The sequence below is a fragment of the Halogranum amylolyticum genome (assembly GCF_900110465.1).
GTDB classification, from domain to species: Archaea; Halobacteriota; Halobacteria; order Halobacteriales; family Haloferacaceae; genus Halogranum; species Halogranum amylolyticum.
The window spans coordinates 1-57,671 of the sequence record NZ_FODV01000015.1 but is presented as its reverse complement, the minus strand read 5'-3'; the positions used below and the strand labels follow the sequence as shown (position 1 = coordinate 57,671).

Sequence of the window (57,671 nt, the reverse complement as noted above, 5' to 3'; positions counted from 1 at the left end):
GAGTTCTCACACTTGGGACACCGCTTCGTGATGATGGGTGCCCAGATCCAGATGCCTTGTTCATCTTCCTCGACGTGGCGGTCGAACTCCTCTTGCCAGGTTCGATAGCCAGCGACGCGACTGGCCTCGGGACACTGCTGTTTGATGAGCAGCGTGTTCCGGTAGGAGTAGTCGTGGAACTGACGTTGAACGTCAAGCCACTCCTGGAACTCTGCGCTTGTTTGTGCGTCGTCGACAGAGTCGACAAGGTCGTCGATCCACTGTTCGATGGTACTATGCATCTCGTCACGTCGGGTGTCGGAGTCGTCGAACGACACCACTGCGTAGTCACTCGTCGCCATGAGTTGTCTCGCGAGCACTCCAGTTTGGAATGCCCCGCACCCTTCGGGGGCAGAAAAACTCTCTGGCGGACATAACAATGCTAACCCTCGACGAAATTCTAAAACAATATGTTCCTATGATAGTGATTCAATCTTTCTATTCAAGAACCGACCGGATCTGTCTGAGATGCTGAGAGTCGTATTCTCGAAGGTGATAGCGGTTTGCACCGGACCGAACTGTATAAATGCCAATAACATCGAGTTCAACTAAACACCCCAGTATTCGTGCAAACATGTTCGACGGTATCTCCGGGTCATCGAGTAGGGTATACAGCTGTTTGCTTGTTGGGTACGTTCGGGAGCAGCTATCGAGCGCAGATTGTACCTCGTCGCCAAATATACAAAGAAAGTTGTATGCCTGTGGATACTCTCCGTGTACTGCCTCAACCTGCTCAATAAGCGATTGGTTTCTGGTCATACCCGGTGTTTATCGTATTGCTAGGTCTCGCCCAACGTAGGAAAAACACTTCTATCGACCGTATCTCAACACATGTCTGGGAAAATCTATTACTTGCCCCTTTTTGTAGCTTTTAAATCGCAAATCTTCAGTAGTCAAATTCACGCAACCGAGCTCGGCGAATGGGGCCTACCCCATGTGCTTTCAGTGCCTGAATCTGTTCTCTGTATCTGTCCCGAATTGTGCGTTTTGTGACCTGCGTCACCTGTGCGATATCATCCTGTGTCCGTTTCTCGTTACAAAGCACTCCAGCCACATACAAAGCTCCAGCAGCGATGCCGGTTGGCGACTTTCCCGATTGATGGCTTTCTTTGGCGGCAATTTTGATTATTTCACACGCTTGTTCTCGTACTTCCTCACTTGCATTTAGTTCTGAAACGAACCGAGGGACGTACCGCGTTGGGTCAACAGGAGTCATTTTGAGATTGAGCTCTTTCGAGAGATGGAGATGGCCACGAGCGACCCGTTCATAAGACACACGCGCAACCTCAGCTATCTCATCAAGACTCCGTGGAATCTCGTCTTGACGACAAGCGATATAGAGGCAGCTTGAAGCGATCGCTTCTGTTGCCCACCCCCGAACCAAATCCGCTGTGTGCGCTTTTCGATAAACTACACAGGCGGCTTCGCGTGGTAGGTCTGGAACTCCCAAGCCAGATGCCATACGATCGATCTCAGAAAAGGCAAACTGAAGATTCCGCTCTTTGGCATTCCTGGTTCGAATTCTGGCTTGCCAGTTCCGAAGCCGATTCATTTGAGTCCGTTTCGTACTCGAGAGCGGGTTGCCATGCCCGTCTTTATTTTGCCAGTCGATTTGTGTCGTTAGCCCTTTGTCGTGCATTGTCTGCGTCAGAGGTGCGCCGACACGTGACTTATTTTTCTGATCTTGTTGGTCGAACACCCGCCATTCGGGCCCGTAATCAATGTTCTGAGTCACGATGACGAGCCCACATGCTTTGCAGATACGTTCGTCGCCCCGGTTGCTTTGAACGATTGAATCGGCTGAACACTCAGGACATTGATCACTCTCGTGGTTTGGTTTTTGCTTCTCAACTGGAGTACAGAGTCGACTCTGCTGGACCTCTTGCATGGTAACATGCTGTGTACAACATGTGCATATAGCCAAACATCTGCCCAAGATTTGCCCGGTTGATTTCTCAGAGAAATGATTCTCTTATCAAACAATAAACTTCTTTGGTGTCTATTTTCAATAGAGAACACTATCGCACCGCCTCAAACACAGGTCGGACCGTCTTTACGTACGACGGTATTCCACCGTGTTTCACACATTTGATTGTGGTTACTTATGTATAGGGAGTCAGCCTTGCTATTGCAGCAGTTTGTGGAGTGTAGTGTCGGCTTCTTCCCCGAAATCAAGCCTTGGGGAATCTGCCTCGCAATTCTGTGAACCAAATCCCGTTGACCGACGAACGAGTATTGAGATTGCCATGTTCATGATGATAAAAATCAAATGGGTTGAGAAATCGGTTTAAGAAGACGATCCCAACATTAGTCAATCAAAATATATTTAGAGGCTTCAGCCGAGGTTTAAATACGAACCGTCATGAGTTTCAATATGACATGCACGAATCAGTAGAAGACATTCCGATAACAGTTATCTGTGGTCCACTGGGAGCAGGTAAAACAACGTTAGTCAACCAACTACTGAAAAACCCAGGTGAGAGGCAGATAGCCGTCATTGTCAACGATATGGGCGAAGTGAACATCGATGCAGAGTTGGTCGAAGACGAGGCAGAAAAGGGAGTGATCGACCTCTCGAATGGGTGCATTTGCTGTCGCCTCCAAGATGATCTAGTGACGGAGGTCACCCGTATAGCTGATCAACGATCGTTTGATTACCTAGTTGTTGAAGCTTCGGGAATCAGCGAACCAATTCCCATCGCTCGGTCACTGACAGTCGGTACGGAGGAAAAGAGCCTTTCTGACCGCTTCTATCTAGATACGACTGTTTCCGTCATTGATGCCTATGGATTCTGGAAGGCATTCGATCCCGAAGAATCGCTTCCGGATGCTGCACCCGATCCAGAGCGCCCTTTGACCGAAGTGTTAGTCGACCAAATCGAGTTTTGCGACGTGCTATTACTGAACAAATGTGATATGGTCCCTGAAGAAGCGCTGGATTCGGTTGAGGCGGCAATTGAAGAGCTTCAACCACGCGCGGAAATTCACCGGACGAGATACAGTCAAATCAACCCGAATGATGTGCTTGACACGGGGCTATTCAACTTTGGTGAAGCGAAACGGCAGCAAGGCTGGAAACAAGCCCTCGCCAACGAGACAGACGAAGCTGGAAACGGAAACCATGACCACAGCCACGAAGATAGTGGTGAAGCGGTTTCTGCAGCGACTGCCCACGGGGTAGAATCTTTTGTCTATCATCGGGAACGGCCGTTCCATCCAACCCGATTCAACATGTGGCTTGACGAATGGCGCGGCAACATCGTTCGTGCGAAAGGATTCGCGTGGGTATCGAATCGCCCGAAAACGGTTCTTGGGGTAAGTCAGGCAGGTCCGGAAGTACAGGCCGGTCCTATTGGCCAGTGGGGAGACGATGACCCGATGACCAGACTAGTATTCATTGGGCGTGATCTCAATGAATCTGACTTGACTGCAGAACTTGACGACTGTTTGGCGACGGCTGAAGAACAAGCTGCGGAGAATGTTGATGATCCCTTTCCTCGCAATCTCAAGTAATCAGATTAGGTAGCGCTGAAGCCAACCTCCTCGCGGAGTTCGTCCCACGAATCATGGAACCCATAGGTTGCTTGCGATTCTGCACTACTAACAGTCTGGTAGACATCATCGTACTCCAACAACTGAGTCCAGCCATCGTGGTATCGGAAGCTGCAGTATTGACACATGTACACTCGTATTCGGTCTAGTAGTATAGGAGTATCGGCAAAAATCTGGGTAGATGACGAATTAGCTGGAATTAGGGTTCCAGAAGAACCTTCGTAACGCCTTCTTCCCGGTTGTCGAACTTCTCGTACATCTCCGGCGCGTCCTCTAGGTCGACACGGTGCGAGACAACCCAACTAGGATCGGCTCGACCTGAAATGATCATGTCACGGAGTTCACGATTATACTGCTTGACGTTACACTGACCGGTACCGAGAGCTTGACCTTTCTCGAAGAGGAGGCCGAAGTCGATGCCGAGGCGACCCTGTGCAGCCATTTCGTCGGGGGCACCAGGGTCATCGGGCACGTAGAGACCAGGAATCCCGAGTTCACCGGTTGGACGGACAGTCCGGATAAGGTTGTTAATGACGACAGCCGGGTTTTCACGGGCTGGGTCATATGCACCATCACCTTCCTTATCTGGGTCAATCGCTTGATAACCGACGGCGTCAACGCCTTTGTCCACACCACCGCCGTGGAGATCCTTGATTTGTTCGACAGGATTGCCCTCCTCAAAGTTGATTGGGATCGCATCGCAATGCTCCTCTGCGAGTTCAAGGCGGCTTGGGACGCGGTCCACCACGTAAATCTCAGAAGCACCCTTCAGCTTCGCGCTGTATGCCGCCATCAATCCAACAGGACCTGCGCCGTATACCGCCACAGAGTCACCTGCCTCAAGGTTAGCGAGTTCCGTGCCGTGCCAGCCAGTCGGGAAGATGTCTGCCAGTAAGGCAAACGAATCTTCGTGTTCTCTCCCCTCTGGCAGTTTGAGTGCGTTGAAATCCGCATATGGAATACGGAGCTTTTCGGCTTGACCGCCTTGGTATGGCCCCATTGCGACGTACCCATATGCACCACCTGCGAAGCCGGGATTGACGTTCGTACAGAACCCGGTGTACCCGTTCTCACAGTTCTCACAGAATCCGCAAGCGACATTAAACGGGGCGACGACACGGTCTCCCTTTTCAAGGCTACTGACTGCATCCCCGACCTCCGTCACGATACCCATATTTTCATGTCCAAACACGATTCCTGGTTCTGCAGCCGTCCGTCCCTCGTACATATGGAGATCGGACCCACAAATACAGGTGGTCGTGATGTCGATGACTACATCATTTGGGTGTTCAATTGCTGGCTCATCAACTTCTTCGACTGCAACCTCGCGTTCGCCTTTGTAGACGACAGCATCCATAGACATCGTTTGATGACTCCATTCATTTTCTCTTGACGACCGTATTTATATCCATGGACTACTTAAATAATCGCAAGAATTGATTCCCAAGTATGAATAACCAGAAACAGATCATGTACTCTATTTATAATTTTTCTTATCGTTTGTGTTCGACTCATCTCTCATCGCGAAAAACTTGTGATCATTTCTCGAGGCTTGATCCCGGGTTCCTGTTTCGACGACGAACTTTGCACTCATCGCAACACGAGTCAAAGAGAGCGCAGTCTCTACAGGCGTTGACGATATCGAATCTCTCGTCCGTACATCAGAAACGAGTACGTTTCTGAGGACGTTCTTTCTGGGTATCCCACTACTTAATCAGAAAGACCACGATTGACATCCTCCCCGCCCTGAAGGGCGAGGATTCCCGACCGCCGTTGGGATATTGTGGTTTACGACGTAGCCTGTTCTCGCGGTGCGAAGCATCCGCTCTCTGAATCGAACAGGTACACCGAAGGCTGTGCCAACCAGCCGTTACTCCTATCTCCCCCATCACAGGTGAGACTCGGAGATACTTTCTGCCGAATATTCTCAGCACCGTTCACATCCGCATTAGCCACCGTATCACACTTATCACAGACGTACAACCCGCGCTCAACACGGTTCGATTTGCGCTTCTGACCACAGCACGAACACGACTTCGACGTATCGCGTTCAGACACTTGCTCAACCGTGATTCCCTCTATCTCGGCTTTGTAGTCAAGCATCGAGGTGAATCGGTCGAACGCGCATGAATGCAGGTCGAGGTTGCCGTGTTTCCACCAATTCTTCGACTCACCACTCTCCTCATCCTCGCGGATACTGGAGAGGTCGCCCATAACAATGGTTCCAACTTCTTCGTCAACACACCGTTGAACGATGTGTTTCGAGAGCGTGTGGAAGTAGTGGGTGCGACGAGCAGACTTCTTCTGGTTCAACCGTGTGGCCTGCTCGGAGTCAGAGTCATCACACTGGGCGATTCGTTTGCTGAAGTAGTAGTCGTCCTGCTTCAAGCAATTCAGCGGGTATAACTCGCTGTGGCCGTCTTCGTAGGCGAGTGCGGCGAAGTTGTTGATACCGAGGTCAACACCCACGGTTTTCTCACCGGGCGATTCTGATACTTCGATTTCGACTTTGCAGACGAAGTGTAGTTCCCACTCGTCACCTGCCCAGACTGTTCTGACTTGTTGGACGCTCTCTACGGTGGAGAGGTCAACGTCGGGGCGAGTCTGGTACTCACAGAGGATGAAGTCCGACCAATACTCCTTGAGATTCGAGCCTTTGGAGAGGCGGACTCGGTTGTATTGGGTGTCGAGTTTGAAGCCTTTGTTCTTGAACGTGACTGTTGAACGCGGGTGTTCGTCGTTGTGTTTGCGGTAGCCGGGCGGGTTCGCTTTCGTGTCTCCGTTGCGTCGTTTGCCGTACCAGCCGTTGAACGCTTCAGCGAGTCCTTGAAGGACTTGCTGACTTGACTGAGAATGCAGGTCATCATAGCGTTCGTGCGACTTCAGGTACGCGGTGAGTTCGTCGTGTTCGGGGATGTAGTCGATCTCGTCCCAGACGCGACTGCATGTCCACCGTCCGACGTTCCAGAGTTTCGATGCTGAGAACCCGAGCGAATCAAGATCGTCGGACACCTGTTGCTGGTTCCGTATGGAAGCAGTGTAGGTGCGGGTGACGACCTGTTTCGCCATACGTAACCTATGTCGGAATAGTTACTTGAAGCTATGGGTTGTGCAGCGTGGAATATCCAGTCGTGTCATCGAACGGTGGTTAGTGTAGGGTAATGTCGGATTCATCCCCGCGCTAAAGCACGGGGCTTTCTCCTCGACTTTCCGTAAAAATTCACTAGCGTTCGCATCTCTGTCTGCTTCAAACTCACAGGCAAGACATGAGTGCTCACGGACCCACAACGGCTTTTCCGTCGAAGTGCCACAAGACACATGTTCTTCAGTCGCACCTATTGGGGTAACTGCGACGAAATGTGTCCCTCTCGTTCACACCTGTATTCGAGTAGCGAGAGAAAAGTGCGCCACACTGCCGACGTAGTATTTCGGCTGTTTGACGGTAACTTCATCATCTCCTTGACGTTCAAGTCTCAAACAGCTAGAGGTCGTGCTCCTGTGCCAGTGATACATGGGCTTGTGAGCTTGCCCCGAGCAGTGTATGAGAACTGTGTGACCGCTGTTATCCCTTGCTGCTCGTGCCTCTCTATTCGGTTGGCGCTCGCTGAGGAAGGGGGCTTAGCGCCTACTTTCGGCTAAAGGCCAGAGCTTCCTACAAGGGAAGTCTCGTCATGGGGGATTTCACACGGAGGTGTTGGACCGATGATCAACGTACTGTAGCGCTGATCTTTGCATCAATTTATTTACGAATTATAGGCGTCCTGCGCGAGCTGGTGGAATTTGTGGACAGTATGTTCGTTCGGTCCAAGCTGGGCTTGTGAAAGTGCGCCTGTCCGCAGTCCTGCCCACTGGCGTTCGACAAGTTCGAAGTCTTCCTCTTGCAGCTGACGACTTGTTCGAATGAAATCCATCTCTTCTTCGGAGAGCTCTGGACTCTCGAAGTAGTAGTCCGCGATAAGCCGGAACCGGTTGGTGTCGATCGGGTCGATAATGTACGTGCCGTAGCCGTCGGCGGTACCGTACATGTTGATCGTGAAGTTCGGCCAGAAGTAGTGGAACTGGGCTTCATGCTCGTCGTGAATCCGTAGCTCGTCATCAACGTCCTGCCGATGTTGGTAGTGAAGTACCCAATGGTAGTCGTTAACTTCGAGTTCGGACTTGTCGAGCCGCAGTCCTTTTACCCAGTCTTGGTGGTTCGCTTGACAATGGTCACACTCTGAATAGTTACTGCTGAACACCTTCCAGTTGCACTCGACCTCCGAGACGATACGATTTGCGTGTTCGTACTCGCCTAGCGGAAGCGATTCCAGACGGTCTTTCATCACGCCAGCCTGCTCGTCGAGCGGCATCGGATCGTCGCTCAAGTTGGTGAAGACAAGTGGTCCAATCGTATCCACGTGGACGTCGTTTAAATCATCAAGCTCGTCAGTGTCGAGTCGACTTGGGTCCTCCATTGAGGTCTCTGACACATGCTTTGAGCCATCGCGTGCCGAGACATTGTGGAACACCTGAATCGAACTATCGTCGTCACGGACGACTATAAGATCACGACCACCGATGGATCGAGTGAAATACTCTCCTGTTTCTTTGATGCAGTTCGCGTGACCAGCATAGACCCAGTATTGGCCGAATATCTTGTCCTTTTCCAGTTCGAAAACTTCAGGATCTGTGAAGTATCTGGCTGGTAGTGCATTCGACTTATCAGTGATATCCGGGCTTACAGCTTGCGTCTGGGCTTCGTTCCACTGTGTCATACATTACGATTATGGAGGTAGTTAACAAAAAGCGTTGGGCAGTGCTATACAGCACCATTATAAGCAATACCAAACCACATATTCTAGGTAACTGTGTCCAGATTTTCGTAGTATACTACGGACACGGATTGTCCGTCAACTGCCCCGCGTACGGTGGCACGGGGCTTGTCAGTGACCTCGTCCTCGAACCCTCTCGGGCGTGAGTAATCTCAACTCGGCGTCTTCGGTCCTGACTTCAGAGCGTATTGACTGATGCTCCTCCCACCCGGCGACTGATGACCGCGTAGGAGATACAGCTATGCGATATTCTTCGCCGCATTGTAATCTGCGTGATTCCGATTTCTGCACTGAACGCACTCAAAGTCTTCGCGATGACGGTTATCCTCGTGGACATAGCCACACTCAGCACACCGCTTCGACGTGTCCTTCGGATTCACCACATCCACGAACACGCCTTCGACTTCCGCCTTGTACTCCACGTACTTCTTCAGGGTGCTGAACGCCCTCACCGAATGCCATTCAGCGTCTCGCAAGTCCTCACGGATTCCGTCTAAGTCTTCGAACACGATCCCATCACAGTCGTGTTCAAGAGCTTCCTCAACGATACCGTTAGCGACCGAGTGCAGGACGTGTTTGACGTACCGGTCTTCGCGACCGCTCATCTGTTCGATGGTGCGGTGTGCTGACTGCGTCCCGGTCTGCTGGAGTCCCCTACGAGTTTTCTCGAACTCTCGACAAGTATAGTTCAGTTCACCAGCAGAGAAGAATCGTGCAGTGCTGGTGACGGCGGTTTGGTTAACGCCGAGGTCGACACCGAGAACCGTTCCGTTCTCAGTCGTCGCCTCTGACTTGTCTTCGTCGAGTTGTGGTTTGGGTTTTCGATACCCGAGATGGATGTAGTAATCTCCGTCGCGGTAATGAAGCGTACTCTCCGTGTACTCCTACCCGTCGTCTCGAAGGTACTCGTACTGGTATCCACGCTTTCGGGTAAAGCGAGTTCAGTGTGGACACGCGAGTGGTCTCTGAGCGTTGTGAGTGACACTCTTTCTTTGTCGGGGAAGACGGTCATGGTTCGGCGGTCGAACATCATTGACCGACTCATGCATTTCGGTTGTGACGCTTTCTTCCCTTTGATTAGACGCTCTTTGCATGACTTGATAGCTTCGGAGACACGGTGACACGCGAGGATAGCGTGTTAGCTTCCAAGCCCGGTTTGGTCTTGGAGTTTGTCTCGGGCGATGTCTTGGACATCGGGTTTGGTGTGACACTTGTTCCATGCAAGACTGCTGCCGAGGTTACAGCCGTCTCGCCATTCGTCGATAGTGTCGGAAAGGAGTTGCTCATCGCTGTCACTACGCACGTCAAGGCGTGTGACAACCGTGCGACGGTAGTACTCCTTGCCCGATGCTATATCTTCAATGTGCAGCTGTAGGATATAAAATTCTACTCTGAGTGTGGGCTTACCCCGCCTCCGGTGGGGCAGGGAATCCGCCTTGCTTACTGTTTGAAGCACAACCCGAGTCCATTTCCGAAGTAGTACACCTCAAGAATTGAGTGTTATACTGGAACGTAACCCGTGCCGAAGATAATACTTTTACTAACTTCTTGAAAAGAGGAATATTACTCAGAGCGTCGGGCTTCGCCCTTGTGTCTAGTGTGTAAAATCGGCCTTGAAGACGGGCGGTCTAAAATGCCCCTAAGTGGTCGTCCTGTGGTTCGTATAGTCCACCTCCCATTCTTATCTCGTGGATCTGATCTAGAGTCTGTTTGATTGATTGGCCACGTTCGTTCATTACCGCTGCGATGACACCGACAGGAACTCCATTTTCGTGGCGCTTTTCCAGTTGACGGATAATACCCTTGAGGTCCTGCGCTGTAACTCCAGTGTCTAGGTCTGTATCTGCGTGTTCTATTTCAACATCATGGCCTGTTACCCGGTGATGTCGGCGGTAAAAGTCGATGATTTCGTTTGGACTATCGGTCTGTCGTGTAACGTCACACTCTGGACAAGCAGCGACGTATGGTGCCTGATCTTGTGAGCTCATGGTGATGTGTATTGTGATGAGTTAGTATACCAAACCGGTCTCTATGTGTTCCCACGCCAAAGGGAGGGGAACACTAGTCACAAAGGACCTGTTAGGAGTTATATGATTCCTGCGCGAGCTGGTGGAATTTGTGGACAGTATGTTCGTTCGGCCCAAGTTGGGCTTGTGAAAGTGCACCCGTTCGAAGTCCCTCCCACTGGCGTTCAACTAGTTCGAAGTCCTCTTCTTGTAGTTGACGGCTTGTCCGGATAAATTCCTCTTCCTCCTCTGAGAGCTTCGGATCTGCGAAGTAGTAGTCTGCGATGAGCTGGAACCGGTTGGTGTCGATCGGGTCGATGATGTACGTGCCGTAGCCGTCGGCGGTACCGTACATGTTAACCGTGAAGTTCGGCCAGAAGTAGTGGAACTGGGCTTCATGCTCGTCGTGAATCCGTAGCTCATCTTCCACATCTTCATCATGAGTATAGTGGAGTACCCAATGATAATCATTGACCTCCAGCTCGGACTCGTTGAGTGAGATCCCTTTAATCCAGTCTTGGTGGTTCGCTTGACAATGGTCACACTCTGAATAGTTACTGCTGAACACCTTCCAGTTGCACTCGACCTCCGAGACGATACGATTTGCGTGTTCGTACTCGCCTAGCGGAAGCGATTCCAGACGGTCTTTCATCACGCCAGCCTGCTCGTCGAGCGGCATCGGATCGTCGCTCAAATTGACGAAGATGAGTGGTCCAATCGTGTCTACGTGTACATCGTTTAGAGCGTTCTCCTCAGAATCAAATTTCTGTACGTTTTCGTCCTCAAGCTCAGGATTTAGACCCGCTTCCTCGAAGCTCTTAGGCGTACTCTTGAGTTCTCCCTCGAGGTCATACGTCCACAGATGATATGGACACTTAATCCGACGGGCGTTTCCGGGGTCGGTCATGGGAGTGTCATCAACCATCTTTGAGCCACGATGGGCACAGACATTATCAAATGCTTTGACCTCTCCATCATGACCACGCACGATGATTAGTTGTCGCTCTCCAACTGTGCGGGTAAAGTACTGCCCTGCTTCTTTGATACAGTTCGCGTGACCAGCATAAACCCAGTACTGACCGAATATCTTGTCTTTTTCCAGTTCGAAAACGTCTGGATCAGTGAAGTACTTGGCTGGCAATGCGTTCGATTTCTCTGTGATATCTGCACTCACAGCTTCGGTTTGGGAATCATCCCACTGAGTCATACAAAGCTACCAATACACCAGCTATAAAAAATACTTCACCCGTAATAATGAACATCACTATAATACAGGACTGTATGGAGGATTCACTCTTCCACTTCAGGCCTGTTGAACAAGGCTGTCACACGATATTTACTTGTGACCTCTCACTGCTTGGAAAGGTATCTTCCGAACAAAGAACATCCTTTCTCCTGGTCTGGAACTTGGGTGCGGGATTTTGTCGAGCCGAGGCAGATGAAATCAGGACTCTCGAGTTAGATCCCGACTTCCAGAATGCCGAGCGTAGATACGTAAGTTCTTCTTTCCACACGCGCAACGTATTAAGCTATAATCGCCAATAAGTATTGTTTATAGACGAGTGACTCGTAGTTGGAATTAACAGCCTCTCTGAGTACTGTTTCGAATCCGGTCTGCAATTTCTTCTCGAGAGACTGCCTTATCGGGATTATGTGCCATTCTTCGCATCACGAGATCAATCAAATTCAGCTGTTCCAATAGTTCCCGTGTACGTTTCCGGTCGATATTCAGCTGCCGCTGCATGTCATACAATGTCATCGATGATTCAATTGCATCTGCTAACTTCTCGAGTGTGAGATTGTCTGGAAGACCAAACCCATCAGCGAGGAGTTGTTTATTCGAGACATTCTCTATCGGGTCCTCTTCTATTTGGTTCTTCTCTGAGTATGATTCAGTCGACGACGGTGTGTCCTTTGCTGATTTGTCTGAGATTGGTTGTTCAGGGCCGTTAGCAGTGTCGTCAAGCTCTTCTATGTGATCTTCAGATCTTTCTTCATCTGATGTTTGATATGATGCTGGCTCGTGAATCTCAGCATCTATCATGTACCGACGCACAGTCTCTGAGGCAACGTCAATCTCGAATTCTTCACTCATTGCAGTGAAGGTGCTGAAATTATCGTACAGACATTGAAGATACTGTGTATCCTCATATGGCGGGAGATTTTTGTTTCGCACAGTGTTGAGTTCGCTCTTGATCTTGTCTTGGTTGCTCGTCGTGTCCTCTGTCGCTACAGCGGTTCCATATTCATCGATGGCTCTCTCTTCGTCTGTCTCTGACTCATTGTCACCCATGTCGGTGTGCTCAATACTCTGATTGCTGGCTGCTGATGACGAACAAGAGTGGGACCTAGACAGCTCGGATTGTTCCTCATCTAATTCTTCCCCCAACATGAGTGTGAACGTCGATAGAATCGTTCCGTCATCAGTTACGCGCACATCACCCCTAGTAATTGAGGTGTTCTCTGGGATATACTCATCTAATTCTGGGAAAATCGCTGACGAGAACTCAACTTCTAACCCTCCATTATCGGAAATCGTTGCGGTCCGGAGTAATTCCTCAACACCCGATTCTGTATTCTGACAGATGGACACCGGGAGATCAAGCGTGACACTGAGCTTCGTCTCAGATTCTTGGGTAGGGGTCATCACTTCGACACGGTGAATCTTTCCACCGTCTGATTCGTATCGCTCAATAAACTGAGAGAGCTCTTCGAACGAGGTACTTACTCCCATGGTAGTGTCTTACAATTATATGCTATCCGTGGATAAGTGCATGTGAGGAATAGATAACCCATTTATAGCCTCTTTCTACATATGAGCAAGGCGAGTGCCACAAGGCTTGACCCCGAGGTGGTCCACAAACGAGCTACCTCCAAGCATACCACGTATTGAGTGACTCCTCACAAGATTTTTATTTTTGACCCTCTCTCACAGAAGGTACTACGGGACCAGCCGCGTGTAACCGTGGAAGAATATGCGTACAATGAGCGAAATATCAATCGTTACCAAAGAAGAATCGTTCGTCGAAACCGCTGAGAATGCACCATCTGGTGTACGGATACCTGTCGAAGTACGCCTTACAGTTTCGGACCCATTCGCCGCGTACCGCCGTGTTCGTGATAATGACAGCAATGGATTCTATTTGGAGACGACAGGTGGTCAGCCCGGTTGGGGGTACTTTGGCGTTGACCCTATCGAACGTCTTCAGGTGCATGCAAACGCTGTGTCCCGGTGTGGAGAGACTCCAGCAATTGGGGCGATAGATGCGTTACTTGAACGCGAGCAACTAATTCGTGGTGGCTGTGAAGTGCCATATCCATGTGGAGCATTCGGGTGGCTCTCTTATGATGTTGCGAGAGATCTTGAAGACATCTCCCAGGCGACTGATGAAAGACTCCCTCGTCTGCAATTGGGCGTCTTCGACCGCGTCGCTGCGTGGAAGGGCCCAGTTGATGATAAAGTGACGCTACATATAACCGCATCACCCATCGTTGATGATCCAGATGCTGCATATGCTAGAGGACGCAAAAGGGCACATTCGATGGCACGAATGGCGCTTCATGGCAATGGATGTGTGAGTACGCAACCGACAACTCACAATCAAACCACTTTCGAGAGCGAGTGTGGAAAGGATACATTTGCCGATCGTGTACGCACGGTACAGCAGTACATTCGGGATGGAGAAACATTTCAAGCGAACATCTCTCATAGACTAGTTGCACCTGCGGTAGCTCACCCAATTCACGTCTTTGACGCAGTCCGAGATGTGAACCCAGCCCCATATTCGGGATTGCTGGAATTTCCTGACATTGATATCGTAAGTGCGAGTCCTGAACTCTTGCTTGACGTTGAAGGGAACCAACTCTTCACAGAGCCGATTGCAGGTACTCGACCTCGTGGTCAAACGTGTGAGGAGGACTCGGAATTGGAAACTGAACTACTCAACGATGAGAAGGAACGAGCGGAGCACGCAATGCTTGTCGATTTGGAGCGCAACGATCTTGGCAAGGTGAGCGCGTACGGCACAGTCGATGTAACAGAGTATCGCAGAATTGATCGCTATTCGGAAGTCATGCACCTTGTCTCTCTTGTTCAGGGACACAAACGAGAGGAAGTTAGCATAGCTGACGCGGTGGCAGCAGTATTTCCTGGAGGGACCATTACCGGTGCACCAAAACCTCGCACGATGGAGATAATTGATGAGGTCGAAGCCACTAATCGAGGCCCATACACTGGGAGTATTGGAATTTTTGGATTTGATGACCAAGCAACATTAAACATCATAATTCGGACACTGGTCCGTTGCGATGATGAGTACCGTCTTCGCGTCGGTAGTGGCATCGTCCATGACTCGATCCCCGAGCAAGAATATGATGAAACCCTCAACAAGGCACGAGCTCTTCTAACTGCCGTTGACGAAGCCCTTGGTGAGCAGGTCTCATTCGCTGTCGAATCTGTGAGCACGGAGGTGGGAAATACAGAATGATTTTAATAATCGATAATTACGATTCGTTTGTGTACAACTTGGTCCAATATGTCGGCCAATTCGACCGTGTTGTGGTTCGACGCAACGACGAGATTAGTATCCCAGAAATTCGCACCTCCGATCCGGACGGTGTCATTGTTTCACCAGGACCGGGAACGCCTCAAGAGGCCGGCATCTCAATGAATATCTTCTCCGAAGCTGAGCTGCCGGTACTCGGCGTGTGTCTCGGTCATCAAGCCCTTTGTGCGGCTCACGGCACTTCGGTTGGGCACGCGCCCACGGTAGTACATGGGAAAACATCGGAGGTGGTTCACGAAGGGACTGACCTCTACGAGGGCGTTCCTGACCTATTTGAAGTCGGGAGATACCATTCACTCGCGATTGACGGCGATAACCTTCCCGAGGCACTAGTCGAGACGGCCTACACGAACGACGACCGAGAAATCGCGATGAGTGTTCGACACACTGAACGACCACACTTTGGCGTACAATTTCATCCTGAAAGTATTCTCACCGATGTTGGAAAGAGAGTCATCCAGAATTTCTGCACTTCTATTGTCCACAACAGAGGTCTGTAGACGACCACGGTGCGGTTGCTATGGCCTTCGCAGTACCCTCTATCTATACGATACCACCCCACGTGAAGAAGCGCCACAGGATAAGGATGGGTAGTGTATAGAATACCCGACTCAATCGGTTCACGTTACTATAGATGTTATTCTTAGAGCGAATGAAATTCAAACGAATGACCTAATTGTGGTATTTTCGAGTTGAGGATGGAAAGTCGGGTCGCTATAACTCGACGATGACTACTCACGCCTTCGCGAGTAGTGGAGATCACGACCCTAGGGTATCGCAAATTTGTTGGGACAGTTTGGACGCTCACACAGGAGGATACCCTATCTCCATGTTTATCGCATGTCAATCAGTCGTCCGCTGCGACTGCTTCTACGTCGCTAAGGTCCTGCCATTGTGTGACACCTGCTTCGGCGACCTCTTGATCCTGACTGACTTCGCCACCGGAAACACCGATTGCACCGACAACTTCACCATCTTGTTTGAGCGGATAGCCTCCACCGAATATAACAATCCGGCCCTCATCAGTGGTTTGCAAGCCATACAGTGAGTTGCCTGGTTCGGACGCCTCAGCTAGCTCGTGGGTCGGCATATCTAGTGCAGCTGATGTGTATGCTTTGTTCCGCGAGATGTTTACAGAGGCTAACCAAGCGCCATCCATCCGGTGCTGGGCAACAAGGTTACCTTCGCTATTTGCAACTGTGATGACCATCGGATTATCGATCTCTTCGGCTTTCTCTTCTGCTGCTTTGATCAGCTTAGTCGCTGTCTGCAGCGGGATGGAGTCTACCATGCCATGAGAACCAAGCGAATTCGGCGTTAAATAGGTTGTTATTCCCAGTCATCTACTTCGATATTACATTAAATATCATTCAGAAATCTATGTACGTAGACGGTCTAATCCCGTTCATTGTTGTCTCAGACTCAAAACTGTGGTTGAATGCTAAAGCATACACAGTCGCTATCACTCAAATACTTTTTTGGGTGATATTATCCGAGCCTATACTTATCATTCTTCTATAGCTTTAATTATACTTACTGTATTCTGAAGACGACCATTGGTACTACTAACAATATATCGATACGATGAATTACGGCATAACACTTCTATCATTGTTAAGCAACAACCCAATTGCAAATTCTATCTGTCTATTTGTTGTCTCATAATGCTCTGTCTCAGTGTGAGCGGTAATTATATTTGTAGTCAGTTAGCATCTTCCGGTGTCACATTATGAACGCAAACGATAGCTTGCCGGACCAAGCAGACACTGTCATTGTCGGGGCCGGCATCGTCGGATGCAATCTCGCGTACCAACTCACCGATCTTGGTCGAGATGATGTAGTTGTCGTCGATCAAGGGCCACTCCCGACTACTGGCGGCTCTTCCAGCCACGCGCCAGGAATCATGTTCCAGACTTCGGAGTCAAAGATTCTCACGAAGTTTGCTAACTACAGTCGCAAGCTGTACTCTGAACTGGAAGACGACACCGGTACCCAGGCCTATAACGAAGTTGGCGGGATCGAAGTCGCTCGTAGCGACGAACGAATGGACTACCTTCAGCGTCGCGTTGAGTGGGGGAAGTCTTGGGGTCTTCCGAACCCACAGCTACTTTCACCGGAAGAAGTCGAAGAGAAACTTCCATTAGTCGATAGCGACGTCATTCAGGGCGGTTACTACTCGCCAACTGATGGGCAGGTATCTGGTGTTGTGGCGTGTGCGGCTCTTGCCCGCGAAGCGATGGATCGAGGTGCCAAGTTTGTTCCGCACACCCGTACACACGACATCGATACTCAGGACGGCGAAGTCCAGTCAGTTCTCACCGAGAACGGGACCATCGAGTGCAACGAAGTCGTAATTGCGACGAATATCTGGGCACGACAGCTCGGTGAAAAACTCGACGTTCACCTGCCTGTGACCCCCGTCGAACACCAGTACACAATGACGGAGCCACTGGATGAGTTGGCCGACAACAGGATTGACGTCAGCGACCATCCTCTATACGAGAACTACAAAAGTGTCTCTGGCGACAAGACTGACCGTCTCCTTGCGGGACCGGACCGTCCTATCCTGCGTGACCAAGATAACGCGATGTACTTCCGGACGCATGGCGACTCCTACGGGATCGGCTCGTACAACCACGAACCGGTCGTTCCGGATCCGCAGGAACTCGGTGGTAACGACTCTGATGGCGAGCAAGGCTCGGTTCACGAGTTCACCGAGTATCATATGAACAACGCGACTCACCCGGACCGACCCGATAAAGCCCCGCGGCAGGCAAGTAACGAACTGCTCCCGGCGACAGAGGGGAAGGAACTCGAACACAAGTACAACGGGATGTTCGCCGAGTCTCCTAATGGTCTCCCAGTGATGGGCCCGGTCGAAGAACTCGAGGGACTCTGGACTGCAGCTGGTATCTGGGTCACACACGCTGGCGGTGCTGGAAAGGCACTTGCTGAATGGATGGAGCGTGGTGTCCCACGTCTTCCTGACGGTCCGATTGACCTCGCACATGCCGACGTCAACCGATTCGACGCTCACGAGGGAAGTTGGGAGTTCGCCCGAGACATCGGTGGTGAAGAGTATCGTATCGTCTACAATATTATGCATCCGAAGTGGGTTTGGACGGACCACCAACGCGACATCCGCCGTACCCCCATGTACCACAGCCACAAAGAGCTGGATGCCGAGTTGTGGGCAGAGGCTGGATGGGAAGAACCGCAGTGGTTCGAATCTAACGCTGACTTAGTGGCAAAGTACGGCGACCAGATTCCCGACCGCGAAGGCTGGGAGGGCAAATACTGGTCACCCATCGAGGGCGCGGAGACACTACATGTCCGCAATAAGGTCGGTCTCCACGATATGACCTCGTTCAACAAGATGGAGGTCCTTGGTGACAACGCGGGCGAGTTCATCCAGTACCTCTGTACGAACGGCATGGATCTTGAGGTGGGCGACGTTCGGTACACATTGATGTGCAATGAGGGGGGCGGCATCCGCGCCGATATCACCGTCACACGTGTCGACGACGACCGCTACCTCCTCCTGACGACTGGTCGTGAGGTCGGGAACAACCACGTCGCGTGGGTCCGCGAGCAATCTCCCGAGGACGTCATCGTGAACGATGTCACTTCGAACCTCGCAGCGATGGTGTGTACCGGTCCGAACGCCCGGAAAGTGCTCTCCAAGGTGACTGACGTAGACCTCTCTGATGAAGCGTTCCCGTTCTTCACGAGCCAACAGTTCTTCGTGAAGAACGTCCCTGTCACCGCGCTTCGGGTGTCCTACGCCGGCGAACTCGGGTGGGAACTATACACACCCTCTGAGTACGGGGAGACGCTCTGGGAGCACCTCATGGAGGCCGGTGAAGAGTACGACATTCGTCCGTACGGGAACGGTGCGCTGAACGCCCTGCGTATCGAGAAGGGATTCCGACTGTGGGGAGAAGATCTCCATACAGAACATAATCCCTACGAAGCGAATCTTGGATGGGCTGTCGACTTGGACACCGACTTCATTGGAAAGCAAGCAGTTGCCTCAGCAGCTGACGGAGACAACATCTCTCACAAGGTTGCCTGTGTGACCCTTGACGACGAGGATGTGGCTATCCTCGCAAATCGCCCGGTACTCGACGGTGATGAAACGATCGGCTATGCTCACAGTGCTGAGTATGGGTATACGGTCGGCGCCTGTGTCGTCTATACGTATCTCCCATCAGAGTATGCAGAACCTGGAATTGAACTCGAGATTCTATACGAAGGGGAGCGCTACGACGCTACTGTTCGCGAAGAACCGCTACTTGACTAACAGGAACGAGCATCCGAGTTAGTCTATCGGTCTTCCAAGACAATTTTTCATTAGAGAGCGTCACTTCCAGTTGATTGAAGACTACCTCCAGATATTTCCACACTCTGGCACCTTTTTGTCGATCTTAGGGACGTTTTCTCTACTTTGTTGTCGATATTTGTGCATGGCCGAAACATATATTTGGGGAAGATTTGTCTATTTATCTCATGACACAGGTCGATGATAGAATCCAGTATCCTCAAGGTTCAGTTGCATTGCTTATCGGAATGTGGTTGATGTGGTTGTTCGTGGGTGCCTATATTATTGTGCCAGCAAGTGTCCTGAGTCTTCTTATGACGGATTTCGGTATTGGTGAGACTGCGGCATCGTGGATACTTACTGCGCCACAAGTGTCAGCTGTACTCATTGGAATTCCTGTTGGAATCTACCTTGACCGGACGAACAATCGAGTGATGATGGCCGCAGCTATCGGCCTGATTCTCGTAGCGAGTATTTGGGGGTGGGTTGCAGGGATCAATAACGATTACTGGTCACTTTTCGTCTCCCGACTGCTGAGTGGCCTTGCAATCGTGACGATTTGGGTTGCGGGAACGAATATTCTTAGCAGTGCATTCCCGCCAGAAGCGCGCTCAACTGCAGTTTCCATCTATACAACAGGATATCCGTTAGGATACGCAATAGGGCAGTATGCAGGCCCACAAATTGCGACAGAATATGGGTGGCCAACAACGCTTCTTGTTTTCGGTAGCCTTGCTGTGACTACACTTCCTTTCATCATATTTGCCGGCCAAACCGTTACGGCCTCACCCGATGCTTCTCACACACCGACCCGATCTGACGTGTTTCGAGTCTTTCTTGATCGCAACGTCTGGGTGGTCTGTCTCGTCTCGTTTACAATCTACTCGTTATACATGGTCTTCAATAGTTGGATGCCGACCTACACATCGACGATGTTCGACCTCTCGCTTGCTAAAAGCGGGCTCTTTGTATCGCTCTTTCCAGCGACGGCGATTCTCTCGCGAACTGGCGGCGGTATCCTTTCTGACCGTGTGTTCAACCAACGGAAGCGACCAGTTCTGTTCGTGTCTTTCCTTACTACAACCATTGTTGTTCTGTATCTCAGCGGGGCTGACATTCCTTCGACCTTTCTCGTCGGCCTTGTCGCTGCCGGTCTGACTATCCAACTACAGATGGGAGTTATCTATACCTATGTTCAGAATTTCGTTGATGATAACGTCGTTGGGACCGCTGTAGCTGTTATTTCGGTTGTCGGCTGGCTCGGCGAATTCGTGTCACCCGTAATCACAGGGGCACTTATTGAGTGGACGGGCGAATATTCCTCAATATTCGTCTACACAGGTGTGCTTGGTGTTATTGGGACACTAGTAGCGCTGTTAGCTTCAGAGTGATCTCTTCTTGCGATAATATTGACGACAACCCGAAGGACGTCTCCTCGAATCGGACTATCTATGGAGGTTGAGATATTTGATGTGAGGTGCCATGACGTTGTGCCCATCTCTTTTGCATCTCTTCTCTAATATTTTACTTGAAGAGTTTCTCATAGCTTTACTCAAGTACTCTTAGTCGTCAGCATGTAGATTAATTAGCCCCAAAAGAGTCAGTAAGTGACGGCGCTGTGAGAGTGCTATCAGCGCCCTGAACAGAGAGAGCAGCGTTACCGTTTTTTCCAACGGTTCGCTGGTGTCTCTGTGCTTTGCGGTCACTCACCTCGACAATCATGACAACACGAATTGACGGAAACGAGATCGCAGATAGTGTCAAAAGTAATGTAGAATCGTGTGTTGAGACATTAGGCAAAGACGGTGTCAAACCGGGGTTAGCAACCGTACTAATGAGCGAGGATAGTGCAAGCGAAACGTACGTCTCAATGAAACAACAAGCCTGTGAGGCGGTCGGGATCGAGAGCTATCACTACGAGATTCCGGCAAACGCACCTGAAGAGACGCTACTGAAACGTATCAAAAGTCTGAATTCTAAACCAGAAATACATGGGATCCTCGTACAAATGCCTGTTCCGGACCATGTCAACGAGCAAGCTGTCTTGGAACAGATTGATCCAATAAAAGACGTTGACGGGTTTCATCCTGAGAATGTTGGACGTCTTACCATCGGTAACCCTCGCTTCAAACCCTGTACCCCCCATGGTGTGCAAAAACTCCTTAATGCGGTCAACGAGGAAACGGAGGGGAAAGATGTAGCTATCGTTGGTCGGTCAGACATCGTTGGAAAGCCGATGATGAACCTTCTTATTCAGAAAGCCAAAACTGGTAACGCAACAGTGACTGTTTGTCACTCTCGAACAGAGAATCTTGCAGAAAAGACTCGGAATGCGGATATCGTTATCGCTGCTGTTGGGGTCCCAGAGTTGATCGATGGGTCGATGCTTTCTAGCGGTACAGTAGTTATTGATGTTGGTGTCAACCGTGTTGAAGCAGACAATGAGAAGGGGTACGAATTGGTTGGTGACGTCGATTTTGACAGCGCAAAAACGAAGGCATCGGCTATTACTCCTGTTCCAGGGGGTGTGGGTCCGCTTACTATCTCGATGCTTCTCTATAATACGGTTAAGGCAGCGAGCTTGCAGGAGGGTGTACCAACCGAACTCTCCTGAGCCAAAGCGAACTTGAGCAGGTCTACAGGCAGTCGAAGCAGAGTCCCATGAGCCACTTAGCCCGTAGTATTTTACTTCACCTTTGACTGGTTGTTTGACCTATTCGATGCTAATCTCACCTGAATACTTCTCTCAGAGCGTCTAAATACAATCCAAATGATAGTTTGTGGTTCACATTGTTATCAAGGAGTCTTTCTCATGTGTTTCTTCTCTGCTTGGGATTTTGGGACGTCAAGTGATGGTGACTCACTTAAATGACCGTTGCACTTATACGAACAACAGATGGAGTGGTGAATGAGACATATGCACAGAGAGACTCACCCCTCTCAGACAGATACGGTAATTGTTGGTGCCGGGGCTGTGGGCTGTAGTGTCGCATATCACCTTACAGAGCTAGGTGCAGAGGATGTTACCATCATTGATCAAGGACCGCTCCCAGTCACCGGTGGGTCATCAACGCATGCACCAGGAATTATGTTCCAGACATCGCCGTCAAAGATACAGACCAAGACGGCTCATTATACAAGCCGACTACTGAAAGAGGCTGGAGCATACGACGAGGTGGGCGGCATAGAACTCGCCCGTTCGGAGAAACGAATGGATTTCCTTCAACGACGTGTTGAGTGGGCAAAATCATACGGACTCCCACAACCGGAACTGCTCGAACCCGAGGAAGTCACTGAGCACCTTCCGCTCGTTAACGAGGACGAAATCTTGGGTGGTTATTACTCTCCCACCGATGGACGAGTAGATAGCACGCAAGCCCTTGCGTGGTATATGCAGACGTCTTCGGCCGATTTCTTCGGTAATACTGAAGTGGTAGATATCGAGGTCTCGGGCGACGAAGTGCAGGCTGTTGTGACCAATCGGGGCCGCATTGAGTGCAATCGGTGTGTGCTTGCGACGAACAATTGGGCGTATCAGACTGGAAAGATGGCTGGTCTTGATCTTCCAATTGCGCCCGTCGAACACCAGTACGTGGTCACTGAACCGCTAGATGAACTCACTGGTTCCCGCAGACCACATGGCGAAGCAACCGCGGATTTAGAGATACCCGGTGACCAGGGAATAACCGAGGCAATGTCGCAGCCTCCAGATCGACCGGTCGGACGTGACCAGGATAACTCGCTCTACTTCCGGACGCATGGTGACGGATACGGCCTCGGTTCGTACAATCACGAATCTCTAGTCGTTGACCCCGATGAGATGGGGACTAATTCCGAAGAAAGCCAAGCGTCAGTTCATAGCTTCACCGAGAAACACTGGACGAAGCCGACCCATCCTAACCGAGAGAAATCAGCACAACAGGCGTTCAACGAACTACTTCCCGACACAGAAAACAAAGAGTTCCAAATCACCGAGAACGGGATTTTCGTTTATACGCCCGACGGAATGCCGGTTCTTGGCGAGACGCCGAAGGTCGACGGTCTGTGGACTGCATTAGCTATCTGGTGGACGCACTCAGGTGGCTACGGGAAGATTCTCGCCGAATGGATGGAAAACGGCGTCCCACGTCTTCCCTCGGGACCAGTCGACACAAGTGGAATCCATGTTGCTCGATTCGAGCCACATGCAGGAAGTAAGGACTACTTCATGGACCGAGGTGGCAAACGATACGAGCAAGTCTACAGTATCGTTGAGCCACGCTGGCAACCAGATAACCACCGGGGGATGCGAGTTAGCCCGTTCTACCAGCAACAACAAGAACTCGGCGCAGAGTTCTACCAGAGTGGTGGCTGGGAGAGTCCCCAGTGGTACGATTACAACGAGGATCTCGTCGAGAAATATGAAGATCAGATTCCTGATCAGGATGGCTGGCAAAGTGTCAACCGCTCTCCTATCGAAGCGGCTGAACACCTCCATACACGTGAGCACGTCTCCATGTTCGATATGACTACGTTCAGCTCGATCATGGTTGAGGGGCCGGATGCCGGTGAGTTCCTCCAACGAATCTGTAGCAACGGTATGGATCTCACGCCAGGAAAGGTCCGTTACACGACAATGCTAAACGAGGGCGGTACTATCATTGCTGACCTTACCGTTGTCTGTCTTGGCGAGAGCGAATACATGGTGACGACTGGTGGTGGCAACTCTCCGGGAATCCACGGTTCGTGGATTAAGCAACACGCACCAGACACTGTTTCGGTCACAGTTGAGGAATCCGCGAAATGTACCATCGGGCTTTGGGGACCTGACTCGCGACTCTTACTTCAGCGTGTCACCGATGCTGATGTCTCCAACGATGAGTTCTCGTACTTCAGTAGTAAGCGAATGTACGTCGGCGATGTGCCTGTCATCGCGCTCCGAGTTTCGTACGTTGGCGAGCTCGGTTGGGAACTCTGGGCACCGTCCGAGTACGGACAGAAGCTGTGGAATACCCTCTGGGAGGCCGGGCAAGATTTGAATATCAGACCGATGGGTGGCGGAGCGCTCGAGTCAATGCGTCTCGAGAAAGGCTTCCGACTCTGGGGAACAGATATCGATACTGACGTCAATCCGCTCGCTGCAGGGCTTCCTTTTGCAGTTGACCTTGAGACTGATTTCATCGGGAAAGAAGCCTTAGTTGAGGAGAAGGAGACCGGCCTTGACAAGCAGGTTGCTTGCCTTACCCTCGACAACTCAACGGACATCATGTTAAGTGGCCGTCCAATCCTGAAGAGCGGTGAGGCTGTCGGTTACGTACAAGCCGGAAACTATGGGTACAGTGTCGAGGAATCGATCGTCTATACGTACCTACCGGCAGAATTAGCCGAGACTGGGACTTCTGTTCAGGTCCAATGCGAAGGAGAATACTACGACGCCACGGTACGTGACGAACCTCTGTTTGACTCGGGTCGAAACAAGATTATCAGATAACGCTTATCAGTGGTGTAAATTCCATAGAAAAGTCACCATCGACGAGATCGAATCGACCACCAGAACAGCGTTACCACGGAGACATAATGAGCAAACCCCAAGAAGTTCTTATCGAGTACGAGGATATCGAACGAGCAAACGAACGATTAGACGACAAGACAGTAGTCAAGAGAACACCAGTCGAGCAAAGCACATCGCTTGGCGAATTTGTTGGCGGAGAAGTGTACCTAAAGATGGAGCATCTCCAATGGACAGGGTCGTTCAAGACAAGAGGTGCATACAATAAAATAAAGCAAGACGTCGAAGATGGAATTGAGGAGTTCGTTGCTGCTAGTGCGGGAAACCATGCACAAGGTGTAGCGCTTGCAGCTACAAAGTGTGGTGCAAACTCGACAATCGTGATGCCGAAGACCGCACCACAGGCGAAAGTAGATGCAACTCGCGACTACGGTGCAACTGTCGAGCTCGTTGGACAGGACTTCCAAGATGCGATGGAATACGCACAGAACCAAGCAACCCAAAACGACGATGCTGAGTTCGTCCACGCATACGACGATCGCGACATCGTTGCCGGGCAGGGTACTTTGGGCGTCGAAATGCATGAGGACTGCCCAGACGTCGATACGGTCGTTATCCCCATCGGTGGCGGGGGACTCATCAGTGGTATCTCGACAGCTCTCAAGCAACTGTCGCCAGAAACGCGTATTGTCGGCGTTCAGGCGGTTGGAGCTGAAACCGTCCACGAAAGCCTTGATAAAGGCGTTCCTGTGACGCTTGACGAGGTCGACACTATAGCTGACGGTATCGCAACTGGCGGGATCTCGTCGCTCACCCTCAATCTTATCGAGGAGCACGTTGACGAGGTTGTTACTGTTACCGACTCAGAAATCTCGCGTGCAATTCTTTTACTGCTAGAGCGAGCAAAGCAAGTTGTCGAGGGCGCTGCGGCAGCGTCTGTCGCAGCCATCCTCAGTGATGATCTTGACGTACGTGATGAGACGGTCATGCCACTACTCTGTGGCGGTAATCTCGACATGACCATGCTTCAGACAGTCCTAATTCACGCACTGACAGAACGCGAACAACTTCTGCAATTGCGTGTACGAATCGAGGATACTGTAGGGAAGATGAATGAGGTCTCTGGTGTAATTGCTAACCACGGTGCAAATATCCGCACCGTCCGGCATGATCGGTCAGTGGATGATCTGACCATCGGTGAAGCGTATCTCGTGTTTGAGGTCGAAACCAGCGGCACGGAACATGCGCGGTCAATTGTTGAGTCTATTCGAGCCGAAGGATACGATGTCGAAGAAATGAACCGAAAGTGAGCATAGCAAGGATAAATGTGATGAAGACAACGGGCGGTGATCCCCCGTCTCAAACAACAAGTGAGATAGGAGTGTCCATAAGTCCACAACGGCTTGTTCACTGAAGCGCCGCACACCGCCCATTCTTTGGTCGTCCCCGCAGTTTGACCGCCACAAAATGCGTTCCCTCGCGTTCGTACCTGTATTCGAGTGACGAGATGGATATTCGTCCCATGGCAGACGCAGTGTTGCAGTTTTTCGCCGATGACTTCATCATTACCCTCATGTTCTGATCTTCGACCGCAACAGGGCCATACTCCCGGGCGTCGTAATACGATCGCGCATGGGAGGGCACGTCGCTTCCCTCGGCGGTCAGCGTGAAACTCCGTTCTCCGCCGCTGCTTCTCGGTTATTCGATCCGTCTTACTTCCGTGAATGCAGTCGATACACCCGATTCCTCTCTTAGAAAGATATGGTTCGTAAGTGTGTGATTACTGGGAACACGGTTGATGTTATCGATATCAGGCTGGACAGTAGACTTTATCATGACAGACTCGGGAGTATTTGTGCGACCACCGAATGTTTATTACTGATAGTGTAGGACATGTTTGGTAGGAGCATGGTCAGAGAATGCGTCACAGGCGAGACGACAGGGCATAGGAATTGTGTCCAGCAAAACCCGAGCCCTACGAAATGTAGCTCCGATTGACGAATTCCTGACGGCTCTCACGAACCTACGCACTCATCACGATAAATGAGTATAAAAACTAAACGAGTGATTACGCACGAACCAATTGTGAGGACACAATGATAACACACAACCTGGACTACACGAAATCGGTAGCGAATCCAAGACGGAGAAAGTAGATGGCTGATTCCGAAAAAACCACTGGCGAGATGTCCGACGGCCTTCAAGTAGAGCTGTTTCATCCCGATTCCGACCGCAAACCCGGGGACACGAACCTACAGGGGTATGGCTTCGATATCCATCCCATTGTGTTCCCCGTCGCGCTGGTCATCATTGCATTGTTCGTCGCGGTGACCCTCTTACTCGGAGGCGAAGTCTCATCGTTTTATACAGCTATTTTCAACGGTATCAACACATATTTCGGCTGGTTTTACATCGCTGTAGTGAATATCTTCATCATCGTTGTCCTCTATTTCGCAGTGAGTAAGTACGGGCAGATTAGGATCGGTGGCGTCGAGGCGGAAAAAGAGTTTAGCACCTTCTCTTGGATGGCAATGCTGTTCAGCGCTGGGATGGGTATCGGTCTAATGTTCTTCAGTGTGGCCGAGCCGATGTATTACTTCGATAGTATCCCGCCGTTTTTCGCCGGCAGCGCGACGTCGAATACGGCTGCGGCGGCGGGTCCCGCCTTCGCCCAAACGTTCTTCCACTGGGGTCTTCACCCGTGGGCTACCTACGCGCTTGTGGGTCTCGGGCTGGCGTTTTTCTCGTTCAACCGCGGACTCCCGTTGACGTTCCGGTCAATCTTCTGGCCGCTGTTAGGCGAGCGCATCTACAGCTGGCCGGGCCACCTTATCGACCTCGTGTCGGTGTTCGCCACGCTGTTTGGCCTCTCGACCTCACTCGGACTGGGAGTCAAACAAATCAACACCGGCCTCAACATCGTGGGGAAGGAACTGCTCGGGATCGGTATCCCGGTCGGGACCTTCCCACAGGTCGCGCTTATCGCCGTCATCACGCTCATCGCGACGGCTTCCGTGGCAGCAGGTCTCGACAACGGCGTGAAACGTTTGAGTACCATCAACGTCTATTTCATGTTCCTCATGCTCGGGTTCTTGCTCCTCGTCGGCCCGACACTCTACATCCTCAGTGGTCTCGTCAACGGTCTCGGTGTATACTTCATCAGCCTGCCAAGTCTGAGTTTCTTCACCGGGGCGTTCGCAGGCAAATCCGCAAAGACCTTCCTCGGGTCGTGGACCATCTTCTACTGGGGCTGGTGGATTTCGTGGGCACCGTTCGTCGGAATGTTCATCGCACGCATCTCGAAGGGTCGGACCATCCGCGAGTTCGTCCTCGGGGTGCTCATCCTTCCGTCGGCGTTTTCGTTCATGTGGCTCTCGACGTTCGGCGGGAGCGCGCTGTCGGCCCAGCTCGCCGGTGGTGGCATTCTCGCGGCACTCTCAAATCAGGGACAGACCATCGCAATGTTCTCGATGCTGTCACAATACCCTCTCAGTGCCCTATCGTCGACTCTCGCCACAACCCTCGTGGTGACCTTCTTCGTCACCTCCTCGGACTCTGGATCGCTGGTGGTTGACCACCTAACCTCCGGTGGAAAGCACGACGCACCGAGGGTCCAGCGCATCTTCTGGGCGCTCATCCAGGGCAGCATCGCGGCGCTGTTGCTGATCGGCGGCGGTCTCGGTGCGTTGCAGACTGCCGCGGTCACCACCGGTCTGCCCTTTGCGATCATCCTGCTGTTAATGTGTTATACCGTTTATCTCGGGCTTAAAAACGAATATGAGATCCTCGAATCCGAGGAGTTCAGGGACCACATCCAGGAAGTAAGCGATAGCGAGGACATCGCGGTGACTTCCGCTGGCGGCGACGTCGTGACGAATATCTCAAGGGGGGAAGAGGTGGCCGACGACTGAATTCGGTATCGTTTCAGTGCAATGCTTCGAGAATTGCGCAGATTTTCCGACGTGTTATTTGTATTGGACATCGTCGTACTATGTCGTGGTGACGACCTCAATTAATTACGATGAGTGAGGTACCGCACGCGCCGCTTTGACGCACTCAAGCGGACCAGTCACCACGTGGCCGAACCGCTCGGAGCCGACGACCCCGGAAACATCCAACTGTAGATACCTGAAGCCGAGCTACCACAGCCGATGGTGACATCGGCTGGGCGAAAGGATCACCCGTCGCGGAGAAATGCTCGAACTGTACGAGCGAGCTCCACCAATCCCTACCAAGGGACGCCATCAACTGCCTCCTGTGTGTAGGTGATTTGCCCGCTGAGCAGTTCCTCGGTCGAGAATGTTTCGCTTTCGGTGTCCCGTATGCAGAACCCGAGTGCACCACAAAATCCAACATTCAAACGCGCGGTTGACGTGCGGGGGGCGGACGACGCGTGAGTCGTTTCGGTACTACTGGGAACTCAAGTATTTTTGACCCAGTGGCATCGACCACACCGTCACGCGCTTCATAAATCCCAACGAAAAAGCCGCGATGTCAGTGTTCTGATGGTGCTCTAAGGAGGTCATTTCAGCCTTGATACGATGGGATCGGTTTTGACAGTGGGTTTTACGGTGACGAATTCGTAGGAGAACTGATGAACGCTATACCTCTGGTGCTGGCGATCGTGGCTGTCGGACTGATAGTGACTGGAGCGTTACTCATGACCTCGGGAGATTTCGGTATCGCCGGTGGTCTGTTTCTGAGCGCGAGCATCTTGATCTACGTGCGGGAGCGATGGACGTGAGTCGATACGCGTTCTCTCGACTCGTTGGCGGCTGACCGCGACGCTAACATCGATTGCCGGCGTGAGGTCTTCGCTCAGGATGGCGGCGACCGACACCGCACCCGTGCCCTCACGACCTGTATCGTGTGCTCACAGAGGAAGACTGCCCGGGCGATCTCGCTTCGGTGTCTGTGACAACTTCATCGACGTGTTCTTCGATCAGTGAGAGTGTGAGTTCCGAAATCCCGTCGGAGGCGATGCCATCAGCGATGGTGTTGACGGAGTCGATTGTGAGAGGGATGCATTTGTTAAGGCTCTCGGAGACAGTTGCGGTTCCTTGGGCTAGACATCGTCGACGTACGTGTTGGCCGAGAGGTGGCTGTACGCCGTCGCGATCCCCGAGATGAGACTGCCGCCGCCGACGGGGACCTCCACGGTGTTCACGTCACAGTTCTCGCACATCTCGACGCCAAGTACCTTGCCCGCAACGGTGGCCGGGTCGCCGGAAGCGTGGACGAATGCGGATGCGTCGTCCTCGACGAGTCCTGAGCGTGGGTCAGCGCTTTCTAGAAATCTTGGTCGGCGTGGTCAACTCATGCGCCGTACTCGCGGGTGGCATTCACCTTCGGCCTGCGGGGGCGCCTTAGACATCACGATGATCGAGTCCACGCCTCTTTTATCTCGGAGATAGAATGGAAGTCTGCTAACAAGCCCCCGACTCAGCCGTGGGTAGCTACTCGCTGTAAATCGGGAGTTCCTCGCAGAGATCCTCTACAGTTGATGTTACGCGGTCTTGGATGGTTTGATTGTCTGGGTTCTCCAGAATCTCTACGATGAGTTCAGCGACGGTTTCCATCTCGTCTTCTTTGAATCCTCGGGTGGTGAGAGCGGGCGTCCCCACACGGATTCCACTTGTGACCATTGGTGATCGAGTCTCTCCCGGTACCGTGTTTTTATTGACTATAATTCCGACGTCACTGAGTAATGATTCTGCCTGCTTGCCAGTGATATCCGGATGTGATTCGCGAAGATCCACGAGCAGGAGATGCTTATCGGTCCCACCACTAACGAGTGATAGCCCCCGCGTTTCAAACACATTTGCAAGCGTTTTCGCATTTGCAAGCACTTGCTCTGCATATGCCTCGAACTCGTCGGTCAGAGCTTCTGCAAACCCTGCAGCTTTGCCGGCGACGTTATGCATCAGCGGTCCTCCCTGTGCACCGGGGAACACTGCAGAGTCAATGTCGTCTGCGTATTGCTGATCACACATGATTAGCCCGCCGCGGCCGGCACGGATTGTTTTGTGTGTACTCCCAGTGACGAAGTCTGCATGGTTGATTGGCGAGGAGTGGACATCGGCTGCGATAAGCCCCGTTACGTGAGCAATGTCAGCGAGGTGATATGAGTCGGTGTCGTCTGCAATCTCGCCGATCCGCTCGTACCTGAACTCTCGTGGGTATGCAGATGACCCACTGACGATCATGTCCGGGTCAAATTCGTTTGCCATCTCCTCCAAGTCGTCGTAGTCGATGTAGCCCGTTTCAGGGTCGACTTCGTACTGCTCGACGTCGTAGAGTTGACCTGAGAAATTAACATTGTGACCGTGCGAGAGGTGCCCCCCGTGTGACAGCGATAGAGACAGAATCTTGTCGCCTGGTTCGAGGGCCGCGAAATATACAGCCATGTTGGCCTGTGTTCCGCTATGGGGCTGTACGTTGACGTGATCGGCTCCGAAGAGTTCCTTCGCATAATCGATTCCCAGCTGTTCAACGGTGTCGACGTGTTGGCACCCACCGTAGTACCGATTACCAGGGTATCCTTCTGCGTATTTGTTTGTAAGAACACTTCCTTGAGCTTCGAGAACGGCTTCCGAAACGTGATTCTCTGAGGCAATCATCCCCAACGTGGATTCCTGACGTTCACGTTCGCGTTCGGTGGCTTCAGACACGCTCGGAGCTATCTGATCGAGTGGCTGCTGAAACGCCATATTCCTACCATGTACATCGGCTGTAAGTATCTTACGTGCATCAACGTCTATCCCACAATAGATACGAATCTTAACATGACGTGGTGTGAGTGCCAACGCGGAGGTGGGTTTAAGACGCATCAATGAAAATGCCGGGTTGTGAAGCGTACTATTAGCACTACCGACGCACCGGCAGCGGTTGGCGCATACAGTCAAGCAGCGACGGACGGTAACATCATCCTCACCGCCGGACAGCTCCCCCTTACGACAGAGGGCGAGCTTCTTGATGGTGCTCCGGTTGGTGAACAGACGAGACAGTGTCTCGAGAATGTCGAGGCAATCCTCGAGTCGGAGGGAGTATCGCTAGGAGACGCACTCAAAATGACTGTATTTTTGGATGATATCGATGATTTCGAGGAATTCAACGAGGTTTACAGTGGCTTCTTCGATGACGAACCACCAGCTCGAAGCGCAGTTGAAGTCGGGAATGTTCCTAAAGGAGCAGCGATCGAGATCGAAGCGATAGCGACAACCGAGTGAAGTAACCCACCCTACTCCGCGACTAACGTCACCTCGTCGACGGTGGGGCTTCTTGCTTCCATGCCGCACTCTGCAGGAATCGCCTCTTGACATCTTCCTGCGCGTAAAGACGCAGGAATCCCGAGCGGTGGGAGTTTCAGCTTCGCAACCACGACTCCGCCACATTCCGGGGATCTATTTCACCCAGCCGTCGTGGTTGCTGGCTGACTGGCGGTGCCAACCCGCTGTTACTCTTCTCCTCGGTATCGTTGCCGTTCGTGGTTGTTTTTGCCTGACGAATGGTGAGCCAACGTCAGCAGACTCGGAGGTATCTCGATGCTTGCCCAACTGACGGGCACGGGACGAACCCTTCGAGGAGTCACGTTCACCGCGTCGACGTTTCGGATATTGTCTCATCGGGTGGCGGATTGACCGCCTCTGAAGGTCGTTCGGAATCCGCTCCGTTCCGACCTGACCTTCCTCTCCTGGAAGAGCGTCTGACAGTTGAGCGTGCGGATTACGAAACTCACGCCGCGCCATCAACGGCGGAACATGTCTCTATAGACGGCTGTATCCTCCGCCTGAAGGCAGAGGTAATAGCTTGTCACTCTATAATCTCGAACGAGTCGTTCTGGTTACTGTAGCCGTATCTCTTCGGCCCGTTCAGTTGCAAGGTCGGCTATCTCGTCGATACTGCTGTCGGAACGATCTGCGAGCACTCGGAGCATCATCCCTAATTGGATGGCCGCCGTCTCACGTAATTCGGCAGCCTCCCCAGTGTCGTTGCCGAAATAGTACTCGTGTCGTCCGTCTTCGTGGATAAGACCAGTATACACCGAAATCAGTTCGTCCTCACAGACCGCTTCAGCTGTCTCTTCTCTGAGTTCCTCGAAGTGTGGATCTGCCATCATTACAATCCATAGTACAAGGGTCCCTAACGTCTTTGATGGGATCAATATCCACACGTCGTATCTTGATGGAAACCTGTGACGGCACGAACAAAACTTGAATCACCGTTCTGGCGGATACATGCTGAGCGCCCCATACCCTTCTGGTAGAAAGTCTGTGCTCCGTCTGAGCACCGCACTCGTTGAATGAATTTTTTAACCCTTCCGTACATTGTCAGTCTCGTTAATGAATGCCGCAGGAGCAGTTGGTCGTTCACCAGTAATACGTATCTCGACAGACGTGACAACAGAGCGTGGCGAACGGGTATATGCCACCGCGCGCAACGCCGCTGACTCCATCCCTGTCGTGCGAACGGGACCGACCGGGATCACCGAGTACGATCCGCTCGTACTCACGACTAGCGAAGGGTCAACGGCGTTTTTTATTTCACCTATGACGTCAACGGTTCGTGATATCATTGCCAAGTTCGAGGCCGGTCACCTCCCAACTGACGATGCTGACTTCGTTGTTGAGCATGACCCAGGAGCGAGTTCTTTACCAGTACCGGCCGATGGTCTGCTAGCGGCTGGACAAAGAAGCGTACTCGGTCCCTGTGGGTGGGCTGATCCACTTGACCCAACAGAGTACACACTTTACTCGACTGAGCGAGAAGCAAGCGCCCTTTCAGACGTTGACCTTCTCGGACGAGGTAGAGGTGATGCTGCGACAGATGAACCAGTCGCTGACGTTTGGCAGCACGCCCGTGGGGCGGATGGTGATTCCATAGTCGTGATGAATGCTAACGATGCTGACTCCCGGTCACAGGTGGACCAAACGGTACTTGCCGGTGCACCAATGTCCGTTCTCGACGGGGTTGCAGCTGTTGCCGAGTTCGTTGGTGCCGAAGATGCGGTTCTCTACCTGAACGAGAGCGATGTTGAACTCCAACGGCGTCTTGGCGAGGCGGTCGAAGCTGCTGAGGGCAAATTACCGATAGTCCCCGAACTTGTCGTCGGCCCTGATGAATACCGTGCTGGCGAGCCGACAGCCGCACTGGAGGCGATGGAGGGGGCAGACAGAATCGAACCACGTATACGACCACCGCCACCCGCCGAGTATGGACTCTACGGCCGGCCAACCGTTATTCACACACCTCGAACGTTTGCGCAGGTCCACCGTGCGCTTCGTGACCCCCAGTGTTTCGAAACGGACACGGCTGACCCGGGGACGCGGCTGCTCACCGTCACTGGCGACGTGGTGTCCCCTGCAGTACTCGAACTTGGGCCCGAGGCGGATCTTTCAGTCGTTCGGGACGCCGTACAGCTGGATGGGTCGTTCAAGATGGCCTGCGTGGGTGGCGTTTTCGGCGGCATTACCTGTACTCTGACCGTCGCACCGACTGCACAATCGTTGACTAAGGCCGGCCTCGGCACAGATGGCGTCGTTGAATTGTTGAATGAGGAGTCCTGTGCAGTCGCGAACGCCGGTGAACGGGCTCGTTTCGCGTCAGAAGCGAACAGTGGCCGTTGTGTCCCTGGCCGAGAGGGAACGAAACAGCTCACCGAACTACTGCGTGAGATCTATCGAGGTTCGTTTGATGGGGAGAAGATACGTGAACTCGGTCGAGTCATGACTCGGTCAAGTAATTGCCAGATCGGTGCACATGCACCTCGCCCAGTGATAACAGCGATAGATGCATTCGAATCGGAGTTCGAAGCACACGTCGATGGCCACTGTCCAAGTGGCACCTGTACTGAAAAACTATGAGCACTGATGATTCACTTCCAGGCGTACCAGATCTCGACAATCCACGACACCAAACACCGGTCACGACGGAGTTCGAGACCGGCACTGCAAACGATCCCCCGAACATCGGCACTGATGTCGAGGACCCGACGACGCTAACAGTCAACGGAACGCAGATTACTGTTCCTCCCGGCTCGACCATCATCGACGCTATGCAGGCGATTGATGACGAGATGGTGACCGTCGACACAGGCTCCGACGGCGTCGAGAACAACGCCGACGTTCCGGCCCTCTGTTACTACGATCGGGAGGGAGATGCGAGCGACGAAATCGGGCCTCGAAGTGAATGTCGCACCTGCATGGTCGAGACAGACGAACACGGGCTTGTTCCCTCTTGCTCGTTCCCAGCCTTGGACGGTCTGACGGTCGAAACAGATACGTCAGCCGCCGAAGAGAGTCGGAGTGTCAATTTTGACCTCGTCCTCTCGAATCACAATCTGCGGTGTACGACTTGCAACGGGAATGGGCGTTGTGAGCTGCAAGACACTGCCATCACCGAAGGTGTTGACCATCCGCGATACGGTGTCTTCGACGAGCGCGATGAGTACGAACCTCTTGACGACAGCTCGTCGTTCATCCAAATCGACCGCAACAAATGTATTCTCTGTAATCGGTGTGTCGAGGGATGCAACGACGTCCAGGTTGAGGGGGTCCTTCGTATCGAGGGGTACGGTGAGGATACCCGAATTGGATTCCAATCCAACGCCGAGACGATGGCCGACTCCAACTGCGTCTCTTGTGGTCACTGTGCCACGGTCTGCCCGACTGGTGCATTGACAGAGAAGGATATCGACGGTGCCGCAACGCTCCCTCTCCCTGGATTCACCCAACGTAACTCCATTGGAACGGTTATTGAACACAAGGAAACCGAGACGCTCGATGACACGTCCGCGCCAAACCGCTCGCCTGACCCCGGTGAAATGAGCAGTGTCGGCACCACCCCAAAGGCGGGTCCGGCAGACCGAAGCGGCGTCGCTCGCTTTATGACTCGGAGTAAGCGCGGCGCGGCGGGTCTCGTCAACGAGTACGGTCGCAAAGCGATGTTGGCCGGAGAACACACTGCAGAGAACATTGCGGCCCAGGTGTTGCCCGAAGGCCGACTGTTCGACATTGCATCGACCGTGAGTGACTACCGGCTGAACAACATCGACAAAGAGGAGACGACATGCGGGTTCTGTGCGGTCGGGTGTCGGTTCGAGATGTGGGGTAAGGATGGTGACGCTTTGGGCGTCCAACCCGTCGAAGACCCCCAGAAGGCACCCGCAAACAACTTCTCAACCTGCGTGAAAGGGAAATTCGGCCACGAGTTTGCAAACAGCGGCGAACGATTGACGGAACCGCTGGTCCGTAACGAAGACGGACAGTTCGAAAGGACATCTTGGGACGAGGCACTCGAGTACGTCGCCAGCAAACTACGTGCAATCCAAGACGAACACGGAATCGATGCGGTCAGCTGTCTTGCGTCGTCGAAAGGAAGCAACGAGGAAGCGTATCTCGTACAGAAGTTTGCCCGTCAAGTACTCGGGACGAAAAACATAGACAACTGTGCTCGGCTCTGTCACTCGTCGACAGTAGCAGCATTGCAACAGACGCTTGGGTATGGTGCTATGACCAACCGGATCAACGAAGACATCGGAGAGGCCGACGCCTACCTTATCACCGGATCGAATACGACCGAGTCCCATCCAGTGCTCGCGACCCGCATCAAGCAAAATCTCCGAGAAGGGGCTGACCTGATCGTCTTCGACCCCAGAGAAGTCGATATCGCCAAGCATGCCGACCAATACACCCGAACTGAACCCGGTTACGACGTAGCTTGGCTCAATGGACTCATTCGATACATCATCGAGAACGACCTTCACGATCAGACGTTCATCGAACGCAACACGAAAGGATTCGAAGAAGTCAAACGAAAGGTACAGGCGTTTACACCGGCGAAGGTCGAGGAGCTAGCCGGTGTCCCTCCAGCAGAGCTGAAATCAGCAGCAGAGATGCTCGCTAATGCCGAGAACATCGTCTTCGGTTGGGCGATGGGGATGACCCAGTCCAGCCACGGCACACAGAATCTCCTTGCGATGGCTAACCTCGCCCTCACGCTTGGACAGGTTGGCAAACCTGGAGCCGGACTTTCGCCCTTCCGAGGACAGAACAACGTTCAGGGTGGGGGTGGTGACATGGGAACACTCCCAGGTAGTCTTCCGGGGTATCAAGATCCGGCAGACGACAAGGTCGGTGAGAAATTTGCGAAAGAATGGGGTGAACGCCCGCCTGAGCAGCCGGGTCTCAAAGTGCCGGAGATGCTCTCGGAAGCTCACGAGGGTAATTTGCGGGGAATGTACATCGTCGGAGAAAACCCTGCACTCTCTGAACCCGATATCCAGCATGCCGAGGCAGCACTAGAGAAGCTAGACTTCCTCGTCGTACAGGATATCTTCATGACAGAGACAGCAGAGTACGCAGACGTAATTCTGCCTGCAGCGACATCACCGGAAAAACATGGCACGTTTACTAACACTGAGCGCCGTATTCAACGGGTTCGACCAACCGCGGAGCCCCCGGGCCGAGCACGTCAAGACTGGGAGATTACTCAGGAATTAGCTACCCGGCTTGGCTACGATTGGGACTATAACCATCCACAAGAAATTATGAATGAAATCAGCAATCTGACTCCAATCTACGGCGGTGTCAGCTATGATCGTCTCGAAGCGGGCGACGAGCACGGCCTCCAGTGGCCTTGCTGGGATGAAGACCATCCTGGGACACCGTATCTCTATGATTATGAAGACGGGGAGTTCAATTTCGAGGACGGTCTTGCACGCTTTGTGCCCGCGGATGGAGGACATCCCGGTGAGCTGCCCGATGAAGAGTATCCGCTCACACTCACTTCTGGACGGGTACTCTATCACTGGCATACTGGCCAGATCACCCGGCGTGTCGAAGGTCTCATGAGTCACGTTGGGGAGAGCTTTGTCGAAATTCATCCGTCGACGGCCGAGAAAATTGGTGTCGATGACAACGATTACGTCCGAGTTGAATCCCGCCGCGGAGATATCGTCGTCAAGGCATTGGTGACCGACCGGGTCGGTGCAGGAACGCTTTTCATCCCGATGCACTTTGCAGCCGGCGCCGTCAACAAGTTGACGCAGGAAACCTTCGATCCACAAGCCGGTATCCCTGAGTATAAGGTGTCCAGCGTCCGCGTCGAACCACTCGGACCAGATACTGACGCGGAGGTACTACAGACACCTGATACCGGAGCTTATAGCAACGACGAATCTGGCGTCAGAGACAATTGACGGCGCCGCGGGCCTGTTTCAATTCGCGGCAGGCCCCGTTGGAGTATTCTTAATTGTCTATCCGGTCTGTATGTCTGAATGGCCACGAACCACATTATTATTGACCTTTTGTGTTTTGTGAACCACTGATTCCAGTTCCCCACATTAGAGAGTAACCTGATGAGAATAACAGTTCTATATTTGTTAATCTACAAGGCTCATAGTAGCTACTCGGGTGGGCAGCGGCGGTTTTATTTGGCTATTTCACCACCCACTACTGAATGAGTCCACAGAACCAGCAACCACCTCACCGAAACGACGCTCCATTCAACGAATCTCCGGATTGCTCGACAGAAATTGACAGAGAGAAAGCACAACAAGGTGTCAAACTACTGCTTGAGGCCGTCGGGAAGGACCCAGACGAAGCAGGCGTTCGAGAGACTTGGCATCGTCGTGTTCCAGAGATGTTCGAAACACTGACTGAAGGGATGCGGACAGCGGAGAAGCCGACGATGCGCACGTTCGACGCTCACACCGACGGACTTGTGGTCAAGACGGGAATACCTGTGTATAGTCTCTGTGAACATCACATACTCCCCTTTTATGGACATGCCCACGTAGCGTATCAACCCGGTGATGAGATGGTTGGGCTGTCGAAGCTAGTTCGGTACGTGCGTTGGCAATCACGTCGCCTGACAACACAGGAGGAGTTGACGCGGGACATCGTCAACGGTCTCGCTACCGAACTAGAGTCAGACAGTGTCACTGCTGAACTCACTGCAATGCATATGTGTGAAGCGATGCGCGGTGTCGAGACGGTAACCACGACCACAACCAGGGAATCAGTGGGTAACCTCTGTCAAGAAGACCACCAACAGTTTCGAGACGCGGTTCGTAGAGAACGCGACTGTCTCGGTGGAACCATCTGATCTGTTTTCTTGTGAGGCAATTATACCCTAACTTGTCGCTTCGTGGTGTGCTGAGTGCGTCCTTGCCCAACACTTCATGTCATCAAGAAACGCGGTATCTGGTCACACAATTAAAAACCATTGTATATACACACGAATTGTTTTGCAATTCACAGGCGGACGGTAATATGATGCAGATGATGACCGATTACACCGAAACTGGGCTGATAGTATGACGGACGAATTCACCGAAATAACGGTTGTCGGCGATGATAACACGGGTATTATCGCTGAAATCACCTCGTCTCTCTTTGAGCGCGGTATCAACATCAAGGACCTCGATCAGGCTGTCCGGGAGGGAACTTTCCGGATGACGATGCATGTTGACGCCTCAGAGATGGTCACTACTCAAGAAAAACTTCGAACTGATCTTACCAAGCTCGGCGATGAGTTCGATGTTGATGTGCAAGTTCGATACCCAACAACAAGCACGAGGCAGTCAATTGCTGTCCTCGTGACAAAGGAGAGCCACTGCCTCGAAGCACTCCTTGAAGAATGGGATTGTGGCGCTCTCGGTGCAGATATCGAGGTTGTTATTGGAAACCACAGTAAGCTAGAACCGCTTGCAGCCGAGTACGGTGTTCCCTTCCACGACATCGGTGATGAGTCGGGAGTTCCTGACGAAGATGAACTACTGGATCGATTAGCTGAGTATGATATCGATCTAGTTACCTTGGCCCGTTACATTCGTATTCTGTCTCCAGAGGTAGTCTTCCGGTATGAGGACCGGATCATCAACGTCCATCCAAGTCTCCTTCCCTCGTTCCCGGGTGCTTCTGCCTACATGCAAGCTATCGAAGAGGGTGTTCGTATTGCCGGCGTCACGGCTCATTATGTGACGACGGACCTCGATCAGGGACCGATTATTACCCAGCGAGCATTTAATGTGCCGGACGATTCCTCCGAAAAAGAACTTGAGCAACGCGGTCAACCGCTTGAGGCAGAGGCTTTTATTGAGGCTATTAAACTCCACCTCAAGGATGAAATCGCTGTCCATCACGACCGCACAAAAGTTCAAAATCCGGAAGAAAACGATGCTCAATTAGGTGCGCCGGAAGAAATCAATTCGCTTAATCCCAATGCCCCGGTTGATGGATACGAACAGTTGAAAACTACCGTTCCGGACGAAGTCGCTAGTGCGGACGACTAAGCACTTCTACCGTACCTCCGCAATGTAGTTAGAAACATGAATTCTTTGTAATGTTGTCTCAACACTACTTTGGTGGCTTTTGTCTAACACTTCATGAACTCATCAAATAAATCACCCCCTATTGATCTGTGATTATCAACTTATCTGTCTCATAGCCAGAGTCACTGTCGTGACCTATGACTGAAAATATGTTTAGTGTAGTACTCTTACCTTTGAGGGAGAGAGCAGAGAGAATGTGTCACTTTCGTCTGAGCAATAATCCGACTGCGAATAGAAACACTGTTTCGGAGTCTCAAGACCTCCCCCTTGGATTGGGCTTGCTCTGCCATTCTGATTTCTAAAAATTCATATGCTTGACATTCTTCTCGCCCTGAATGTGGAATTTTAGCCTTAGAACTTCCATAACTACTGTCTACTTGACACCGTCTAAGGATGCGGATATACAGTCGTACCTTATCAGAAAATTTTGAGGTGGTTCGACAAATTAATTATGAAGCAAGAATTTCGTTTGGTATGGACTATCACGAGTCAATCGCGTATCTGGAGTCACTACAACGTCGTCGTCCAAAACTTGGGACGGAGACAACTGCCACAATGCTCTCTCATCTTGGTTGTCCACATGCCCGAATCGACTGTGTTCAGATTGCGGGATCGAATGGAAAAGGGAGTACCGCGCGAATGCTCGAAAGTATCCTTCAAGGTGCGGAAGTCAAAGTTGGAATCTTCACATCGCCAAGCCTGAACAATTTGCGTGAGCAAATTCGGGTCAACGGTCAAAAAATTCCGAAAGAGCATATCCAGAGTTTTGTCAATGAGATTGCCCCCTGTATTGAGGGTCTTCGAGCAAACGATGATGCACCCACCTATTTCGAGGTACTTACAGCGCTCTCAATCTACCACTTCGGGCTTGAAGAGGTCGATGTTGCCATTCTCGAAGTTGGGATTGGTGGGAGGTATGATGCGACTAGTGCGGTTGATCCCGTCGCTAGTGCCGTGACCAGTGTAAGTTTAGAGCATACAGAATTGCTTGGGGAGACGGTCGAGGAAATTGCTCGCGACAAAGCACAGGTTGCACCTTCTGAAACCCCGCTTGTAACTGGGGCAGATGGTGCGGCGCTCACAGCAATTCGGGAGGAAACGGAGGTGATTACTGTTGGTGACGAGAGTAAAGACATCCAAGCCTGTGAACATGGCATGGTCTCAACAGTCGAAAATTCAGTCTCAATAACGGCACCCAACTGGGAAATTGAAACAAACCTTCCACTCCTTGGTGATCACCAGGCGACGAACGCCGGAATCGCAGCAACACTCGCTCGACAACTCGTAGCTGCTGACGAAGACATAATCGAGTCGCGGCTCAGAAGCGTTCATTGGCCGGGCCGTTTTGAAATCATCTCAACCGACCCACTCACTGTCCTTGACGGATCACACAACCCTGCCGCCTGTGCAGAACTTACTAACCTACTTGACCGCTTCGAGTTCGACAACCTATATGTCGTTTTTGGTGCAATGGAAGACAAAGATCATCGTAAGATGGCAGATAAGCTCCCATCTGCCGACACAGTTTATCTCTCTCAACCGAATGTTGACCGGGCTGAAAGCAGCGAAACCCTCGCGAGCATATTCGATGGACATGCAAATACACTCAAGCAAATTGATTCCGTACTTGAAGCGACTGAACGAGCATTATCTGCCGCAAATAAAAACGACTGCGTTCTTGTCACCGGTTCTCTGTACGTTGTTGCCGAGGCTCGTGACCGCTGGACTCGACTACTTATTCCAAAAGAGGCGAAGAACCCGCCTGCTGTGCAATCGTCGGGAACCAGTACAGACAATCAGCTTATCGCAAACTCTACACGTCACCAAACAGTCAAAACACAGCTACGGGAAGCACAGGCCACGTATATAATCGATCACTTGGAGTCAATTGGAGGAACTGGTCTGATAACGAATACCGATACTTCGGACAAGCGTGTGTCTACAGTGCTATCAGGAACGGCGTCTCAATTCCACACACTGATAGATCGTATCGACAGTTCTTATCTCGGACTATCCCAATTCTCCAATCAGCTTCAAACGTCTCTCACACCAGCGGACCCTACAGCTGAGTATTCTCAGGCTAACGAGACACTGCTCATGGGGATCCTGAATGTCACACCGGACAGTTTCTATGATGGTGGTGAGTATACTGATGTTGAAGAGGCGATACAGCAGGCACGTTCAATGATTGAAGCTGGTGTAGACATTATCGATGTTGGGGGAGAAAGCACTCGACCAGGTGCTGATCCCGTATCAGCGGTGGAGGAAATTGAACGTATCGTGCCGGTTATCAAACAGATCTCTGACCTTGGTGTTCCAATTTCAGTTGATACTCAGAAGGCGTTGGTTGCTGATGCAGCACTAGAGGCAGGTGCCGATCTCATCAATGATGTTTCTGGTCTTGGAGACCCAGAAATGCGTTTCGTTGTCGCTGAACACGATGCATCGCTCGTCATCATGCATAGTCTAGAAACGCCGGTTAGCCCGGAACAGGATGCTACGTACGATGATGTTGTTGAAGACGTCATCCAGAACCTGTCACAGAAAATACTTCTTGCGGAACAAGCAGGTATTCACCGTAATCAAATCATTGTTGACCCCGGACTTGGGTTTGGGAAGAATGCTGCTGAGTGTTTTGAACTCATCGATAGGCTTGAAGAACTTCATGCACTAGGATGTCCTGTAATGGTCGGTCACTCTCGGAAATCAATGTTCGAACATGTTGGTTGCCAAAACGGTGAACGACTTTCTCCAACACTGGCGGTGACGACCATGGCTGCAGAACGAAGCGCAGACATCGTTCGAGTCCATGATGTCCCGGAAAATAGAGCGATTATTCAGACAATTAAGGAAACAAGAGCACATCGTGGAGAAGAATTGACCCGGACGTCCTCAATAACCGGTGACACATTATGAATCAGTAGTATTGGTGACGAGGATGTGACATGCTCAACGGTTACCACCAATAGAACGTACACTCACCCGCTCAAATGACGGATATAACGGAAGAACTGCGGAAGGCCGGTATTGTTAGACCCAAGAGGATGCTACCATCTTCATGCTTCGGGACTGAATGACGAGGTCGACATCGTCGGATACAGATTCGCGAGTTCTTTTCCTTCTTCTGGCAGAACCGCCATAACGACGTAATGAGCGTATTGACTGAAATACTCTAAGAGACCTTGGATTCTCTCCGCGTCAAGCATCTCAACTGCGTCGATAACAATAATAGGGAGTTCATTTGCGACATCATGAGCGAGATAGCCTGCAAGAGCAACGACGAGGCTGATTACCTCTCGTTCGCTCTTGCTTAGATTCTCAATGGTGTCCTCGTACGCAGTCCCATCCTCGGTCGAGCGTACGATATGTAGTTCGAATTCTGTGTTCCTGGAGTGAGTGCTACCAGTGACGAGCCGTTCAATCCAAACACGTTCAACTTTCCCATAGCTCAGCATGTCGAGCATCTGTTGCATACTCTCATTAAACGTACTTACAAGGTCTCGCTCAAGTGTCTCGATTCGGTTTCGTTGTTCCTGAAGTTGACCTGATACAGATTCTCGCTCGTCGTTGATCTCTGACCTCTTGGAAAGTTCTGTTTCGATACGGTCAATCTCTTCTTCGACATCAGTCAGTTCGTTTTTGAGTTGTCCCCGTTTGTATTCGAGGTCACTTACCTCATCGTAAAGTTCACCTAGCACATCGTACTGTCCACTAGATTCATCAACTTCTGCTTGGAGTGCATCAATCTCTTCTTTGAGCGAATCCTGCCGCGTCTGGAGTTCGGGAAGCTTTTCTTCGCGACGATTGATTTCGTCCTTAGTCGAACGTTCCCGTTCGAGGAGCCGTTCACGCTTCTCCGTTTGCTTTTCAAATTTCTGTCTCTTTCCTTCGAGGGATTGAATTCGGTCTGTGATTGTCTCGCGTTGACTGCGCTTTTCTTGAATAATCTCACTGACGACGCGGACCTGCTCGGCAATTTCTGATTGCTCAACGCTGTTTCCACACGTCCAACAGGTGATAGTCCGCGATTCAGGGTCGAGTTCTGCGACGACATCATCTGATTTCATTTCCGCAGGAATCTCGTCTTCATCGTCTAGCAGCTGATTGTTCATCTCTACGATCGGGCTGAGTGAGTTGATGGTCGTTGTCAGCTGTTGTTTTTGGTGGTGAAGTTGTTCGATTTCACGCTTGATTTCATCGACATCCCGTGGAACGTCATCCAAATTAAGTTGCTTCTGTTGATCTGTTATCGAATCAAGTTCGTCTTTGAGAGACTCAATAGCATTCTTTTGTGTTCGAATCCGGTTTCGAACTGTCTTTTGTTCTGAACGCTTCTCTTTGATTTTATCAAGCGCTTCATTGTCATCTCTCGTTCTCGTCTCTGTTTCCCGCTCTTCTATTTGATCTCGTTTCTGCTGAAGTGTAGTCTTCACCTCCTCAATCTCCTGTCGTAAATTGTTGGATCGCGTCTGGAGTGCTGGAAGCTTATCTTCTATCCGGCTCAATTCTGAGAGGCGGTCATCAAGTGTGTCTTTTTTCTTTTTCAGGCGTTTTATCTCTGATTCAATCTTCTCGGTGTCAACCGGACGCATCAGTAAGCTATACAGATTTCCTCCATTAACCACAGCTTGCCGAATCGGGTTTGATTCATCTAATGTGACAAAAAGTTCACAGAGGTCTTCACGATTGACGAATTGATCTGCCGTCGTTACCGTTTGGTTCCCGTTTTGTTTTGAGAGCTCAATAGAGTATTCTTTGTCACCCAATCCGAGATATACATGTCCATTATCGGCGTCACTTTTCAGGGGTGGTGCAGCCCCTCCAAGCACAGCCGATAACGAACGAAGGAACGACGATTTGTTTGAAGCGTTCTCCCCAACCAGAAGTGTCACGCCTGGTGAGAGCGTCACATTGCACTTCGAGATTCCTCCTATGTTCTCAACATCAACGTGGAGTTCATCAAGTGTACCGTCATACTCTAGCTGGTTGTTATTTTCTATAGACATTATATGATTGTATGTTTTTGAATCGTCGTTGCGCTATATGGGATAAGAGAGTGTTATATCTTGTGCTAATCAATGGTTCTATTCCTACACTCGGTCGATGAAATTACAGTCATGTGTTTAACTTTTCGGTTGAGCAAGAACAATGCCCCCGCTCTAACAACCGTGTGAACGAATATTCTTCCCCACAGTCAGTGCACGCGACACGTAAGCTTAGTGTCACGTCTGCGCTTCCTATTTTTAAAAGATTGTTTGAGCAGAGTTGCTCAATGGTGCGATTGGTGATTGACTCAGTACGTGAGAGCAATTTGAGCACAGTGTTCTTTCCACTTGATTTTGTCATCCTTGATTCTCGCTTTGTATCGACCTCTAAGCAATTTTGGAGATGAGTTCGGATAGTCTGGTAACTTACAAAATCGTTGGTTACTGAATCGGAATCGATTCCGTGTTGTTCGAGTCGATTCTGGGCTTCGACACGCATACCTGGACTCACATCATCATCAGTGAGAAGCTGATAGAGGTTTTTTACTTCACCCTGTAGCGTTTCCATACCTACATTCCGCATTGTAACTTCGAGAACGCGGTGGTTATACTGCTTTTCCAAATCACGGAGACTGGTTCCCGCTTTCCAGCTCTCTTTCAGTATCTCATCGACGTCTTCAAGTTCACGTCTCCGGGAGACTCGACCGATTTTGCACTCACATCCGATATTGCCAGCCATTGCTTACTGTTGGGTATCTTTTGAAGAGCTTTGAATTTTCTTTTCCATCCTCGCTCCTGGTCCACGTATAACTGGGATTATCTGACTTTGCAGACGAGTGATTCAGAAAACATATTCTGTTCCTATTTGCAGATGGGTGTGTTTTCTTGTTGACAATTACATACTATTATATCTCTCGAAAAAATACACCGAAGTGTGAACCCAGAGAACCATAGCCATACATATATGACTATGCATATCTGACCACCACTTAAAAACATGAGGATCATTCAGAGATGCCGATTACAGTAAAGTCGCACATCCAGCACGAGAAGCTTGCTCTGACGCCCACACTAACGAAACTGGAAGATATTGAGCTGAGAGTATTACCTCAGGTCAATACCGATCCCAGCTCCAATTTGTTTCCTTATTTAATTGACTACGATGATTTTCCGGAACTCGAGACGACGTTGGAGGAAGACCCCACTGTCAACGATTATGAGCTCGTAAGTAAAGACGATGAGAGTGGGATATATTATATTAATTATGCACCACATACAGTGCTAATAAGCGAGGTTGTAACTGCTGTCAACGGGTTTATGTCTGAGGCAAAAACAAAGAATCAAGGTTGGCTCATACAATTACAACTTCCCAATCGTGACGCTCTCAATACGATTTGGGAATATGCTACAGATAACGACATGGAGGTAAACATCATTGGGATATACGATAACAAGAGTAGCGACCCTGAGGCATCCTATGGACTGACACAGGAACAAAGAAAGGCGTTGACAGTCGCATACTCCTGTGGCTACTTTTCTGAACCACGCGAAAAGAGATTGAGCGAGATTGCCGAGGAATTAGATCTGTCATCGACTGCAATGAGTGGTCGCTTGCGCCGGGGGATGCGAAACTTGATTGCTGCGGCACTAACTGATGAATAACATCTAAAGGATATTAGTTGAAGTTAGTATTAACTGACGAAGTGATTTCGTTGAGTTTTATTGAAAATAATGTCTTCTGAATTAGAATTTGGAGTTAACTTGCCCGTTAGCGTTCCTGGATTACTATCACATAGAATACAATTATTGAAAAGCGGCGCTGAAAACTCGACTCAGGTGTGGATCTTAGTAATAGTTTGTTTTCTCCATAGGGAGTAATTGAGAGGAAGCAAGTAGGAGAGAGTGAATCACGTTTTCTTGATGAGTATCTGTCCGGTACTTTGTATGAGAATCGTGTAACCGTAATAGGAGAATGTGATACATCCCGCACTGCAGGCTTCCTCATCTGAAGAGTCGAATATAGTATCTAGCGCAGTAGGATTGACAAACTTCTTTAGTAGTGGGAGATCGTCCCGGCTCGTGCTCTCGTATTTCGCGACTGCTTCAATTACCTGATCGCCCACTGATTCATCTCCCGCCCAATCGTGGTAGAGGTGATGGGTTGTGCAATCGGATTCTGAGTCTAGGGCGCTACTCATACGCTATGCATGGCTATGTCTGACAATGACTGTTGACGGGGAATACTCCGCATGTTTATACCAGTTGTGGGAATTGGAACTTGAGTTATATCGTTTTGCCAATGAGACACACAATTGAATTCGACTGGCATTGTCGAATCCGACAATAGTTGATGAGTCTCACAACACGTGCAAGAGCCACCGTGCATAGTCACCATCGACTTTCGAAGTTAGAAGACAAAAAATCGGTTAATAAAGGGTGACAGTGGAACGCCAACAGATTACACCCACTCAACAACTGTAAAGACCAGTGTATGGATGAGTCGGCCTGATCATCCATGTTGAAGACATGCTATAGTTTGTTCCTATCCAGCAGTACTGCTTTCCGACCACTGTGTAGAGGTGGTTATTGAGCAACCAAGACAACGCCAACAACTGCGAACGCGATGCCGGCAAATCTGGTTATCGTAACCTCGTCTCCGAGGACGACCATACCGATGATGGCTGCGACGACGAAGTACATGGCGCCGAGAGTTGAGACGACCGTCGTTGACCCTTGAGCGAACCCGAAGTACATCGAAATAAGGCCGATTCCGGTGAACAACCCGGCCGTGCCAGCAAGCAACCCTCCCCTCGCAGTAACGGCGAGCGATGCGTCTGAAACGATGATAAATCCGAGTGCAAGGGTTCCCGCTGTGAGATACGAGATGGCTGCTGCAGTCCTGGGGTCGATGGATTCCGACGCAGCGTTGCCCAAGACAATCCAGATCCCCCACGTCACCATCGTAATCAGGCCGAACAAAACGGCCGAATTCATTTCGGCGAATTCCATTAGTGAGCATCTCGTGTCGCCCGCTTAATTAATCTCGTCCTCATAATAACTGGTTATTAAGTACGTACTGCTACAATGGGAGCGCGATTTAGACAGATGGGGTATATCGCATTTAATGACCGATACCTGATTATTGGTCGGTTCTCGTCGATCAACTGCCAATCATATGGGGTTGATTTTAGCTACCCAAGCCCGAACGAAGCGCATCGATAGTTGCGAAGACATCCTCTGTATGCAGCAGTCCGTTCCTCTCAGCTTACGTACAACGCCCTTATCATGTGAAGTGACATCCTCCCCGCCGTGAACAGTAGTTGCCGAACCTAGCTGACGGTCCGATTCGTATTCGACAGTATGGTCGATACAACCGAGGCAAAACAGGTCTGTCGCGCTGCCTCAACCTTGGTCTATCCAGTACTGGAGTTCGGTGTTAAGCCGTGTGGGACTTACACGAGAGAGGACTTTCTCGAAGTCCTCTCTTGGATTGCCTTTAACCAGCAGTTCGCGAATATAGGCGGCAAGACCGTCCAACTCGATCGGTCCGAGCCGGTCGACGTCACGTCGACGGCTCGGAACCCTCTGGCGAAATCCTTGCTTTACCACCTTCGTCACCTCGAAGCGGACGCCATCGAGACCCAGTTCGATGGCGTCCGCGACCGTCTCTTTCACGTCCTTCGGTCACGTCGGTTGCTTCCCTCTCATGTTGACGTCGCAATCGATCTTCACGAGTGGCGGTTCTACGGTGCAGCCGACACAGACCACGTCGTCATCACCTATCCAGACCTCGGAACGAACCGAGCCTACTGCTTTGCGACACTCTGTATTGTCGCTCCGAGTGTAAGGTTCACGCTTGCGCTGTTCCCGATGGACGCGAACAGCTTCCGTGCGAAGCAGCAAGCTGTTCGCTCACTCATCGTCGAAGCACGAAGGTACGTATCGATTAGACACGTCTACCTTGATCGAGGCTTCTACCAAGCTCACGTCGTCAAAGAGTTAGAACGGCTGAGCGTCGGCTACATCGTGCGTGCGCGGCCGAGTAAAGAAATGAAAGACCATCTCAGCGCCGACGCTGAGACGGTCCTTCTGTTTCACACGCCCCAACGCCGACTCCAAGACTGGATAGACCAGTGCCGAGGAAGCGCGACAGACCGATTTTGCCTCGGTAGTGTGGACCATGCTGACGGCTACGAACCGACCCACCAGCTAGGTTCGGCCTCTACTATTTACGGCTGGAGGGCGTCACAACTAGCTTCTCAACAAGTATTGCTTGGTCGCTGCTAACTATTCTCTAATTACGACTGATACTATGTGTTTCAAGGTAGACAATTTTAACACACCAAAGCAGCAACCCCACGATGATGAATGGGTCCAACCAAGACTGGTGGCCAAATCAACTGAATTTGGAGATTCTTGACCAGAACGCTCGCTCACTCGATCCGATGGGCGAGGAGTTCGACTACGCTGAGACGTTCGAGACACTCGACTTTGACGCCGTAAAGGCGGACATCGAAGAGGTGATGACGACGTCACAGGAGTGGTGGCCGGCTGACTACGGTCACTACGGGCCGCTCTTCATTCGGATGGCATGGCACAGCGCCGGTACGTACCGCACCACTGATGGCCGCGGCGGCGCGTCCGGCGGTACCCAACGCTTTGCGCCTCTCAACAGTTGGCCTGACAATGCGAATCTCGACAAGGCACGCAGACTGCTCTGGCCGGTCAAGCAAAAGTATGGCCGTAAACTGTCGTGGGCCGACCTGATCGTTCTGGCCGGGAACGTTGCCCTTGAGTCGATGGGATTCGAAACGTTCGGCTTCGCCGGCGGACGTGAGGATGCCTACGAGCCCGACGATGCTGTCGATTGGGGTCCCGAGGACGAGATGGAAGCTTCCGATCGATTCAACGAGGACGGAGAACTCGAGAACCCACTCGGCGCCACCGTCATGGGACTCATCTACGTAAATCCGGAAGGACCAGACGGTGAGCCGGACCCCCAGGCGTCGGCGGAAAACATCCGAGAATCGTTCGGCCGCATGGCGATGAACGACGAGGAAACGGCCGCGCTCATCGCCGGCGGACACACGTTCGGGAAAGTCCACGGTGCGGACAACCCCGACGAGCACGTCGGCCCCGAGCCCGAAGCGGCCCCCATTGAGCAGCAGGGTCTCGGCTGGGAGAGCAGTCACGGCTCCGGTAAAGGGAGCGACACGATCACCAGTGGAATTGAGGGCCCGTGGAACACCACGCCGACCCAGTGGGACATGGGCTATCTCGACAACCTGCTCGGCTACAATTGGTGGCCCGAAAAGGGTCCCGGCGGCGCGTGGCAGTGGACCACACAGAACGGAGAGCTGGACGAGGCAGCACCGGGCGTCGAAGACCCGTCGGAGAAAGAGGACGTGATGATGCTGACGACGGATATTGCCCTGAAGCGAGACCCGGATTATCGGGAGATCATCGAGCGCTTCCAGGAGAACCCAAAAGAGTTTCAGAAGGCCTTCGCGAAGGCATGGTACAAGCTGATCCACCGCGACATGGGCCCGCCGGAACGGTTCCTCGGTCCTGAGGTCCCGGACGAAGAGATGCTGTGGCAGGACCCCGTCCCTGACGCTGATTACGAACTAATCGGCGAGGAGGAGATCGACGAGCTCAAAGGAGAGATTCTCGACTCGGAACTCTCCATCTCCGAGCTGGTCAAGATCGCTTGGGCGTCGGCGTCAACGTACCGCGACAGCGACAAGCGCGGTGGCGCGAACGGGGCCCGTATCCGCCTCGAACCGCAGAAGAGCTGGGAGGTCAACGAGCCAGAGCAGCTAGCGTCGGTGGTGGAAACTCTCGAAGAGATCCAAGAGGAGTTCAACAGTTCGTGGTCCGACGGGACGAAAGTCTCGCTTGCCGACCTGATCGTACTGGGCGGCAACGCAGCCGTCGAGCAGGCGGCGAAAGATGCCGGATACGACGTGAACGTTCCGTTCGAACCGGGCCGTACTGACGCCTCGCAGGAACAGACCGACGTCGACTCCTTCGAAGCACTCAAACCGGACGCAGACGGGTTCCGGAACTATCTCGCGGACGAGGACGACCAGTCGGCCGAGGAGTTACTGGTCGACAGAGCGGACCTCCTGAATCTGACGGCTCCCGAGATGACCGTGTTGGTCGGCGGCATGCGCGTGCTGAATGCCAACTACCAAGGGTATGACCTCGGCGTCTTCACCGACCAGCCGGAGACGCTGACCAACGACTTCTTCGTCAACCTACTCGATATGGACTACGAGTGGGAAGCATCCTCGGAATCCCAAGACATCATGGGCTGGGAAGCATCCTCGGACGCTCAGGATACTTACGAGCTGCGCAACCGGAAGACGGGCGAAGCCGAGTGGGTGGGCACCCGCGTGGACCTCATCTTCGGGTCGAACTCCCGGCTTCGAGCCATCGCGGATGTCTACGGATCCGACGACGCAGAGGAGAGATTTGTCCGCGACTTCGTGAATGCGTGGCACAAAGTGATGACCCTCGATCGCTTCGACCTCAAGTGATCTGAGCTGCAGGCCTCCGAGTCGATGGCCGTCATTTAGTACTTTTCGACCATCGGTATGCATCATCAGTAGTTTTAACGGCGTCATCTAGGGTGTACTAACAGGCGGGTTCGCGTCGCTACCCATCGTCGGTTGCGGTATCGACACCCTGCCCGTCGGCAATCGTCACTGTTCCCATTCGCGATTATTTCGGTCATCGCCATCGCTGGCATGGCCCGGGAGTTCCATCAGGTTGCTCTAGTGCTCTCCGACAAGCACGATTCGGCAGTCACCGGTCGGGCTGGTTCGCCGAACCGGGCAGGGGCGAGCGTCGACGACAACTGATCCTCGAGCGGCGTCATAACATCTACAGATGAGCAAATCGAGTAAGATGGTACTATCGGGCGAGGTGGAGCCGCCGACTACCATGGAGACAGGATATTCGGAGAGTGAATTTATCTGCGTCTGTACGTTCCTTTGGACGTATGATAAACCGGTGAAATCTCGGGCTTGACCTCGAGGACTTCACAGCCAACATGGATTAGTCTCAGTAACATCTGTCATCTGTTAGATTTGTTATCCAAATGCAATGACCTCGGGGAGGAAGCGGATAACATACTCCACAAACCCCGTCGGTAGCAAAGGCGACTCGAAGACGTGCTCTATACCAGTTTCCCAATCAAATCGCTGTCGACGCACCAGTACTCGTCTGATCTGGTATCGATCGTCTGATGATTCATTGCCGTCCAGTACGCACGTGAAGTACCACAACTCATCTAGCTCGTGGCACTTCAGTGTAAGTCTCGCTCATTGCCCCAGAATTTTTACTGTTATTGTTTCACTGAGGCTGTGGGAGAACACTTGTTGGAAGTTGCGGTAACAGTCAGACCTGTATAGCTGCTTGTTCTCTCTCGGAGTAGGATGACTCATGTGAGCGTTATCGGTTGTGGCAACATGGGAGGAGCCCTACTCAAGGGGCTTTCTAAGACCGGTCAGTACACACTGACGGCCTGTGATTTGGACCCTAACGCACGCGAAGCCGTTTCAGCGCACTGTTCAAAGACGACGTCAAATATCGACGCTGCATCGGACACTGACATCGTCATTGTGGCGGTGAAACCAAATATCATCGAGGACCTCCTTCGGGAGCTCGACCTGTCATCGGATCAGACGCTAGTTTCTATCGCAGCGGGTGTTCCAACAGATATCGTGAGGACGCATACGGATGCGACGGTCGTCCGGGTTATGCCGAATTTAGCGGCGGAGACACGCAACATGGCGGCAGCCGTCACCAAAGACGCCGTCACAGACGATGTGAGGATGCTCCTCGACGACATCGGTGAGTACGTCGAAATCGATGAAGCACAGATGGACGTTGCAACTGCAGTCAACGGAAGCGGGCCAGCATTCGTGTTCTATATGATGAATGCGATGACAGAGGCAGGAGTAAATGGTGGTCTCGACGAAGAGAAAGCCCGAACGCTTGCGGCACAAACATTCAAAGGGGCTGCTGAGACGGTGTTGCAGTCGGAGCAGTCGATCAATGAATTAATCGATGCAGTCTGTTCGCCGAAAGGGACGACAATCGAAGGGATGAACACCCTGTGGGAAAGTAACGCAGACGAAGCGGTGGTTAACGCAGTACTGGCAGCTGAACGTCGGTCACAGGAGTTAGCACACGATCACAATGCTGAGTAAGGGGTTAGAGAATAAGGAAATCGAACAGGCACGACAACTCGCAGCCGATGCCGATCGCGTGATTGTCAAGGCAGGAACAAACTCGCTTACAGACGATCAATCGAACCTTGATGATAGGAAACTAGGGAAGCTTGTCGACGATATTGTCAGTCTCCTTGAACAAGAGAAAGATGTAATTCTTGTCTCCTCGGGGGCAATCGGTGCCGGAAAGGGCCGAGTTGGGTATTCTGAAGCAAACGTTGAGGAAGCTCAGGCGCTGTCAACCGTCGGACAGAGTTACCTCATGCAGCGGTACACAGAAAGCTTCGAGCGTTACGACCAGAAGATCGCGCAGTTGCTGTTAACACAGCATGACCTCGAAAATCCCGAACGCTTTACGAACGTTCGTAATACAATTGAGACACTCCTTGAATGGGACATCGTCCCAATCATCAACGAGAATGATGCTGTCGCAACTGAGGAAATTCAAATTGGTGATAATGACATGCTCTCTTCCTCAGTCGCGGTCGACATCGATGTCGACTTACTAGTCACATTAACTGACGTCGGCGGCGTCTATACTGGTAATCCGAAGGAAGACTCTACAGCGGAACGTATTGAAGCAGTCGGTCGAAATTACGATGAAGTGCAGGCGATTACTAACGAGAGCTCGTCGAACAAATTCGGTGGTATCCAAACGAAAGTTCAAGGTGCCCGTAACGTGAGCGAGCACGGTATTCCAGCGATTATCGCAAAATCCACTCAAGAGGGCGTGCTTGAGAAAATTACCGCTGGCGATTCGGTCGGCACAGTATTTATTCCAGAGGACGGAGTGCAGAACCGATAGCAGCAATCTGGAACTTACCAGCATCAAGTGTCATCTGTGCTGGTTTAAGAAATTCGTGTCCTGTGTCTATATCCTGTACGATTTTATTTCAGACTTCAGGAATAGGATATGTCTGGTCAAATTCTGTAGTTAACCAATCGAGTGAGTCAGAGCTCGCGAAATTGCTGAGTACAGTTGCATCAAAAACAAGGGCTACCGAGTCTTCCTCAACGTGGTTGGTTGTAACCGTCTGCTCTTCGCAGCGGTTAGCGATGTTCCCGGCTTCACGGAGTAGATTGATTGCGAATCGGGTATCCCCTTCACCCTGAGCAGCGACCGTGGCAGTATAGGGAATCACATCGTCCACAAGTGTACACAGCATAAATAGACTATTTTATGTTATCTAACGAGTAACTAAATATGTATGGTGATTGTAGTCTTTCAAACGAGTATTTATATATTATTTAGATGATTGCATATTCGGTCCCTTGAATTTCTCCCGTGTCATCTCCATGGGGTAACAGCTCATATTGCAAACGGGGTTCTTGTGCCCTACATCGAGATTGAATTCCGCAGCACTTGCTTAATTACCTGTAGCACGGGAGAGTCATCTTTCAACCCGCGATCTCACTTTGCAAACGGGGTGGAGTCAACAGCGGCTCAAGACCCACTTTGCAAATGGACCCTCTGAGAACAACCTTAGAGTGAAGCCCGAGGTACTCATTTTGACCATCTGTGGAAATCCTTGCGGTCGGAAACCAGGTTTTCCCTCAGAGTGTTGCTGGCCAACGCTGAAGTGCTTCAGCTGGAATTTACCCCTCAAGCAACGCAATGATCTCCGTCGCGGTTCGACTGATCCGTCCGAGTCGCTCGCGGATTACGTCAGCATCGTCTGATTTCCACGTGGCAAGGTAGAACGCCGACCCACTCGTATCAAGTCCACAGAATCGCCCGACGATGTACGCCACGGCTTCGGCTTCGACCTCGCGTTTTCCCCGCTCGGTGTCGTCGTCGACGTCGAAATGCAACAGCGCGTGCGCGTACTCGTGAACCAACGTCCGTGCAAGGTCGGCCTCGTTTGCTCGGTCCTTGACCTCGACAAGTGGTTGGACGTCGACGAGGCTCAGTCGCTGGCAGATACCGCGTGCACTCCCGTGGGACCATTCGTCTTCGGAGACAATTCGGACCGTCACACCAAGCTCTGAAGCCGCGTCAGTCAGCCGGGACACGAGATTGCCAGCGTCACCCGTCGCGGCTGTCTCGAGGTCGGGGAGTGGCTCGCCGTCAGTCTGCGAGATATCGAAGACAGGGGCGGGTCTGAACCCGACGAGTCCTCTCAACCATTCCTCGGGTGGCGTCGCGTCGTACTCACAGTCGGTGTTGGCGTGATAGCTCGGCGAGTTTGCACAGTCAGGACACCGCTTCGTGATGATGGGTGCCCAGATCCAGATTGCCTGTTCACCTTCCTCGACGTGGCGGTCGAACTCTGCTTGCCACGTTCGATACCCGGCGACGCGACTGGCCTCGGGACACTGCTGTTTGATGAGCAGCGTGTTCCGGTAGGAGTAGTCGTGGAACTGCCGTTGAACGTCAAGCCACGCCTGGAACTCTGCGCTCGCTTGTGCGTCGTCGACGAAGTCGACAAGGTCGTCGATCCACTGTTCGATGGTACTGTGCATCTCGTCACGTGGGGTGTCGGAGTCATCGAACGACACCACTGCGAAGTCACTCGTCGCCATGGATTTCTCGCGAGCACTCCAGTTTTGGAATGCCCCGCACCCTTCGGGGGCAGAAAAACTCGCCGGCGAGCAGCGGTTTCTCAGTCTCCGGCTCAGTGCCTCACTACCTGAGCTCACAACGATGCCGTAGACGTGCCCTCCTACTGCTAATCACCAGGTTAAGATGAGAGAGCAACAAGATTCACAGACGAGCGTTACACATGCAAATTCCAGATAACTTACTTTGCCTCTTCAGCGCCCGGGTGGATGAGCAGCGAGGCTCATACGTTCTCGAAGTGCCGAAAGAAGAAGTGACAACAGGCGATGTCCAAGTGGGTGATGTTCACCGCGTGGCTGTCTTTGCGACTGATACTACTGATGACACTCCGTCAACCCACGAAGCGGTGCAGAATCGGGAGAGCCTCGCACCGGTAGAGAAAGGGGATCAGCGGACCGTCGACATCGAAGATATCGGAGACCAGGGCGATGGCATTGCCCGTACTGACCGTGGATACGTTCTCATCATCCCCGACACTGAACAAGGTGAACGGGTAACTGTCGAGGTCACTGATGTGAGCGAGTCAGTCGGCTTCGCAGATGTGATTGAGCGAAAACCCTACTACGAGTAACTGAGACTAGATACCGATCTTGGCGTATGAGGGTGACGAGGGGCGGACAAATATCGCCGCGGGATGAGTTACCCAACATCCCCGGAATGAGCCCCGATCTGTTGGTTACTCCTCGGACAAGCAGCGAGCGGCCGCCTCGTTGCCGGCAAGCGTCTGTTGATTCTCGTCGATATCCGCGAACAAGGTCGCTTGATCACCCTCGGATGAACGGGTCACTTCCGGTCGATCGTCAACGCCGAACTCGCTGGCCGCTGGTTGATCACGTCGCGACTCACAGTCGTGATGATCAGTTCAACCACATTAATTGGGCGGAAGGAGTGTGAATTGTCACTGAGTTATACGAGAACTGCGACATGTACGTCTGCGGCAGCTGCGATGGTGTTGTCACATTGGTAGGGAGCACCCGAAAGTACTTGTAATCTCATTAGATTATCAAATTGTATGACATGTGGCGCCGCAGAAGGTCCATTTGCCGATAACCTCGTCTATCGATTTGGGCAATGGTTGCTCTGTGAATTCCCGCAGTGGCTGACTGATTTTCTTTCGATAGTTGCACTCTCTGTATGACCGAAAACGTAGGCGTTCTATTGGCTACCGGACTTGTAGGAGCACTCGTTGTAACAGCTATCGGTCTTGCCCTCTTAGGAGCTAATCCGGGGATGGCCGGTAAGGTATTCACTCCTCTCTTTGTGATGGCAGTGTTCGTAGCACTCGCGATTCACTTCTATAATGCCGTAAGGCCGTGAAACAACAGAATTAAATCGAGACTCTAGTGGTTAGCTCTCGATCAGAACCCGAGAAACGACCCGCTATTCTCTGGACTCTTCCGCTTTTCCCAATCCATCGTTGATTTGAGGATGCCTTGTTTTGCCGCCGAGTGACGTCAGTCTCAGACGCTCTCACGGCGTTCTTCCGTCAGATTAACCGGGAATTGGACGCCGTCTGGCGATATGGTATCGCTCAGACGGCTCGCGTGGATGTGTCGAGACCTTGCCAAACACCATGTTGACGATCCGGACGTACCCGCCGCGCCGGATGGCGCGGACGGGTACGCCGAGTGGGTGCAGATCGCGTTGATTCTGTACCGCGTCGAATTAGAGAAAAGCCTCCGCGAGACGGAAGACTACCTCAACGAGATGCCCGGTGTCCTTGCCGTGTTTGGACTCGACGAGGCACCGCATTACAGCTCGTTCTGCCGG

At 51.7% G+C, this 57,671-nt stretch carries 38 protein-coding genes and 5 pseudogenes (1 of these 43 running past the window's edge); 23 read left to right on the top strand and 20 right to left on the bottom strand.

Annotation, left to right across the window (positions count from 1 at the left end):
- Positions 1–341: pseudogene (locus BSG17_RS19255) on the bottom strand (DUF955 domain-containing protein); it reaches 585 nt to the left of the window's first position.
- A 584-nt stretch (positions 342–925) separates the two neighbouring features.
- The gene (locus BSG17_RS19245; RefSeq protein ID WP_089827015.1) at positions 926–1,927 is read right to left on the bottom strand and encodes a transcription initiation factor IIB; all 1,002 of its coding nucleotides are present in this window, start codon (positions 1,925–1,927) and stop codon (positions 926–928) included.
- 491 nt (positions 1,928–2,418) lie between these two features.
- Between BSG17_RS19245 and BSG17_RS19240 the strand changes: the two genes are divergently transcribed.
- Positions 2,419–3,552, top strand: coding sequence for a CobW family GTP-binding protein (locus BSG17_RS19240; protein WP_089827013.1), 1,134 nt, complete (start codon positions 2,419–2,421; stop codon positions 3,550–3,552).
- 238 nt (positions 3,553–3,790) lie between these two features.
- Here BSG17_RS19240 and BSG17_RS19235 read toward each other — a convergent pair whose 3' ends face one another.
- The 8 genes and pseudogenes from BSG17_RS19235 to BSG17_RS19200 all read right to left on the bottom strand — a co-directional run bounded on the left by BSG17_RS19235 (position 3,791) and on the right by BSG17_RS19200 (position 13,142).
- Entirely contained in the window at positions 3,791–4,948 is a 1,158-nt protein-coding gene (locus tag BSG17_RS19235) for a glutathione-independent formaldehyde dehydrogenase (RefSeq protein WP_089827012.1), read from the bottom strand.
- A 431-nt stretch (positions 4,949–5,379) separates the two neighbouring features.
- A complete protein-coding gene (locus BSG17_RS19230; RefSeq protein ID WP_089827010.1) occupies positions 5,380–6,660 on the bottom strand; it encodes an RNA-guided endonuclease InsQ/TnpB family protein in 1,281 nt (426 codons plus the stop codon).
- 153 nt (positions 6,661–6,813) lie between these two features.
- Positions 6,814–7,064 (bottom strand): annotated as a pseudogene (locus tag BSG17_RS27960) (zinc ribbon domain-containing protein); the annotation flags it as partial.
- 270 nt (positions 7,065–7,334) lie between these two features.
- The gene (locus tag BSG17_RS19220) at positions 7,335–8,345 is read right to left on the bottom strand and encodes an aromatic ring-hydroxylating oxygenase subunit alpha (RefSeq protein ID WP_089827008.1); all 1,011 of its coding nucleotides are present in this window, start codon (positions 8,343–8,345) and stop codon (positions 7,335–7,337) included.
- A gap of 209 nt (positions 8,346–8,554) precedes the next feature.
- Positions 8,555–9,756: pseudogene (locus tag BSG17_RS28690) on the bottom strand (RNA-guided endonuclease InsQ/TnpB family protein).
- A gap of 274 nt (positions 9,757–10,030) precedes the next feature.
- Positions 10,031–10,390 carry a hypothetical protein gene (locus BSG17_RS19210; RefSeq protein WP_089827006.1) on the bottom strand — a complete coding sequence of 120 codons (360 nt, stop codon included), beginning with the start codon at positions 10,388–10,390 and terminating at the stop codon, positions 10,031–10,033.
- Positions 10,391–10,481: 91 nt separating this feature from the next.
- Positions 10,482–11,615, bottom strand: coding sequence for an aromatic ring-hydroxylating oxygenase subunit alpha (locus BSG17_RS19205; RefSeq protein ID WP_089827004.1), 1,134 nt, complete (start codon positions 11,613–11,615; stop codon positions 10,482–10,484).
- A 372-nt stretch (positions 11,616–11,987) separates the two neighbouring features.
- Entirely contained in the window at positions 11,988–13,142 is a 1,155-nt protein-coding gene (locus BSG17_RS19200) for a DUF8073 domain-containing protein (protein WP_089827002.1), read from the bottom strand.
- Positions 13,143–13,392: 250 nt separating this feature from the next.
- Between BSG17_RS19200 and BSG17_RS19195 the strand changes: the two genes are divergently transcribed.
- Positions 13,393–14,895 carry an anthranilate synthase component I family protein gene (locus tag BSG17_RS19195; RefSeq protein ID WP_089827000.1) on the top strand — a complete coding sequence of 501 codons (1,503 nt, stop codon included), beginning with the start codon at positions 13,393–13,395 and terminating at the stop codon, positions 14,893–14,895.
- The gene (locus BSG17_RS19190) at positions 14,892–15,473 is read left to right on the top strand and encodes an anthranilate synthase component II (RefSeq protein ID WP_089826998.1); all 582 of its coding nucleotides are present in this window, start codon (positions 14,892–14,894) and stop codon (positions 15,471–15,473) included. Before BSG17_RS19195 ends, BSG17_RS19190 begins: the two co-directional genes overlap by 4 nt.
- A gap of 347 nt (positions 15,474–15,820) precedes the next feature.
- Here BSG17_RS19190 and BSG17_RS19185 read toward each other — a convergent pair whose 3' ends face one another.
- Positions 15,821–16,264 carry a GlcG/HbpS family heme-binding protein gene (locus BSG17_RS19185; RefSeq protein ID WP_089826996.1) on the bottom strand — a complete coding sequence of 148 codons (444 nt, stop codon included), beginning with the start codon at positions 16,262–16,264 and terminating at the stop codon, positions 15,821–15,823.
- A gap of 438 nt (positions 16,265–16,702) precedes the next feature.
- Here BSG17_RS19185 and BSG17_RS19180 point away from each other — a divergent pair, with 438 nt between their 5' ends.
- From BSG17_RS19180 to BSG17_RS19155, 6 genes are all read left to right on the top strand, one after another.
- Positions 16,703–19,276, top strand: coding sequence for a GcvT family protein (locus tag BSG17_RS19180; RefSeq protein ID WP_089826994.1), 2,574 nt, complete (start codon positions 16,703–16,705; stop codon positions 19,274–19,276).
- 206 nt (positions 19,277–19,482) lie between these two features.
- Positions 19,483–20,685: an MFS transporter gene (locus BSG17_RS19175; protein ID WP_089826992.1), complete on the top strand. Its 1,203-nt coding sequence runs from the start codon at positions 19,483–19,485 to the stop codon at positions 20,683–20,685.
- Positions 20,686–21,014: 329 nt separating this feature from the next.
- Complete coding sequence (locus BSG17_RS19170) at positions 21,015–21,908, top strand: tetrahydrofolate dehydrogenase/cyclohydrolase catalytic domain-containing protein (protein ID WP_089826991.1); 894 nt, start codon at positions 21,015–21,017, stop codon at positions 21,906–21,908.
- Between the two features lie 303 nt (positions 21,909–22,211).
- Positions 22,212–24,764 carry a GcvT family protein gene (locus tag BSG17_RS19165; protein ID WP_089827068.1) on the top strand — a complete coding sequence of 851 codons (2,553 nt, stop codon included), beginning with the start codon at positions 22,212–22,214 and terminating at the stop codon, positions 24,762–24,764.
- Between the two features lie 86 nt (positions 24,765–24,850).
- Positions 24,851–26,092: a threonine ammonia-lyase gene (gene ilvA, locus BSG17_RS19160; protein ID WP_089826989.1), complete on the top strand. Its 1,242-nt coding sequence runs from the start codon at positions 24,851–24,853 to the stop codon at positions 26,090–26,092.
- An 846-nt stretch (positions 26,093–26,938) separates the two neighbouring features.
- Positions 26,939–28,693, top strand: a complete 1,755-nt coding sequence (locus BSG17_RS19155; RefSeq protein ID WP_089826986.1) for a BCCT family transporter — start codon at positions 26,939–26,941, stop codon at positions 28,691–28,693.
- A 1,545-nt stretch (positions 28,694–30,238) separates the two neighbouring features.
- Here the strand turns inward: BSG17_RS19155 and BSG17_RS19150 are convergent.
- A complete protein-coding gene (locus tag BSG17_RS19150; protein WP_089826984.1) occupies positions 30,239–31,492 on the bottom strand; it encodes a serine hydroxymethyltransferase in 1,254 nt (417 codons plus the stop codon).
- A gap of 138 nt (positions 31,493–31,630) precedes the next feature.
- Here BSG17_RS19150 and BSG17_RS19145 point away from each other — a divergent pair, with 138 nt between their 5' ends.
- Positions 31,631–32,011 (top strand): Rid family detoxifying hydrolase, encoded by a 381-nt coding sequence (locus BSG17_RS19145; RefSeq protein ID WP_089826981.1) that lies wholly within the window; start codon positions 31,631–31,633, stop codon positions 32,009–32,011.
- Positions 32,012–32,625: 614 nt separating this feature from the next.
- Here BSG17_RS19145 and BSG17_RS19140 read toward each other — a convergent pair.
- Positions 32,626–32,901, bottom strand: coding sequence for a DUF8113 family protein (locus tag BSG17_RS19140; protein WP_170864875.1), 276 nt, complete (start codon positions 32,899–32,901; stop codon positions 32,626–32,628).
- Positions 32,902–33,124: 223 nt separating this feature from the next.
- On the opposite strand from BSG17_RS19140, the gene BSG17_RS19135 reads away from it, so the two are divergent.
- The 5 genes from BSG17_RS19135 (at position 33,125) to folP (ending at position 43,032) form a co-directional block, all read left to right on the top strand.
- The gene (locus BSG17_RS19135; protein ID WP_089826979.1) at positions 33,125–34,645 is read left to right on the top strand and encodes an NADH-ubiquinone oxidoreductase-F iron-sulfur binding region domain-containing protein; all 1,521 of its coding nucleotides are present in this window, start codon (positions 33,125–33,127) and stop codon (positions 34,643–34,645) included.
- Positions 34,642–37,980, top strand: a complete 3,339-nt coding sequence (gene fdhF, locus BSG17_RS19130) for a formate dehydrogenase subunit alpha (RefSeq protein ID WP_089826977.1) — start codon at positions 34,642–34,644, stop codon at positions 37,978–37,980. The genes BSG17_RS19135 and fdhF overlap by 4 nt, the downstream gene beginning before the upstream one ends.
- 260 nt (positions 37,981–38,240) lie before the next feature.
- A complete protein-coding gene (folE, locus tag BSG17_RS19125; RefSeq protein ID WP_089826976.1) occupies positions 38,241–38,888 on the top strand; it encodes a GTP cyclohydrolase I in 648 nt (215 codons plus the stop codon).
- Between the two features lie 211 nt (positions 38,889–39,099).
- Positions 39,100–40,077 (top strand): formyltetrahydrofolate deformylase, encoded by a 978-nt coding sequence (locus BSG17_RS19120; RefSeq protein WP_089826974.1) that lies wholly within the window; start codon positions 39,100–39,102, stop codon positions 40,075–40,077.
- 513 nt (positions 40,078–40,590) lie between these two features.
- Positions 40,591–43,032: a dihydropteroate synthase gene (gene folP, locus BSG17_RS19115; RefSeq protein ID WP_089826972.1), complete on the top strand. Its 2,442-nt coding sequence runs from the start codon at positions 40,591–40,593 to the stop codon at positions 43,030–43,032.
- Positions 43,033–43,172: 140 nt separating this feature from the next.
- Here folP and BSG17_RS19110 read toward each other — a convergent pair whose 3' ends face one another.
- Together BSG17_RS19110 and rdfA are read right to left on the bottom strand one after the other, a co-directional pair.
- Complete coding sequence (locus BSG17_RS19110) at positions 43,173–45,122, bottom strand: archaea-specific SMC-related protein (protein ID WP_089826970.1); 1,950 nt, start codon at positions 45,120–45,122, stop codon at positions 43,173–43,175.
- Positions 45,123–45,231: 109 nt separating this feature from the next.
- Positions 45,232–45,840: a rod-determining factor RdfA gene (rdfA, locus tag BSG17_RS28685; RefSeq protein WP_089826969.1), complete on the bottom strand. Its 609-nt coding sequence runs from the start codon at positions 45,838–45,840 to the stop codon at positions 45,232–45,234.
- 275 nt (positions 45,841–46,115) lie between these two features.
- On the opposite strand from rdfA, the gene BSG17_RS19100 reads away from it, so the two are divergent.
- Complete coding sequence (locus BSG17_RS19100) at positions 46,116–46,763, top strand: helix-turn-helix domain-containing protein (RefSeq protein ID WP_089826967.1); 648 nt, start codon at positions 46,116–46,118, stop codon at positions 46,761–46,763.
- A gap of 245 nt (positions 46,764–47,008) precedes the next feature.
- Here the strand turns inward: BSG17_RS19100 and BSG17_RS19095 are convergent, their stop codons facing one another.
- Positions 47,009–47,299 carry a HalOD1 output domain-containing protein gene (locus tag BSG17_RS19095; protein WP_089826965.1) on the bottom strand — a complete coding sequence of 97 codons (291 nt, stop codon included), beginning with the start codon at positions 47,297–47,299 and terminating at the stop codon, positions 47,009–47,011.
- 385 nt (positions 47,300–47,684) lie between these two features.
- Positions 47,685–48,110, bottom strand: coding sequence for an EamA family transporter (locus BSG17_RS19090; RefSeq protein WP_089826963.1), 426 nt, complete (start codon positions 48,108–48,110; stop codon positions 47,685–47,687).
- A 351-nt stretch (positions 48,111–48,461) separates the two neighbouring features.
- Between BSG17_RS19090 and BSG17_RS19085 the strand changes: the two genes are divergently transcribed.
- The 4 genes from BSG17_RS19085 to proB all read left to right on the top strand — a co-directional run bounded on the left by BSG17_RS19085 (position 48,462) and on the right by proB (position 54,146).
- The gene (locus tag BSG17_RS19085; RefSeq protein ID WP_244531610.1) at positions 48,462–49,388 is read left to right on the top strand and encodes a hypothetical protein; all 927 of its coding nucleotides are present in this window, start codon (positions 48,462–48,464) and stop codon (positions 49,386–49,388) included.
- A 77-nt stretch (positions 49,389–49,465) separates the two neighbouring features.
- Complete coding sequence (gene katG / locus BSG17_RS19080; protein ID WP_089827063.1) at positions 49,466–51,643, top strand: catalase/peroxidase HPI; 2,178 nt, start codon at positions 49,466–49,468, stop codon at positions 51,641–51,643.
- A 900-nt stretch (positions 51,644–52,543) separates the two neighbouring features.
- Entirely contained in the window at positions 52,544–53,320 is a 777-nt protein-coding gene (proC, locus tag BSG17_RS19075) for a pyrroline-5-carboxylate reductase (RefSeq protein ID WP_089826961.1), read from the top strand.
- Positions 53,310–54,146 (top strand): glutamate 5-kinase, encoded by an 837-nt coding sequence (proB, locus tag BSG17_RS19070; protein ID WP_089826958.1) that lies wholly within the window; start codon positions 53,310–53,312, stop codon positions 54,144–54,146. Before proC ends, proB begins: the two co-directional genes overlap by 11 nt.
- Positions 54,147–54,234: 88 nt before the next feature.
- Here proB and BSG17_RS28680 read toward each other — a convergent pair whose 3' ends face one another.
- Both BSG17_RS28680 and BSG17_RS19065 read right to left on the bottom strand, forming a co-directional pair.
- Positions 54,235–54,507: a hypothetical protein gene (locus BSG17_RS28680; protein WP_394327974.1), complete on the bottom strand. Its 273-nt coding sequence runs from the start codon at positions 54,505–54,507 to the stop codon at positions 54,235–54,237.
- Positions 54,508–54,937: 430 nt separating this feature from the next.
- The gene (locus BSG17_RS19065) at positions 54,938–55,864 is read right to left on the bottom strand and encodes an ArdC-like ssDNA-binding domain-containing protein (RefSeq protein ID WP_089826955.1); all 927 of its coding nucleotides are present in this window, start codon (positions 55,862–55,864) and stop codon (positions 54,938–54,940) included.
- Positions 55,865–56,064: 200 nt separating this feature from the next.
- Here BSG17_RS19065 and BSG17_RS19060 point away from each other — a divergent pair, with 200 nt between their 5' ends.
- Entirely contained in the window at positions 56,065–56,472 is a 408-nt protein-coding gene (locus BSG17_RS19060; RefSeq protein WP_089826953.1) for a TRAM domain-containing protein, read from the top strand.
- A gap of 105 nt (positions 56,473–56,577) precedes the next feature.
- Here BSG17_RS19060 and BSG17_RS28675 read toward each other — a convergent pair.
- A pseudogene (locus BSG17_RS28675) lies at positions 56,578–56,760 on the bottom strand (hypothetical protein); the annotation flags it as partial.
- Between the two features lie 275 nt (positions 56,761–57,035).
- Between BSG17_RS28675 and BSG17_RS26245 the strand changes: the two are divergent.
- Positions 57,036–57,218: a hypothetical protein gene (locus BSG17_RS26245; protein WP_139246708.1), complete on the top strand. Its 183-nt coding sequence runs from the start codon at positions 57,036–57,038 to the stop codon at positions 57,216–57,218.
- A 204-nt stretch (positions 57,219–57,422) separates the two neighbouring features.
- Positions 57,423–57,671, top strand: a pseudogene (locus BSG17_RS19050) (IS5/IS1182 family transposase); the annotation flags it as partial.

Coding starts and splice junctions, on each gene's coding strand:
- BSG17_RS19245 (WP_089827015.1), bottom strand. CDS start 1,927: ATGCAAGAGGTCCAGCAGAGTCGACTCTGTACTCCAGTTGAGAAGCAA.
- BSG17_RS19240 (WP_089827013.1), top strand. CDS start 2,419: ATGCACGAATCAGTAGAAGACATTCCGATAACAGTTATCTGTGGTCCA.
- BSG17_RS19235 (WP_089827012.1), bottom strand. CDS start 4,948: ATGGATGCTGTCGTCTACAAAGGCGAACGCGAGGTTGCAGTCGAAGAA.
- BSG17_RS19230 (WP_089827010.1), bottom strand. CDS start 6,660: ATGGCGAAACAGGTCGTCACCCGCACCTACACTGCTTCCATACGGAAC.
- BSG17_RS19220 (WP_089827008.1), bottom strand. CDS start 8,345: ATGACACAGTGGAACGAAGCCCAGACGCAAGCTGTAAGCCCGGATATC.
- BSG17_RS19210 (WP_089827006.1), bottom strand. CDS start 10,390: ATGAGCTCACAAGATCAGGCACCATACGTCGCTGCTTGTCCAGAGTGT.
- BSG17_RS19205 (WP_089827004.1), bottom strand. CDS start 11,615: ATGACTCAGTGGGATGATTCCCAAACCGAAGCTGTGAGTGCAGATATC.
- BSG17_RS19200 (WP_089827002.1), bottom strand. CDS start 13,142: ATGGGAGTAAGTACCTCGTTCGAAGAGCTCTCTCAGTTTATTGAGCGA.
- BSG17_RS19195 (WP_089827000.1), top strand. CDS start 13,393: ATGAGCGAAATATCAATCGTTACCAAAGAAGAATCGTTCGTCGAAACC.
- BSG17_RS19190 (WP_089826998.1), top strand. CDS start 14,892: ATGATTTTAATAATCGATAATTACGATTCGTTTGTGTACAACTTGGTC.
- BSG17_RS19185 (WP_089826996.1), bottom strand. CDS start 16,264: ATGGTAGACTCCATCCCGCTGCAGACAGCGACTAAGCTGATCAAAGCA.
- BSG17_RS19180 (WP_089826994.1), top strand. CDS start 16,703: ATGAACGCAAACGATAGCTTGCCGGACCAAGCAGACACTGTCATTGTC.
- BSG17_RS19175 (WP_089826992.1), top strand. CDS start 19,483: ATGACACAGGTCGATGATAGAATCCAGTATCCTCAAGGTTCAGTTGCA.
- BSG17_RS19170 (WP_089826991.1), top strand. CDS start 21,015: ATGACAACACGAATTGACGGAAACGAGATCGCAGATAGTGTCAAAAGT.
- BSG17_RS19165 (WP_089827068.1), top strand. CDS start 22,212: ATGCACAGAGAGACTCACCCCTCTCAGACAGATACGGTAATTGTTGGT.
- ilvA (WP_089826989.1), top strand. CDS start 24,851: ATGAGCAAACCCCAAGAAGTTCTTATCGAGTACGAGGATATCGAACGA.
- BSG17_RS19155 (WP_089826986.1), top strand. CDS start 26,939: ATGGCTGATTCCGAAAAAACCACTGGCGAGATGTCCGACGGCCTTCAA.
- BSG17_RS19150 (WP_089826984.1), bottom strand. CDS start 31,492: ATGGCGTTTCAGCAGCCACTCGATCAGATAGCTCCGAGCGTGTCTGAA.
- BSG17_RS19140 (WP_170864875.1), bottom strand. CDS start 32,901: ATGATGGCAGATCCACACTTCGAGGAACTCAGAGAAGAGACAGCTGAA.
- BSG17_RS19135 (WP_089826979.1), top strand. CDS start 33,125: ATGAATGCCGCAGGAGCAGTTGGTCGTTCACCAGTAATACGTATCTCG.
- fdhF (WP_089826977.1), top strand. CDS start 34,642: ATGAGCACTGATGATTCACTTCCAGGCGTACCAGATCTCGACAATCCA.
- folE (WP_089826976.1), top strand. CDS start 38,241: ATGAGTCCACAGAACCAGCAACCACCTCACCGAAACGACGCTCCATTC.
- BSG17_RS19120 (WP_089826974.1), top strand. CDS start 39,100: ATGACGGACGAATTCACCGAAATAACGGTTGTCGGCGATGATAACACG.
- folP (WP_089826972.1), top strand. CDS start 40,591: ATGGACTATCACGAGTCAATCGCGTATCTGGAGTCACTACAACGTCGT.
- BSG17_RS19110 (WP_089826970.1), bottom strand. CDS start 45,122: ATGTCTATAGAAAATAACAACCAGCTAGAGTATGACGGTACACTTGAT.
- rdfA (WP_089826969.1), bottom strand. CDS start 45,840: ATGGCTGGCAATATCGGATGTGAGTGCAAAATCGGTCGAGTCTCCCGG.
- BSG17_RS19100 (WP_089826967.1), top strand. CDS start 46,116: ATGCCGATTACAGTAAAGTCGCACATCCAGCACGAGAAGCTTGCTCTG.
- BSG17_RS19095 (WP_089826965.1), bottom strand. CDS start 47,299: ATGAGTAGCGCCCTAGACTCAGAATCCGATTGCACAACCCATCACCTC.
- BSG17_RS19090 (WP_089826963.1), bottom strand. CDS start 48,110: ATGGAATTCGCCGAAATGAATTCGGCCGTTTTGTTCGGCCTGATTACG.
- BSG17_RS19085 (WP_244531610.1), top strand. CDS start 48,462: ATGGTCGATACAACCGAGGCAAAACAGGTCTGTCGCGCTGCCTCAACC.
- katG (WP_089827063.1), top strand. CDS start 49,466: ATGAATGGGTCCAACCAAGACTGGTGGCCAAATCAACTGAATTTGGAG.
- proC (WP_089826961.1), top strand. CDS start 52,544: ATGACTCATGTGAGCGTTATCGGTTGTGGCAACATGGGAGGAGCCCTA.
- proB (WP_089826958.1), top strand. CDS start 53,310: ATGCTGAGTAAGGGGTTAGAGAATAAGGAAATCGAACAGGCACGACAA.
- BSG17_RS28680 (WP_394327974.1), bottom strand. CDS start 54,507: ATGCTGTGTACACTTGTGGACGATGTGATTCCCTATACTGCCACGGTC.
- BSG17_RS19065 (WP_089826955.1), bottom strand. CDS start 55,864: ATGGCGACGAGTGACTTCGCAGTGGTGTCGTTCGATGACTCCGACACC.
- BSG17_RS19060 (WP_089826953.1), top strand. CDS start 56,065: ATGCAAATTCCAGATAACTTACTTTGCCTCTTCAGCGCCCGGGTGGAT.
- BSG17_RS26245 (WP_139246708.1), top strand. CDS start 57,036: ATGACCGAAAACGTAGGCGTTCTATTGGCTACCGGACTTGTAGGAGCA.